General features: G+C 70.4%; 59 protein-coding genes and 1 tRNA gene. 41 read left to right on the top strand and 19 right to left on the bottom strand.

The genetic code is table 11. The annotated features are described in order from the left end of the window. Nucleotides 1–118: 118 nt before the first annotated feature. From AB0B72_RS36165 to AB0B72_RS36140, 6 genes are all read left to right on the top strand, one after another. Nucleotides 119–337 (top strand): hypothetical protein, encoded by a 219-nt coding sequence (locus tag AB0B72_RS36165; protein ID WP_367744004.1) that lies wholly within the window; start codon nt 119–121, stop codon nt 335–337. A 171-nt stretch (nt 338–508) separates the two neighbouring features. Beyond that, nucleotides 509–931 (top strand): ester cyclase, encoded by a 423-nt coding sequence (locus AB0B72_RS36160; protein ID WP_367744003.1) that lies wholly within the window; start codon nt 509–511, stop codon nt 929–931. 312 nt (nt 932–1,243) lie between these two features. Then, complete coding sequence (locus AB0B72_RS36155) at nt 1,244–2,203, top strand: ATP-binding cassette domain-containing protein (RefSeq protein ID WP_367744001.1); 960 nt, start codon at nt 1,244–1,246, stop codon at nt 2,201–2,203. 16 nt (nt 2,204–2,219) lie between these two features. Continuing rightward, complete coding sequence (locus AB0B72_RS36150; protein ID WP_367744000.1) at nt 2,220–2,972, top strand: ABC transporter permease; 753 nt, start codon at nt 2,220–2,222, stop codon at nt 2,970–2,972. Between the two features lie 379 nt (nt 2,973–3,351). Next, complete coding sequence (locus tag AB0B72_RS36145) at nt 3,352–4,725, top strand: hypothetical protein (protein WP_367743998.1); 1,374 nt, start codon at nt 3,352–3,354, stop codon at nt 4,723–4,725. A 7-nt stretch (nt 4,726–4,732) separates the two neighbouring features. Next, a complete protein-coding gene (locus AB0B72_RS36140) occupies nt 4,733–5,578 on the top strand; it encodes an FkbM family methyltransferase (RefSeq protein ID WP_367743997.1) in 846 nt (281 codons plus the stop codon). Here the strand turns inward: AB0B72_RS36140 and AB0B72_RS36135 are convergent. Next, nucleotides 5,555–5,824, bottom strand: coding sequence for a hypothetical protein (locus tag AB0B72_RS36135; RefSeq protein ID WP_367743995.1), 270 nt, complete (start codon nt 5,822–5,824; stop codon nt 5,555–5,557). The genes AB0B72_RS36140 and AB0B72_RS36135 overlap by 24 nt on opposite strands. Further along, complete coding sequence (locus tag AB0B72_RS36130; protein ID WP_367743994.1) at nt 5,821–6,093, bottom strand: hypothetical protein; 273 nt, start codon at nt 6,091–6,093, stop codon at nt 5,821–5,823. Before AB0B72_RS36130 ends, AB0B72_RS36135 begins: the two co-directional genes overlap by 4 nt. Before the next feature lie 260 nt (nt 6,094–6,353). Between AB0B72_RS36130 and AB0B72_RS36125 the strand changes: the two genes are divergently transcribed. After that, nucleotides 6,354–6,605, top strand: coding sequence for a hypothetical protein (locus tag AB0B72_RS36125; protein ID WP_367743992.1), 252 nt, complete (start codon nt 6,354–6,356; stop codon nt 6,603–6,605). Nucleotides 6,606–6,842: 237 nt separating this feature from the next. On the opposite strand, the gene AB0B72_RS36120 is transcribed toward AB0B72_RS36125, so the two are convergent. After that, nucleotides 6,843–7,454 (bottom strand): TetR/AcrR family transcriptional regulator, encoded by a 612-nt coding sequence (locus AB0B72_RS36120; RefSeq protein WP_367743991.1) that lies wholly within the window; start codon nt 7,452–7,454, stop codon nt 6,843–6,845. Between the two features lie 94 nt (nt 7,455–7,548). Here AB0B72_RS36120 and AB0B72_RS36115 point away from each other — a divergent pair, with 94 nt between their 5' ends. The 3 genes from AB0B72_RS36115 (at nt 7,549) to AB0B72_RS36105 (ending at nt 9,037) form a co-directional block, all read left to right on the top strand. Continuing rightward, a complete protein-coding gene (locus AB0B72_RS36115) occupies nt 7,549–8,265 on the top strand; it encodes an SDR family NAD(P)-dependent oxidoreductase (protein ID WP_367743990.1) in 717 nt (238 codons plus the stop codon). 40 nt (nt 8,266–8,305) lie between these two features. Next, complete coding sequence (locus tag AB0B72_RS36110; RefSeq protein ID WP_367743989.1) at nt 8,306–8,545, top strand: 4-oxalocrotonate tautomerase family protein; 240 nt, start codon at nt 8,306–8,308, stop codon at nt 8,543–8,545. Between the two features lie 285 nt (nt 8,546–8,830). Continuing rightward, complete coding sequence (locus tag AB0B72_RS36105) at nt 8,831–9,037, top strand: cold-shock protein (protein WP_367743987.1); 207 nt, start codon at nt 8,831–8,833, stop codon at nt 9,035–9,037. A 127-nt stretch (nt 9,038–9,164) separates the two neighbouring features. On the opposite strand, the gene AB0B72_RS36100 is transcribed toward AB0B72_RS36105, so the two are convergent. Further along, nucleotides 9,165–10,115, bottom strand: coding sequence for a sigma-70 family RNA polymerase sigma factor (locus AB0B72_RS36100; protein ID WP_367743985.1), 951 nt, complete (start codon nt 10,113–10,115; stop codon nt 9,165–9,167). Nucleotides 10,116–10,188: 73 nt separating this feature from the next. Here AB0B72_RS36100 and AB0B72_RS36095 point away from each other — a divergent pair, with 73 nt between their 5' ends. The 3 genes from AB0B72_RS36095 (at nt 10,189) to AB0B72_RS36085 (ending at nt 12,245) form a co-directional block, all read left to right on the top strand. Further along, nucleotides 10,189–10,530 (top strand): hypothetical protein, encoded by a 342-nt coding sequence (locus AB0B72_RS36095; protein WP_367743984.1) that lies wholly within the window; start codon nt 10,189–10,191, stop codon nt 10,528–10,530. Between the two features lie 65 nt (nt 10,531–10,595). Further along, complete coding sequence (locus AB0B72_RS36090) at nt 10,596–10,823, top strand: hypothetical protein (RefSeq protein ID WP_367743983.1); 228 nt, start codon at nt 10,596–10,598, stop codon at nt 10,821–10,823. A gap of 450 nt (nt 10,824–11,273) precedes the next feature. Beyond that, nucleotides 11,274–12,245 carry an endonuclease/exonuclease/phosphatase family protein gene (locus AB0B72_RS36085; protein WP_367743982.1) on the top strand — a complete coding sequence of 324 codons (972 nt, stop codon included), beginning with the start codon at nt 11,274–11,276 and terminating at the stop codon, nt 12,243–12,245. A gap of 11 nt (nt 12,246–12,256) precedes the next feature. On the opposite strand, the gene AB0B72_RS36080 is transcribed toward AB0B72_RS36085, so the two are convergent. Further along, a complete protein-coding gene (locus AB0B72_RS36080) occupies nt 12,257–13,027 on the bottom strand; it encodes a response regulator transcription factor (RefSeq protein WP_367743981.1) in 771 nt (256 codons plus the stop codon). Between the two features lie 209 nt (nt 13,028–13,236). Here AB0B72_RS36080 and AB0B72_RS36075 point away from each other — a divergent pair, with 209 nt between their 5' ends. After that, the gene (locus AB0B72_RS36075) at nt 13,237–14,076 is read left to right on the top strand and encodes a D-alanyl-D-alanine carboxypeptidase family protein (protein WP_367743980.1); all 840 of its coding nucleotides are present in this window, start codon (nt 13,237–13,239) and stop codon (nt 14,074–14,076) included. Nucleotides 14,077–14,101: 25 nt separating this feature from the next. On the opposite strand, the gene AB0B72_RS36070 is transcribed toward AB0B72_RS36075, so the two are convergent. The 4 genes from AB0B72_RS36070 to AB0B72_RS36055 form a co-directional block, all read right to left on the bottom strand. Continuing rightward, nucleotides 14,102–14,899: a PIG-L family deacetylase gene (locus AB0B72_RS36070; RefSeq protein ID WP_367744008.1), complete on the bottom strand. Its 798-nt coding sequence runs from the start codon at nt 14,897–14,899 to the stop codon at nt 14,102–14,104. Between the two features lie 120 nt (nt 14,900–15,019). Further along, a complete protein-coding gene (locus AB0B72_RS36065) occupies nt 15,020–15,265 on the bottom strand; it encodes a type B 50S ribosomal protein L31 (RefSeq protein WP_367743978.1) in 246 nt (81 codons plus the stop codon). A gap of 2 nt (nt 15,266–15,267) precedes the next feature. Beyond that, a complete protein-coding gene (rpmG, locus tag AB0B72_RS36060; RefSeq protein ID WP_367743976.1) occupies nt 15,268–15,432 on the bottom strand; it encodes a 50S ribosomal protein L33 in 165 nt (54 codons plus the stop codon). A 123-nt stretch (nt 15,433–15,555) separates the two neighbouring features. Then, entirely contained in the window at nt 15,556–17,046 is a 1,491-nt protein-coding gene (locus tag AB0B72_RS36055) for an FAD-dependent monooxygenase (protein WP_367743974.1), read from the bottom strand. Between the two features lie 390 nt (nt 17,047–17,436). Here AB0B72_RS36055 and AB0B72_RS36050 point away from each other — a divergent pair, with 390 nt between their 5' ends. From AB0B72_RS36050 to AB0B72_RS35975, 16 genes are all read left to right on the top strand, one after another. Next, nucleotides 17,437–18,900, top strand: a complete 1,464-nt coding sequence (locus AB0B72_RS36050; RefSeq protein ID WP_367743973.1) for a serine protease — start codon at nt 17,437–17,439, stop codon at nt 18,898–18,900. A 155-nt stretch (nt 18,901–19,055) separates the two neighbouring features. Continuing rightward, nucleotides 19,056–19,676, top strand: coding sequence for a pentapeptide repeat-containing protein (locus AB0B72_RS36045; protein WP_367743972.1), 621 nt, complete (start codon nt 19,056–19,058; stop codon nt 19,674–19,676). Nucleotides 19,677–19,797: 121 nt separating this feature from the next. Continuing rightward, on the top strand, nt 19,798–20,385 hold the full coding sequence (locus AB0B72_RS36040) for an anti-sigma factor antagonist (protein WP_367743971.1): 588 nt from the start codon (nt 19,798–19,800) through the stop codon (nt 20,383–20,385). 126 nt (nt 20,386–20,511) lie between these two features. Beyond that, nucleotides 20,512–22,422 (top strand): amino acid transporter, encoded by a 1,911-nt coding sequence (locus AB0B72_RS36035; protein WP_367743970.1) that lies wholly within the window; start codon nt 20,512–20,514, stop codon nt 22,420–22,422. Nucleotides 22,423–22,648: 226 nt separating this feature from the next. Then, on the top strand, nt 22,649–22,738 hold the full coding sequence (locus tag AB0B72_RS36030) for a K(+)-transporting ATPase subunit F (protein ID WP_367743969.1): 90 nt from the start codon (nt 22,649–22,651) through the stop codon (nt 22,736–22,738). Next, nucleotides 22,738–24,399, top strand: a complete 1,662-nt coding sequence (gene kdpA / locus AB0B72_RS36025; RefSeq protein WP_367743968.1) for a potassium-transporting ATPase subunit KdpA — start codon at nt 22,738–22,740, stop codon at nt 24,397–24,399. Before AB0B72_RS36030 ends, kdpA begins: the two co-directional genes overlap by 1 nt. Before the next feature lie 92 nt (nt 24,400–24,491). Beyond that, nucleotides 24,492–26,540, top strand: coding sequence for a potassium-transporting ATPase subunit KdpB (gene kdpB, locus AB0B72_RS36020; protein WP_367744007.1), 2,049 nt, complete (start codon nt 24,492–24,494; stop codon nt 26,538–26,540). Beyond that, the gene (locus tag AB0B72_RS36015; protein ID WP_367743967.1) at nt 26,540–27,421 is read left to right on the top strand and encodes a potassium-transporting ATPase subunit C; all 882 of its coding nucleotides are present in this window, start codon (nt 26,540–26,542) and stop codon (nt 27,419–27,421) included. Before kdpB ends, AB0B72_RS36015 begins: the two co-directional genes overlap by 1 nt. A gap of 5 nt (nt 27,422–27,426) precedes the next feature. Further along, nucleotides 27,427–29,979: a DUF4118 domain-containing protein gene (locus AB0B72_RS36010; protein ID WP_367744006.1), complete on the top strand. Its 2,553-nt coding sequence runs from the start codon at nt 27,427–27,429 to the stop codon at nt 29,977–29,979. Beyond that, nucleotides 29,976–30,644: a response regulator gene (locus AB0B72_RS36005; protein ID WP_367743966.1), complete on the top strand. Its 669-nt coding sequence runs from the start codon at nt 29,976–29,978 to the stop codon at nt 30,642–30,644. The genes AB0B72_RS36010 and AB0B72_RS36005 overlap by 4 nt, the downstream gene beginning before the upstream one ends. A 203-nt stretch (nt 30,645–30,847) precedes the next feature. Further along, nucleotides 30,848–31,180 (top strand): SAV_915 family protein, encoded by a 333-nt coding sequence (locus AB0B72_RS36000; protein ID WP_367743964.1) that lies wholly within the window; start codon nt 30,848–30,850, stop codon nt 31,178–31,180. A gap of 1 nt (nt 31,181) precedes the next feature. Next, nucleotides 31,182–32,516: a diaminopimelate decarboxylase gene (gene lysA / locus AB0B72_RS35995; RefSeq protein ID WP_367743963.1), complete on the top strand. Its 1,335-nt coding sequence runs from the start codon at nt 31,182–31,184 to the stop codon at nt 32,514–32,516. Nucleotides 32,517–32,635: 119 nt separating this feature from the next. Continuing rightward, the gene (locus AB0B72_RS35990; RefSeq protein ID WP_367743962.1) at nt 32,636–34,465 is read left to right on the top strand and encodes an APC family permease; all 1,830 of its coding nucleotides are present in this window, start codon (nt 32,636–32,638) and stop codon (nt 34,463–34,465) included. A 115-nt stretch (nt 34,466–34,580) separates the two neighbouring features. Next, nucleotides 34,581–35,573, top strand: a complete 993-nt coding sequence (locus AB0B72_RS35985; protein ID WP_367743961.1) for a hypothetical protein — start codon at nt 34,581–34,583, stop codon at nt 35,571–35,573. A 137-nt stretch (nt 35,574–35,710) separates the two neighbouring features. Continuing rightward, complete coding sequence (locus AB0B72_RS35980) at nt 35,711–36,070, top strand: hypothetical protein (protein WP_367743960.1); 360 nt, start codon at nt 35,711–35,713, stop codon at nt 36,068–36,070. 279 nt (nt 36,071–36,349) lie between these two features. Next, nucleotides 36,350–36,868 carry a hypothetical protein gene (locus AB0B72_RS35975; protein WP_367743959.1) on the top strand — a complete coding sequence of 173 codons (519 nt, stop codon included), beginning with the start codon at nt 36,350–36,352 and terminating at the stop codon, nt 36,866–36,868. Nucleotides 36,869–36,884: 16 nt separating this feature from the next. On the opposite strand, the gene AB0B72_RS35970 is transcribed toward AB0B72_RS35975, so the two are convergent. The 7 genes from AB0B72_RS35970 to AB0B72_RS35940 form a co-directional block, all read right to left on the bottom strand. Further along, nucleotides 36,885–38,060, bottom strand: coding sequence for a globin domain-containing protein (locus AB0B72_RS35970; RefSeq protein WP_367743958.1), 1,176 nt, complete (start codon nt 38,058–38,060; stop codon nt 36,885–36,887). 17 nt (nt 38,061–38,077) lie between these two features. Next, on the bottom strand, nt 38,078–38,521 hold the full coding sequence (locus tag AB0B72_RS35965; RefSeq protein ID WP_367743957.1) for an Rrf2 family transcriptional regulator: 444 nt from the start codon (nt 38,519–38,521) through the stop codon (nt 38,078–38,080). A gap of 206 nt (nt 38,522–38,727) precedes the next feature. Further along, nucleotides 38,728–39,759, bottom strand: a complete 1,032-nt coding sequence (locus AB0B72_RS35960; protein ID WP_367743956.1) for a hypothetical protein — start codon at nt 39,757–39,759, stop codon at nt 38,728–38,730. Between the two features lie 38 nt (nt 39,760–39,797). Further along, on the bottom strand, nt 39,798–42,044 hold the full coding sequence (locus AB0B72_RS35955; protein WP_367743955.1) for a heavy metal translocating P-type ATPase: 2,247 nt from the start codon (nt 42,042–42,044) through the stop codon (nt 39,798–39,800). A 240-nt stretch (nt 42,045–42,284) separates the two neighbouring features. Next, nucleotides 42,285–43,571, bottom strand: coding sequence for an ArsB/NhaD family transporter (locus tag AB0B72_RS35950; RefSeq protein ID WP_367743954.1), 1,287 nt, complete (start codon nt 43,569–43,571; stop codon nt 42,285–42,287). Then, nucleotides 43,568–44,011 carry a CBS domain-containing protein gene (locus AB0B72_RS35945; protein WP_367743952.1) on the bottom strand — a complete coding sequence of 148 codons (444 nt, stop codon included), beginning with the start codon at nt 44,009–44,011 and terminating at the stop codon, nt 43,568–43,570. The genes AB0B72_RS35950 and AB0B72_RS35945 overlap by 4 nt, the downstream gene beginning before the upstream one ends. 125 nt (nt 44,012–44,136) lie before the next feature. After that, nucleotides 44,137–45,426 (bottom strand): NUDIX domain-containing protein, encoded by a 1,290-nt coding sequence (locus tag AB0B72_RS35940; protein WP_367743951.1) that lies wholly within the window; start codon nt 45,424–45,426, stop codon nt 44,137–44,139. A 106-nt stretch (nt 45,427–45,532) separates the two neighbouring features. On the opposite strand from AB0B72_RS35940, the gene AB0B72_RS35935 reads away from it, so the two are divergent. The 5 genes from AB0B72_RS35935 (at nt 45,533) to AB0B72_RS35915 (ending at nt 50,678) form a co-directional block, all read left to right on the top strand. Then, a complete protein-coding gene (locus AB0B72_RS35935) occupies nt 45,533–46,405 on the top strand; it encodes an NAD(P)-dependent oxidoreductase (RefSeq protein ID WP_367743950.1) in 873 nt (290 codons plus the stop codon). Between the two features lie 104 nt (nt 46,406–46,509). Further along, nucleotides 46,510–47,454 carry an aldo/keto reductase gene (locus AB0B72_RS35930; RefSeq protein WP_367743949.1) on the top strand — a complete coding sequence of 315 codons (945 nt, stop codon included), beginning with the start codon at nt 46,510–46,512 and terminating at the stop codon, nt 47,452–47,454. Nucleotides 47,455–47,640: 186 nt separating this feature from the next. Further along, a complete protein-coding gene (locus tag AB0B72_RS35925) occupies nt 47,641–49,464 on the top strand; it encodes a glycoside hydrolase family 15 protein (protein ID WP_367743948.1) in 1,824 nt (607 codons plus the stop codon). Nucleotides 49,465–49,506: 42 nt separating this feature from the next. Next, on the top strand, nt 49,507–49,833 hold the full coding sequence (locus AB0B72_RS35920) for an ArsR/SmtB family transcription factor (RefSeq protein WP_367743947.1): 327 nt from the start codon (nt 49,507–49,509) through the stop codon (nt 49,831–49,833). After that, the gene (locus tag AB0B72_RS35915) at nt 49,830–50,678 is read left to right on the top strand and encodes an SRPBCC family protein (RefSeq protein WP_367743946.1); all 849 of its coding nucleotides are present in this window, start codon (nt 49,830–49,832) and stop codon (nt 50,676–50,678) included. Before AB0B72_RS35920 ends, AB0B72_RS35915 begins: the two co-directional genes overlap by 4 nt. Before the next feature lie 98 nt (nt 50,679–50,776). Here AB0B72_RS35915 and AB0B72_RS35910 read toward each other — a convergent pair whose 3' ends face one another. Both AB0B72_RS35910 and AB0B72_RS35905 read right to left on the bottom strand, forming a co-directional pair. Then, nucleotides 50,777–51,139: an STAS domain-containing protein gene (locus tag AB0B72_RS35910; RefSeq protein WP_367743945.1), complete on the bottom strand. Its 363-nt coding sequence runs from the start codon at nt 51,137–51,139 to the stop codon at nt 50,777–50,779. 289 nt (nt 51,140–51,428) lie between these two features. Next, nucleotides 51,429–51,842, bottom strand: coding sequence for an ATP-binding protein (locus AB0B72_RS35905; RefSeq protein WP_367743944.1), 414 nt, complete (start codon nt 51,840–51,842; stop codon nt 51,429–51,431). 294 nt (nt 51,843–52,136) lie between these two features. Between AB0B72_RS35905 and AB0B72_RS35900 the strand changes: the two genes are divergently transcribed. From AB0B72_RS35900 to AB0B72_RS35875, 6 genes are all read left to right on the top strand, one after another. Beyond that, on the top strand, nt 52,137–52,376 hold the full coding sequence (locus tag AB0B72_RS35900) for a DUF397 domain-containing protein (RefSeq protein WP_367743943.1): 240 nt from the start codon (nt 52,137–52,139) through the stop codon (nt 52,374–52,376). A gap of 80 nt (nt 52,377–52,456) precedes the next feature. Beyond that, the gene (locus AB0B72_RS35895; protein ID WP_367743941.1) at nt 52,457–53,362 is read left to right on the top strand and encodes a helix-turn-helix domain-containing protein; all 906 of its coding nucleotides are present in this window, start codon (nt 52,457–52,459) and stop codon (nt 53,360–53,362) included. Nucleotides 53,363–53,511: 149 nt separating this feature from the next. After that, nucleotides 53,512–53,907, top strand: a complete 396-nt coding sequence (locus tag AB0B72_RS35890; protein ID WP_367743940.1) for an ATP-binding protein — start codon at nt 53,512–53,514, stop codon at nt 53,905–53,907. A gap of 304 nt (nt 53,908–54,211) precedes the next feature. Next, on the top strand, nt 54,212–54,331 hold the full coding sequence (locus AB0B72_RS35885; protein ID WP_367743939.1) for a DLW-39 family protein: 120 nt from the start codon (nt 54,212–54,214) through the stop codon (nt 54,329–54,331). A 39-nt stretch (nt 54,332–54,370) separates the two neighbouring features. After that, entirely contained in the window at nt 54,371–55,081 is a 711-nt protein-coding gene (locus AB0B72_RS35880) for an HAD family hydrolase (protein ID WP_367743938.1), read from the top strand. 142 nt (nt 55,082–55,223) lie between these two features. Further along, nucleotides 55,224–55,296: transfer RNA gene (locus AB0B72_RS35875), tRNA-Ala, on the top strand. A 76-nt stretch (nt 55,297–55,372) separates the two neighbouring features. Here AB0B72_RS35875 and AB0B72_RS35870 read toward each other — a convergent pair. Beyond that, nucleotides 55,373–55,621, bottom strand: coding sequence for a tyrosine-type recombinase/integrase (locus AB0B72_RS35870; RefSeq protein ID WP_367744005.1), 249 nt, complete (start codon nt 55,619–55,621; stop codon nt 55,373–55,375). Between the last annotated feature and the right edge of the window lie 97 nt (nt 55,622–55,718).

The following is a 55,718-nucleotide window of genomic DNA, read 5'->3' as shown; positions in this document are numbered from 1 at the left end:
CTGTCCCCCCCCGTCCTTCCCACGCCGCCTCCCCCACCGGGGCGCCCCCCCCCCCCCCGCCCCTAACAACGAACACCTTGTACGGGACGTGGGTGGCCTGGCCGACGCACTGGGAGTCTTGGCTCTCATCGCCGCGATCGTGATGACCACGCCTCTGCTGGTGGCAACGGCCGCCGCGTGGCTGGTGTACGCGCTGCCGCACTTCGTCTACCACGTCAGCCACCCGCTGGAGGAGGTGCCGATGCAGGTGACGAACGTCGCGGTGCTTACGGTGGAGGTCGTGCTGCCTCTGGTCGGGCTCGCCGGCGTGTCTGTCACCCGCCGGCGCCGAACATGAGGCCGCGCCAAGCCACCACTGGCCACCACCATGCGAACGGCGAGAGCCGCTCGTCCCAGTCACTTGCCGTTCTCGTTGAAGACCGGAGCCGGTGCTGACACCGCAGGTGGACATACCGCGGGCCCGAACACGCCAGGTATGGGGATTCCTATGGAGAGGGGGACAGGAGAGATGCTCGATGTCGTCGATCGTGTGCTGGAGTCGGTCAACTCACACGACCTGGAGGCCTGCATTCGCTGCTACAGCCGCACTGCCGCCATGGTGGGGCCGGAGATGCAGGCCGAGGGCCATGATCAGATCGCGTCGTACCACGCTCACGTGTGGGAGGCCATTCCCGATATTCACATGGTCGTGCGGGAGCGGATCACCGAAGGTGATCGGGTGATGGTCGAGGGAATTCTCAACGGCACACATACCCGGCCGTTCCTGATCGCGGGGGGCGAGTTCGTCGAGCCGTCCAACAGGCGGGTGAGCATCCGCGTGTGCTGGGTGTTCACCACGGAGGACGGCGTCATCGCCAGCCACCGCCTCTACTTCGACCAGCTGGAGCTGTACACCCAGCTCGGCGTCCCCCTGCCCCGCACCGCCTCCTAGCAGCCGTCGACGAGGGCTGGATCACCGTCCGGGGGCCGGCCGACGGTGAGCGCCGGAGTTCACCGGCCACGCCGTGGACGGGGTTACCCTTATGGGCCCCGGACGGCGAGAGCGTCGAGCCTGCGTGGATTGTCGGAGGTCACTGGGATACTCCCGTCGTGTCACTTCGTGCACCTCAAGACGCCGGCCGCCTCGGCGATCCTGAGGGCTGATTCGAGCAAGAAGGCCATAAGCGGCGAGCTTGCGAAAAGCGCTTGACCCTCACCCCATGTGAACCTTCACGCTGGTGTCCCCCCGATACGCGGAGAAATCATGATCATCGAAGCGCATGACTTGCGCAAAACCTTCGTCGCCAAACAAGGGCGAGGCAAGAAAGAGAAAGTCGAGGCCGTCCGGGGCATCGACCTGGAGGTCGAGGCGGGGGAGGTCTTCGCCGTACTCGGGCCGAACGGCGCGGGAAAGACCACCACGGTCCGGATGCTCGCCACCTTCACCGCCCCCACGTCGGGGACCGCCTACGTGGCCGGATACAACGTGGCCAAGGAGCCGGCCAAGGTCCGGGAGAAGATCGGATACGTCAGCCAGGCCGGCGGCATCGACGAGATCGCCCCGGGGATCGAGAGCCTGCTCCTGGCCGCCCGGCTCAGTGGGATGTCGCGCAAGCAGGCGCAGGCCAGGGCGGACGAACTGCTCGCCGCGTTCAGCCTGACCGAGATCGCGAACCGTCCGGCGAAGACGCTTTCCGGCGGGCAGAAGCGTCGCTTCGCGATCGCCGTCGGGCTGGTGACCGCACCGCCGCTGATCTTCCTGGACGAGCCGACCACCGGCCTCGACCCGCAGAACCGGGCCAATCTCTGGGACGAGGTCCGCAAGCTGCGCGAGCAGGGCACCAGCGTGCTGCTCACCACCCACTACCTGGACGAGGCCGACGCGCTCTGCGACCGGCTGGTCATCGTCGACCAGGGCAAGATCGTCGCCGCGGGCACGCCCGAGGGCCTCAAGAAAGAGATCGCGGGTGACGTCGTCACACTTCGCGTCGAGGGCACCGAGGCCGCCCGCGACCTCCTGGCCGCGCAGCCGTACATCAGTGAGGTCCACGCCGAGGACGACGTCCTGCGGGCCTATCTCGACGACGGTGAGCACGGCCTGCCGCGCATGCTGCGGACGCTCGAAGAACACAGCCTGAGCATCCAGTCGATCTCGCTGGACCGGGCCACCCTCGACGACGTGTTTCTCAAGCACACCGGCCGCTCCCTCCGCGACGCGGCCTGACCCCCTGAGGACGACCATGATGGTTCGACACACGATGCTCTTCCTGGGCTACGAGCTCAGGACCCTCCTCCGCAACCCGGTCTGGCCACTGTTCGGGATCATGCAACCGGTGCTCTACCTGTTGTTCTTCGCACCCCTGCTGAGAAGCACGGTCCCCGGCGGCAAGATGACGGACGTGCTGGCGATGTTCACGCCGGGCTCGATGATGATGATCGCTTTGTTCGGATCGATGTTCGCCGGCTTCGGGCTGATCAACGAGACCCGCAACGGGGTGCTGGAGCGGCTGGCGGTCAGCCAGGCGTGGCGCCCGGCGATCATCATCGGCCGGCTCCTCAAGGATGTGATCGTACTCATCCTCCAGGCCATTTTGGTGATCGGCATCGCCGCGCTGATGGGCCTGCGGATCGGTCTGCCGGAGATGATCCTCGTACTGCTGCTCATGGCCGCCACCGGCCTGTTCGCCGCGAGCCTGTCCTACGGCCTGGCGCTGACCCTCCGCGACGAGAACGGGATGTCGCAGGTCGTGCAGTTCTTCGCGATGCCGCTGACTTTGATCGCCGGGCTGTTCCTGCCCGTCTCGCTCGGCCCCGAGTGGCTGCAGACGATCGCGAAGTTCAACCCGCTCTACTACGCGGTCGAGGCGGGCAGGTCGCTGTTCCGGGGTGATCTGAGCGCCGGCACGATCCCCGTCGCCTTCGCCCTGTTCGTCGTGCTGACGGCGCTCACCCTGACCTGGTCGGTGCGTTCGCTGCGCACGCTGGCGGGATGACCGTGTGGGTGCCGGAACTCGGCACACGGCCTGGGCCCGACCGCGCACGCCATTCGCGAGCGGACTCCGGCCCGGTTCCGGCACCCATACGCCGTACGCGATCGCGCCAGGAATGCCGCGGCGGCGTCCCATGTGCCGATGTATGAAAGAGCGGCGGCCGAGGTTATGAAGGCCTCGCGGATCTCCCAGCGGATGCTCAGGCGGCGAAACTCGCTGCTCGAACAGGCAGAACGCCGACCGGTCGCTTGACGATCGCGATCGGGCTTTCCAGACGGTTCCCCATGTGCTTGTCTTGGATGCGGAGATCGGTGGTGTCCGCCTGGACGTGGACGCTGAGCTGGCGACGAGTGCGAGTTCCTGAGGGCGGTACCTCGAATCGATGAAGCACGACGACCCCCGATCCGTCAAAGCCCTGCGCGCCACGTCGCAGTTCGCTGCCCTGGAACCGATCTGGGCCGGGATCAGCTCGACCATCCAGTTGCGGGTTCTGCTCGTGTTCGGCGCGCTCTTCAACGAGCGCGTCTACGTGCACGATACGCAACTCGTCGACAACCCGCGGGTCGTGGGTGACTTCGGCAGGTCCGACCTGCGGGAGGGCAGCTTCTATCGACTGCTGAAGGAGCTCATCGCGACGGGCGTGGTCACGGTCGGGCTCAGAAATCACAGCTATCTCTATCAGGAGGACAGGCAGGATCCCTGCGACTCCCTGACCGACGTCCTGAACAGCTGGAAGAAGAACAGCCCCGACGGCAAGGGCTGGGTCATCTCACCCGCGTCGGATACCCGCTCCAGGATGCTCACAGAGCTCGACGGGATTCTCGCCGCCGACGGATCTCTTATCGTCAGGTACGACTACGAGTCGACGAAGGACGACTTCATGCGGCAGGTTCGCGACGCGGCGAGCTCTCCGGACTCGGTGCTGGCAGGACTGCTGTCGCAGCAGCCGTACGAGTTGAGAAGGCGTTACGACGATATCCTCGCGAGGCCCCGGTTCTCCCACACGCCTATCTTCGCGCTGCTGCACGAGTCCGGGCTTCCCGTCGTCAGCGAGCTGATCCAGATCCATGGGCTCTTTGGCGAGACCGCGCACGCGCGGGCCTTCAACGCGCGGATCCTGGGCTCCGACTGGGACTCGGGACAGGGCACAGGGCTGGCTGAGGCCGTACTGTCCGACGGCGAGGTCGAACACCTGCATGACCATACCCGGCTGGACGCGGCCGAGCTCGTCGAGGCGGCCTACCGCATGGTCGAAGGGCCTCCGCCCGACCTTCTCGCCATGCTGCGCCTCGACGAGATCATGGAGCTGCGCGAGTCGGCCAGGGAGCTGTTCGAGATTCAGTCCTATCTCGAGGTCGCCGGAGGCCGTGACCCCGACGACGCGCTGGCCGTGGCTCTGGCCGACTGCGCCGCCGACTACTGGCAGCACATCTGCGACCACCTCAAGGCCACCCGCCCGCATCTGACCGTCAGATCGACGAGGCTCGGCATCTTTCTGCGCAGAAAAATGCCCAGGCTCGCCAGGGTCGCCGAGCGGTTCGCGACGACGGGCTTGTCCACGCTGACCGAGGTGGCTATCGATTCCGTCCCGTTCGTGGGGAGTAATCTTGGTGAGGAGACGAAGCGGAGCCTGGTCAGGCGGGCGAACCTGGAGTTCGTATTCTTCACGGATTCGGCGCGCATGCGAGAACTGAGAGACTTCTATCCGCACAGAGGGTGGATCTCCTCCGACACGCGGTCGATCACAAGTCGGTGAGGCTCGGATGTCCACGGCACTGTCCTTTCAAGACTGCGACGGGTACACGTGGGCACTAAGGCCCGGCAGCGCCGACCGCATCGGCCCGGGCCCGCACGAGCACGACCTCTGGCGGCTGACCCGGTCGTTCGCCGAGCCCGGCGCGGCGTTCCTCGACGTCGGCGCACATGTCGGCCACTACACCCTGCGGATGGCCGACGCCTTCACGAAGGTGATCGCCATCGAGCCGAACCAGAACGCCGTGCAGGCATTAAGGCTGAATCTTCGGCTCAACGACATCGACAATGTCGAAGTCCATCCTGTCGCTGCCCATGACTGCAGGGCAGAAGTCCGGCTTTGGGATCCCTTCAACGTCACTGCCGGGGCCTGTACGCGCACGCTGGCCGCGGCTGAGCGGCCGAGGCCGCCGGCCGACTGCGAGATCGCCACGCTCTATTCCGGCGAGGACGGGTACGGCGCGTTCCTCGGTCACGCCGACGCTCTGCCGATCGATCTCATCGCCGGACGCTCCGAGGCGAGGGTCGCGTTCATCAAGGTCGATGTCGAGGGCCACGAGGGGAGGGTTCTGGCGGGCGCGGTGGAGACGATCAACCGCCATCAGCCGGCGATCCTGATTGAGATGCACGATCCGATGTACGGAAAACACATCAGGGACGAGGTCGTCGAGCAGCTCGCACGGCACGACTACGCCTGGTGCGACTTTTCGCTCTACCAGCGATCGAAGATGACGCAGTCGGACATGTGTCCGTATATCTATGCAGAACCGGTCGCCATGGGGCGAGTGCAGGAGTTCCTCAACTTCGCCGAGCAGGCGAACGACGGCGCTGCCTCACGCTGGCTGACCGTGCCGTGAGACGCCCAACACCACTAGGCGCATATCCTCGCGGCGTATCCAGAACAGCACATTGAAGTCGCCCACGGCCGCCTTCAGCAAGCCTGCCTTGTCGTCGATCGTCCGAAGGCCGCCGGAGTCAAGGTCGGTGGAGAGGAATTCCAGGGAGCCGAGAAGGAATTTGGCAGCCACCGGATCGTCGGCGTGAATGGTCCTGATCGCCTGCGCGGCCGGCGCAGCGAACAGGATCTCGAAGTAGCCCTTCACAGCGCCATCTCGCGGCGCAGGTCGTCGAGCCGGATGGTCTCCATGCCGAGCTGGAGATCGGCGATCAGCCTCCTGCCGAGCAGGCGATCGGCGAGGTCCTCGGCCGCGTAGAGCGCATTCAGACCGGCGGCGGCCACCGCGTAGGGGACCACGGCCGCGACCACCTGGCCGTCCTGCTCCAGGAGGACCACCCCGCCGACCACCGCCTCCTCGACGGCGTCCTCAACTGCGGCAGCGGTGGCGGGGATGCGCAAGGTCCGGTTTCTCATGTCCAACTGGCTCTCCGTCCGCGGATTCCGCCGACCTCTCTCCACCATGCCATGCCCGGCGGGGCACTGCTAGAGACCCATGCGGGATGCGGTGGGGGCGACTAGGCCGGCCAGCATGGCACAGCGTGATCGTAGAGCCTGGACACCGAATGCGATCGGAGCATTGATGAGGCCTGCGGGGTGCGTCCTTGTACGCGGAGCCGCGCGTCGCCGCGTCGTATCGTCCAACCGCCAGGCATACGGATGAGAGGCGCGAATAGATGTCCGAGAAACGACAGGCGCACGCGATGACCCTGATCCCCATCACCGAAGCAGATGACACCAACAGCATGTACTGGGGCATCGCCGGGCGGCTGTGCCGTGGCACGGCGTCGGGTGGGAAGCCGAGGTACGTGCTGAGATTCGTGAAGGAGCGGGGATGGTCTTCGCAACGTGCGGGAGCTTCGCGATTCCCCGGGGAGGGCGACGACGTGGTGGAATCGAGGGACGGACCCGTCCTGTGGACCAGATGACAGTTCTGAACGGGCACCGGTGGGATTCCTTCTCCGGACAACGCCCCTGTTCCGCCTCGAAGTCACACCGCGCTTGACGGAGGGAAGGCCGGATCCGGCCGACCAGTGGGCGGATGCCGGGCTGGCGCGAGGCCGCCGGACTCAAGCCCATGGAGAGCGACTGGGAGCCTTGCCCCGGCTACGCGGCGGGCATGTGCCTGACCGGCCGGGCGACGCGGTCGCCGTGGCGTGGCTCTGTCATGTCCCGTCGTGATCGGTGGCGCCCAGAAGGGCCAGGCAGTTGCGCCACAACGCCTCGATCTGGCCGGGGTCGTTGAGCAGCTTCGCGAACAGCACCTGCCCTTCGAGCTGTGCCACGATCGATCGCGCGGCGTCGCGGGTGTCCACCGTGGGGGCGGTGTCGCCGTGTTCGAGTGCCTCGGCGACCACCTTCTCGATCATGTCGATCTGCGCGTCGAAGATCTCCTGCAGCCGGTGCCGCACGTCCTCGGCCTGGGTGCTGAGCTCCAGGGCCAGGTTGGCGAACAGGCAGCCGACGACACTGCCGTTGTCGGCCTGCCCGCTCCGTTGCACCGCCTCGGTCGCCTCGAACAGGTCGCGCAGCCGGCGCAGCGGGGGGCGTTCGCTGGTCAGCACCTCGGTCCACTGCCGGCGTTGACCGGCCCAGTGCTCCTCGACGACGGTGAGCGCGAGGGCCTGCTTGGACTCGAAGAAGTGGTAGAAACTGCCCTTCGGCACGCCTGCCGTCGTGCAGATCTCGGCGATCCCCAAAGCGGTGTAGCCGCGCTGCGCGATCAGTCTCCGCGCGGCGGAGAGGATCTTGTCTCGTGCGTCACTCGGGCGTCCCATGCTTGACAGTATACGACCAGTCGTCTACTACTGAATAGTAGACCGGTCGTCTCGCGATCGGCGAAATCCATAGCGGAAAAGGAAAGTGGTAACCATGGGCACCGATCGGGGTCAGAAGGTCGCTGTGATCACTGGAGCGTCTCAGGGCATCGGCGCGGGGCTGGTCGAGGCGTTCCGCAAGCTCGGTTACGGAGTCGTGGCGACGTCACGATCGATCGCGCCCTCCATGGACGCCGACGTCGTGACCGTACAGGGCGACATCGCGGACGCGGACACCGCCGAACGCGTGGTCGCGGAGGCGCTGGGCCGCTTCGGCCGCATCGACACCCTCGTCAACAACGCGGGGATCTTCATCGCCAAGCCGTTCACCGACTACACCGACGAGGACTTCGCCGCGGTGATCGGCGTGAACGTCGAGGGGTTCTTCCACATCACCCGGCGCGTGCTGACCCCCATGGTGGAGCAGGGAAGCGGTCACATCGTCAGCATCACGACCAGCTTCGTCGACCATCCCAACTCCAACGTGCCGTCCGTCCTCGCCTCGCTGACCAAGGGCGGGCTGGCCGCCGCCACCCGGTCGCTGGCCATCGAGTACGCGTCGCGGGGCGTGCGGGCGAACGCCCTCTCGCCGGGGGTCATCAAGACGCCGATGCACTCCGCCGAGACCCACGAGACGCTGGCCGGCCTGCATCCCCTCGGCCGGATGGGCGAGATCGGCGACGTCGTCGACGGCGTCATGTACCTGGAGTCGGCGGCCTTCGTGACCGGCGAGATCCTGCACGTCGACGGCGGCCAGAGCGCCGGACACTGAGCACGTCACACCCGCTCACCGACGCCTGAGAGGCCGCACCATGCCCATCGTCCAGATCCACATCACCCGCGAGGAAACCGAACCCGGCGCCGGCTCCGCCACCGCCGAGCAGAAGGCCGCGCTGATCCACGGCGTGAGCAAGCTGCTGCTCGACGTGCTCGGCAAGCCGATGGAGTCCACCTTCGTCGTCATCGACGAGGTCGAGACGGAGAACTGGGGCTGGGGTGGGCTGCCCGTCGAGCAGTTCCGCGCCAGACAGCGCTCACGCCACTCCGGATAGCGCCGGATCACGGCCTTCCGGTGTGACGCGCGGCCCTGTACGCAGGCCGTACGCGCGTCACGCCGGAAGCGGTCCCGGGGCGGCCGGCGACGGGACCCGCGTGGGCTGTGCTACAGTTGTCTCAGTTGCAGTTGTGGTACCCATAAGAAACTTTGTGTGCACCTGACGGGATGTGACCTTCAGGTGCATTTTTGTTTGCCGGTCATCTCCGGATGGGCTTATCGCGGCGACGCGGTATCCGTGCAGTGCGGATGCCGGCTCTCCACCTATCAAGAGGAGATTGACATGGCTTCTGGAACCGTGAAGTGGTTCAACGCTGAAAAGGGCTTCGGCTTCATCGAGCAGGACGGCGGCGGCGCCGACGTCTTCGCCCACTACTCCAACATCGTCTCCCAGGGCGGCTACCGCGAGCTGCGCGAGGGCCAGAAGGTGGCCTTCGACGTGACGCAGGGCCAGAAGGGCCCGCAGGCCGAGAACATCGTTCCCGCCTGACATATCGCACGCCACGAGTCAGGGCCCGCACCTCATCGGTGCGGGCCCTGACTCGTTTCCACACTCAGGTCCACGGTCGTCCATGTGCTGTGAGCCGCGCGGTCGCGGCAGTGGACGGCCAGGCGGATCAGACGACGGCGAGCTCCAGCCCGCGGAGGCGGCCGGGGTCGGCGACGACGTCGATCGCGGTGATGAGGCCGCCGTCCACCGTGATCTCCAGCACCAGAATCAGCCGTCCGCGGGGCGCGACGACGACCCCGACGGCGCCGTTCACGAGCACTGGCCGGGCGAACCGCGCCCGGCTGGAGTTGGCCGCCGTCTCCTCCGCGACCGCACGGGCCCCGCGCACCTCGGCCTCCGCGTCGCCGCGCAGGGCGGCACGGTCCGCTCGCCGTACGACGTCGGGGGCGAGCACCGCGAGGAGAGCGCCGAGGTCGCCTGCCCGGGACGCGGCGAGGAAGGCGTCCACGACCTCCCGCTGCCTGGCGAGATCGGCGGCGGGCACACCGGTGAGGCCGGTGACAGGCACAGTGGCGGGCACAGGGGCAGGCACGGTGGCGGGCACGGTGGCGGGCATGGCGGCCGTGCCGCGCACTCGATGGCGGGCGCGGCTGGCCAGCTTCTTCGCCGCGGCCGGTGACCGCTCGACGATCTCGGCGATCTCGTCGAACGGCACCGCGAACAGGTCGTGGAGGACGAAGGCGACGCGCTCGGCGGGCCCGAGCCTGCCGAGGACCACGAGCATGGCGAGCCCGACGGATTCGGCCAGCACCACTTCGTCCTCCGGGCCGGCGGCGTGGTCGAGGGCCGCCGCCGGTTCGAGCCCGGCCATGTCGGTGAGCTCCTCGCACCGGCGTCCGCGCGAGCGCAGCATGTCCAGGCAGACACGGCCGACGATCGTGGTCAGCCATCCCGTCACGTTGACGACACCGCCCGCGCCGGCGCGTCCTGCGCGCAGCCACGCCTCCTGGACCGCGTCGTCCGCCTCGTCGGCGGAGCCGAGCATGCGGAACGCGACCGCCCGCAGATGGTCGCGGGACCGGTCGAAGTGCTCGGCCAGCTCAGCCTGATCGTCCATCGGTCACCTTTCGTCGTCCCGGGTCGTCATATCGGTGACGAGACAGACGGCGCGAGATCGAAAGGAGTTGCGTGTGCCTCTACTGATGGTTCGCTACAACGTGGCAGAAGACGGTGCGGAGAAGGTGATCGGCGCGGTCGAGAGGGCCTTCGCCGCTCTGGAGGAGCAACGGCCGGAGGGCATCCGGTACGCATACTATCGCCGGGCCGGCGGCACCGAGTTCGTCGCCCTGCTGGAGCTGGACGAAGGAATCGAGAACCCGCTGCCCGGAATCGGGGCGGCGCGGGAGCTCCAGGCGACGGTGGCCGAGTGGGTCGTGGGGCAGCCTCCGGCGCCGCAACCGCTCGACGTGCTGGGCTCGTACGGGTGGCCCGCGGACGCTCCGACACGCCGAGATGAGGAATCAGTACGGTAACGGGGACGGCCCGGCTCGGTCCCCGAGGTCGTGGAGATGTTGCTTCTAGCGCATACTGGGAGGTGATGAAGCCAGCCAGCGCCGCGACCCGACGCCACCTGTCCACCAGTCCCTTCAAACCCCCGCCTCCCGCGCCGCCGGTCGAGATCTTCGACCTGGGCGACCAGGTGACCCACGACCGGTACGGCCTCGGCAAGGTCATCGGTGTCGAAGAGGACGTCGCCGTCCTCGTTGACTTCGGCACGCGGCAGGAGCGGATCACAGCACCGTACGCCAAGCTGATCAAGCTCTGAGACCACGCAGGGCCGACAACAGAATCCGAGAGCGCACGACCATCCGGGAGACGACCCGTCTCGATGACGTGCGTACCTCGCTCGGCGCGAGCCGGGGAGGCGGACCGGCCGCAGGGCTTGGATCGCAGCCCCGGCCCGTCCCAACGCGCGGTCGACGCGTTTCACGACCCATGAGCTGGACGATGAGCGCCGCCTCCTCGGCGCCGGCCGGCCGTCCGGCATGCGATGAAGAGGGCCGGGTGCGCCCCGGCGGCCTCGGCGTGCCCGCGATCCCCGCCAAGTAGCCGCGCGGCCGCCGCTTCGCCACGTCCCGTGCCGAAGCGGCCACGGCTTTCCCGATGGTGAAGATCCTGGCCGGGCCGTCCCGGATCTGCGACAGTGAAATCACCGCATAGCCGCTCAGCCATGTGCATTTCACTTCGCGTGCGGGGAGCTTGAGGAGGGCCGAAGGTGACTTCTGCCGGCACGTGGAACGTGGAGAACCTTTTCCGGCCGGGAGGCGATTTCGGCCCCGCCGACCAGCCCTCGTACGACGAAAAGATCCGGGGCATCGCCGAGACGATCACCCGGGCCGGGGTGGACGTCCTGGCCGTCCAGGAGGTCGGCGACCCGGACGCGCTGGCGGACGTGGCCGGGCTCCTGGGCGGGGACTGGCGCACGGTGACCTCGGCGCACTTCGAGCCCGACCACCCGATCCGGGTGGGGTTCCTGTCCCGGCTGCCGTTCGAGGTCGTCGACGACGTCACGGAGTTCCCCGAGCTGCTCGCCGTGGTGCAGACCGCCGACGCGCGGCCCCCCGTCCATCAGATGGGCAGGGGCGCCCTGGCCGTACGCGTCGAGGAGGCCTCCGGCAGGAGCCTGGTGATGGTCGCCTGCCATCTGAAGTCGAAACTGCTGTCCTTCCCGCCCGGGCCCGGCGGCAGGCCCCGGTTCAACCCGCGTGACGAGGGAGAGCGCGCCCGGGTGGCCGCCTACGCGCTCAACCGGCGGACCGCCGAAGCCGTCACCGTCCGGGCCCTGGCCGACCGGCTGCTGGACGGCGCCGGAACCGAGCGTCAGGTGATGGTGGTCGGCGACCTCAACGACGAGCCGCGGGCGGCCACCACCCAGATCCTGCTCGGCCCTCCCGGCAGCGAGCTGGACACCCGCGGGGCCGACGTGCCCGACAAGGGCGACGCCATGCGGCTGTGGAACCTGGCCCCCCGCATCCCCGACGCCGAGCGCTTCTCACGCGTCTACCACGGCAAGCCGGAGCTCATCGACCACCTGCTCGTCAGCCACGCCCTGCTGCGCCGGGCACCTCTGGCCCACACGATCCACCCCGCGGGGACACTGCCCTCTGTCACCGACGACCCCACCGTGCGGCGGGGCAAGCCGGCCTCCGATCACGCCCTGCTGTACACCAGCCTCCTGGAGGACTGAGGGCCACGGCGTCAGCCTCGCCGGGTCATCCGGCTCGGGCCCGGCGGCGTGTGATCAGCCCGGCCGGGGCGGCGCAGGCAGTAGCCGGCGCCGCGCGAGGTGTGGATGAGCGGCGGCCCCTCCGCGTCGACCTTGCGGCGCAGGTAGCTGATGTACGACTCCACGATCCTGCCGTCCCCCTCGAAGCCGTAGTGCCAGACGCGGTCGAGGATCTGCGCCTTGCTCACGACCCGGCCCGCGTTGACCATCAGGTAGCGCAGCAGGCAGAACTGCGTCGGGGACAGGTGGATGGGCCGCCCGGCTCGCCGTACGGCGTGGGCCTCCTCGTCCAGTTCGAGATCGGCGTAGCGGAGCAGGGCGTCATCCGGCGGGGCCTTGCGAGGGCTGGTGCGGCGCAGGACGGCCCGGATCCGCAGGACCACCTCCTCCAGGCTGAACGGCTTGGGGACGTGGTCGTCCCCTCCCGCAGTCAGCCCCGCGAGCCGATCGGCGCCCGTGTCGGGACCGGTGAGGAACAGCACGGGCGGCCGGTCGCCCGCGTGTCCCAGCCGCCGGGCCACCGCGAACCCGTCGAGGTCGGGCAGGTCCGCGTCCAGCACGACGATGTCCGGCCGTTCGCCGTCCGCGCACTCCAGCGCGCCCCTTCCCGTGGAGGCCGTCCTGACCGTGAACCCGCTGACACCGAGGGCGTCGCGCACCAGCTCACGGACGTGACCGTCGTCCTCGACCAGGAGCACCACCGGGTCGCCGGCCGGCCCTAACTCCGGCGCGAAATCGTTCATGACAAACGTTGTATCCCGCATGGCTGAGAAACCCGTGGGGACGCGGACTCGGTGATGGGATCAAACCCCATACACCGGTTGATTACCGACATTTTGCCATTGGCAGGGCACAACCCCGCATTCGTCATGGCAGCCTAATGCGCATGTATGCGAAGAAACGCTATATAAGTGTTCTTGTAGCTGCCTTTGCCGTTTTTGCCGGTGTAGCCGTGTCTGTACCGGCCCAAGCCGCGCCCGCCCGCCCGTCCGCGGTGCGTGCGCTGCCCGCGCATTCCAGCGCTGCCGCGCCGCAGGTGCACGGGCGTGCCGTCTACCTGCTGGACGCCTCGTCGGGCAAGGACGAGCTGAGCAAGAACGCCGGCGAACGCATGCCGATCGCCAGCCTCACCAAGATGATGACCGCGTATGTCATCGTGAAGGAGGCGAAGCTGACCGACAAGGTCCAGGTCACCGCCGCGGACGAGAAGTACGCCGAGGACGGCGGGGCCACGACCGCCGACCTGAGGCCGGGTGACCGCGTTCCCGTCGGGGATCTGCTCTACGGCCTGATGCTGCCCTCGGGCGCCGACGCGGCGCACGCGCTGGCCCGCACCTACGGCCCGGGTGTGGACAAGTTCGTCGGCAAGATGAACGCCGCCGCCCGGCAGCTCGGGCTGAAGGACACCCTCTACGTCAGCGTCGACGGGCTTCCCCAGCCCGGGGGCGACGGCTACTCCACCGCGCGGGACCAGGCCCGGCTCGCGGCCGCGGCCCTCCAGGACAAGACATTCCGTACGGTGACCTCGACGCGGCGGTACACCGCCCCGGAGACGGCCGACCACGGCGAATACACCTGGCGCAACTCCAACGAGCTGCTCGGAGAGCCCGGTGTCATCGGCGTGAAGACCGGCTTCACCAACGCGGCGGGCTTCTGCCTCGCATTCGCCGCGGATCGCCATGGACGCCGGCTGATCGGCGTGATCCTCGGCGAGGAGGTCGCCAGCCGGCGTTACGAAACCGCGGAGTCGCTGCTGGACTGGGCGGGCGACGACCGCGCCGCCGCCGCTTGACCCGCCCGCCTGATTCGCCGGCCCGTCAGTCGCGCAGGCCGGCGAACAGGTCGTCCTCGTGGCCGGGGGCGTCCACCTTGGACAGGTGGCGGGTGAAGGACTCGGTCGCGAAGACCTCGTGCTGCGCGTCCTGCGGCATCCGCAGCAGGAAGATGTTCTCGCCCTGGCTCTCGTGGGCCCGCAGGGCCTTGATCTTGACGTCCACGTAAGGCGAGACGTCGACCACGGTGGTGATCAGCTCGTCCGGCGTGCCGAAGTCCTCGGGCAGGTCGACGCCGTCCATGTCCATGCCGCTCGACCGCATGAAGTCGAACAACTTCCTGATCCGGTCACGCGAGACGGCCGTGTAGTAGACCTTGTCCGGGATCCCGGTGGCCTCGGCCGCCGCCATGGCGATCCGGTGCGCCTGGATGTGATCCGGATGGCCGTAGCCGCCGGTCTCGTCGTAGGTGACGACCACCTGGGGCCGGTATCGCTCCATGAGCTCGCCGAGCCGGGCGGCGGCCTTTTCGAGGGGGACGTTGCCGAAGGCCTCGGGGTGGGCGTTGGTCTCCCAGCCGTCCATGCCGGTGTCGCGGTAGCCGAGCAGTTCGAGATGCGCGATGCCGAGGTGGCCCACGGAGTCGCGCAGCTCGGCGAGCCGGCGCTGCGCGACCGCTTCGGCGTCATGACCGGGATCTCCCGGCTTCACCCCGCCGGGGCCGTCCCCCTGCTCGCCGTTGGTGCAGGTGACCAGGACCGTACGGATGCCCTCGGCGGCGTACTTGGCGAGGATTCCGCCCGTGCCGATCACCTCGTCGTCAGGGTGAGCGTGCACAGCCATCACGGTGAGCTCTCGGTCCATCTGGTCCCCCGGGGATTCGGCCCTGTTTGCGAATACTTTTACGACGATATACCGGGGCCTGAATACCCGGCCTTGTGCCCCGCGACGAAACGGAGTGGTTCAGCGCTTCGCGTAACGCTGCCGGAAGCGCTCCACCCGGCCGGCGGTGTCGAGCACGCGCCCGCGCCCGGTGTAGAAGGGGTGGCTCGCCGAGGAGACGTCGACGTCCACGACGGGGTAGACGGCGCCGTCCTCCCACTCGATCGTCTTGCCGCTCGTCGCGGTGGAACGGGTCAGGAACGCGAAGTCCGCACTCGGGTCGCGGAAGACGACGGGCCGGTAGCGGGGGTGGATGTCCTTCTTCATGGTCATCGCTCCTCTCGGAACGCCACATGGCGCCGGATGGTGGGGTCGTACTTGAGCAGGGTGAGCCGATCGGGGTCGTTGCGCCGGTTCTTGCGGGTCACGTAGGTGTAGCCGGTGCCCGCACCCGAGCGCAGCTTGATCACGGGGCGAAGCTCGCTTCTGGCCACTACGGGTCCTTCCTGACGGTGCGATGGCATCGATAACCATTTCCATCCGTCAGATGTTCCCGTAGTCGGCGGCCGCCTGTCGTGGCAGGTCACACAGGTCGTTCGTACCCCGGCGACGTCTCGTCAGGGGGCCACCGGGGTCAGCGGGGGGCCGCACCATTCGGCCAGGGCCGCGCGGATCCCGGGGACGGACGCCGCCGGGCCGGAGCACTCGGCGGCCCAGGCGATGTAGCCGTCGGGGCGGACCAGCACGAGCCTGCCGGTCCTGCCGTCGGCGGCGACGACGTCGACGCGGCCTTCCCATCCGGTGACGGCCCCGGCGGCCAGCGGCGTGTCCGGAGGCGTGACCAGCAGCGGGCGCCTGCCGCGCAGTGCCTCGTACAGACGTCGCGGGCCCGGGCCGGTCAGCGGGATGTCGGGCGCCCTCCTCCCCATGAGGGGGTGCGCGCCCCGGGGCGCGGGATAGGCGAGGCCGATGCCGGAGAGGGCTCTGGCCATGCGACGAGCCAGCGGCGGGACGTGTGTCGCCGCGACCAGGACGGCCCGGAGGGCCGCGCCCGGCGTCCCCGGCCGGGCCGTCGCGGCGCGCAGCAGCCTGCCGCTGGTGCGCAGGGCGAGCCGCCCGGCCGGGCGGCGCTCGGAGTCATAGGTGTCCAGCAGCCCGGCCGGGGCCCGGTCCTTGAGGACGCCGGCGAGTTTCCACCCCAGATTGGCCGCGTCCTGCATGCCGGTGTTCATCCCCAGCCCGCCGGCGGGGGAGTGCACGTGCGCGGCGTCACCGGCGAGGAAGATCCGGCCCACGCGGTAGGCGGGCACCTGCCGCTCGTCGCTGTGGAACCGCGACATCCAGCGGGGATCGCGCATGCCGAAGTCGGTGCCGAGCACCTCGCGCGTCATCTCCTTCACCTCGGCGAGATCCAGCGGCGCCGTTTCTGGCGGTGTCCGCCGCCGGTTCCAAACGATCACACGGAACCACCCGTCACCGAAGGGCAGGACGAAGGCGAACCCGTCGTCCGTGACGCCGGCCGTCAGCTCGTCCGGCGGCGGCTCGGCCGGCCGGACGTCGGCCAGCACGATCGAGCGTGCGACGGAACGGCCGGGGAAGGGCAGCCCGAGAGCCTGCCGCACCGTGCTTCGCATCCCGTCGGCGCCGACGACGTAGCGTGCCCGCCAGGTGCGCACGCCGCCGTCCCGGTCGCGGACCCGCAGATCCACCCCGTCGGCGTCCTGGCGCACATCGATCACCTCCGCGCCGTGCACGACCCGTACGCCCAGCCGCCGCGCCCGCTCGCCGAGCACCTGTTCCGTCGTGAACTGCGGTGTCGACAGCACGTACGGGAACCGGCTCGGCAGCCATGACAGGTCCAGCGTTCCCCGGCCGAACACCCTCAATATGGGCACCGGAAGGCCCAGTCTCACCAGGTCGTCGGCCACACCCCGCACGTCCAACTCCTCCAGGGTGCGGGCGTGCACGGCGGCGGCCCGGCTGAGGTTCGACTCGTCGAGGCGACGCTCAAGGACCGCGCAGGACACATCGGCCTCGGCGAGGTCGCCGGCGAGCAGCAGCCCGGTAGGGCCCGCGCCCACGACCAGCACATCGGTAACCGTGCGCATGGCGTCCACTTCTTCCCGGCGGCCTGTCCGCCACCCAAGGGTCGAATACCCCAAACATGGACAAATGCCACATGGGGTCACCATGGGACGGTTGATCGGCAACGAGGTGAGACGTGATCATCCAGCCTTACGGTTCCGTCCACTTCCTGTGATTTACGCCACATCGCGTTTGCGGCCGGTCGCGCGCATGTCGCCGCCTTCTCCATATCGTGACCTGCGGCGATGCTCGGCGCGGCCACGAGAACGGGTCGCCGCCGCGACGGACGCCCGGCCCCGCCTCCGAGTCGATCCGCATCGTTTGTCGCCGTTTCTCCTATAGCGTGCCGAATGGTCCTTTACTGACGGATGGGGCGCAAGTGACGCCCCACGACAGACCTGGGAGACCTCCCCTTGAAGCGCATCCTCGCCCTCGGTGGCGTCGCGGCCGGCCTGCTGGCCTCCGCGGCCGTCGCCGCCCCGGCCCACGCCGACTCCGTCCCGACCGACGTGCTGGCCGGCACCAACTACGCCGCCAAGCAGGTCGCCGCGTTCTGGTACGGCCAGTCCGCCGCCAACCTGGTCGGCGCCACGCCGTACAACGTCGAGACCAAGGTCGTGGCCAAGCACGTCTCCGGCGGCGGCCCCGCGGCCAGCACCAAGCCGGGCACCGTCCCGGCCATCGGTGACGAGAAGAAGTCCAGCAGCACGTCGAAGAACGTCAACCTGCCCAAGACCACGGGCAAGGTCTTCTTCATCGGCGCGGACCACAAGCCGCACTGGTGCTCGGCCACCTCGCTGCAGTCCACGTACCACAACCTGGTCGCCACGGCCGGTCACTGCGTGTACGACACCGCGTCGAACAAGGCCACCCTCGACAAGTGGGTCTTCGTCCCCGGCTACTACCAGGGCAAGACCCCGTGGGGCATCTACGTCGGCAAGCAGGCCTTCACGCACTACGACTACGACGTCTACGAGGACGGCGACCGCGACTACGCGTTCGTGACCGTCTACAACGGCGTCCTGCCGACCGGCGGCTCGGCCGGCACGTACTCGAAGACCTGGGAGACCTGGACCGAGGCCGCCAAGGACAGGGCGAGGATCAAGGCCGACAAGACCACCGGCTACTCCCGCGTCAGCGTCCGCCCGGTCGTCACGACCACGGTCGTCAAGGAGGGCACGCCCGGGTCGAAGAAGACCGGCGTCACCCGGACCGACTGGAAGAAGCTCAACCCCGAGGGCACGCCCTCCTTCGGTCCCTTCAAGGAGGGCACCGGCGTCACCGACACGACCAGCACCACCAAGCCCGCCGACTGGCCGGGCAGCGACAAGGTGTCGGCCGACGGCAAGACGTACTACTTCGAGTCGGGCGGCAAGTACATCACCCGCACGTACTGGATCAACTACGACGTGGACTACACGGTCACCGCGCGGGTCCTGTCGATCGGCCTGAAGGACGTCGGCCGCCTCGGCGACAACGTCGGCGGCCAGGGCCTGGCCTACAACCAGAAGCTCGGCAAGAGCGTCTTCGTCTTCGGCTACCCCAGCGGCTCCCACCCGGACGGCAACTACGCCTTCACCGGCAAGACCCTGAAGTGGACGTACGGCAAGACCTTCGCGGCCAGCGCTTCGGCGATCAAGGCCGAGGAGCTCGTCGGCGTCAAGTCCTCCTTCACCGGCGAGGGCGCCATCGGCTCCTCCTGGCTGCTGAGCTACAGCAACAGCCGCCGTCTCGGCTACCTGAACGGCGTGACCATCGGCGTCTCCGACACCGACAAGAACAACCGCTACGACACCAGCGTCTCCCCGTACTTCGACGGTGAGACCTACGGCGTCTACAGCGCGGCCAAGAACATGTGGTCCGGCAAGATCGTCTGATCTGCCGTCTGATCGAACGCGAAGGGCCCGGCACTCCAGCCGGGCCCTTCGTGCGTTGGCGTGCTCGGCCGTGCCGGCAGGCCGCATTCTCCGCGCCTGATGGCGTTCGCCGCGCCCGGGTACTGTGTGCGGCATGGACCAGAGCGGACTCCCTCATGGCTGACCGCAGGCACGGCCGGCCGGCGCCCCAGACCGACAGCACCGTCTACTCCGCGGACTGGGACGGCCGCGACCTGTCCGGCGAGAGCCACCGGAACGTCGCCCTCGTCGACGTCGACATGACGGAGGCGTCCAGCCGCGGGGCCGACTTCTTCGAGTGTCACTTCCGGGGCGTCCGGTTCAACGCGTCGGTCCACGAGGACAGCGCGTTCGTCAACTGCACGTTCACGCGGTGCACGTTCTTCGACGTCACGTTCACCGGATGCAAGCTCGTCGGCAGCATGTTCGACGACTCGACGTACAACCTGCTCAAGGTGCACGGCGGCGACTGGTCGTTCACCGGCCTGGCCGGCGCCGACCTGCGCGGCGCGTCGTTCACCGACGTGCGGATGCGGGAGGCCGACCTGTCCGGCGCGCACTGCGCCGGCGCCACGCTGCGCGGGGTGGACCTGTCCGGCGCGTGGTTCCACAAGGCCGACCTGTCCCGCTGTGACCTGCGTGGCAGCGACCTGTCGTCCCTGGATCCGCATACGACGGAGCTGACCAAGGCGGTCATCGACCCGTACCAGGCGATCACGATCGCCACCAGCCTGGGACTCGACGTGCGGGATACGTGACGCGATGTGTGTAGACCGTGCCCCGGCTGGTAGAGATAGGGGGCCACGCTCGCCCTGATTCCCGCGAGCCGAAGACAGGAAACCGATGTCTGAGCAGACCAATCAAGATGAGCAATTCACGATGTCCATCGGACTGCACGAGGACTGCATAGTCGTCCGTGCCTCCGGTGAATTGGATCACAACTACGCCGGGCTCTTCCAGAAGCAGATCAAGGAGGCCTGGCACGCGCTGCGGTCCACGGCCCTCGTGGTCGACCTCAGTGAGATCACCTTCTGCGACTCCATGGGAGTCGGCGTGCTGGTGCTCCTGCTGCACCAGAGCCGCGCGGAGTCGAGTCCGCTCGTCCTCACCGGAATCCCCCCGCAGTTGGAGCGCATCCTCACGCTCACCGGGCTGCGCAGCGCCTTCGTCGTCGAGCCGTCGGTGGAGGAGGCGATCCAGAAGGTCAAGGGTGGAGCGCCCCCGGCCGTCGTCGATGCCGGGACCGATGCGCCGGCCGCGACCGTTCCCGCGGCCGAGGCGCCGGCTGAGATCCCCCAGGCCGAGGCGCCGGCCGTGATGGTTCCCGCAGTCGAGACCCCGGCCGTGATGGCTCCCGCGGCCGAGACCCCGGCTGAGATCCCCGTGGCCGAGGCGGCGGTGATCGTTCCCGAGGCCGAGGCGCCGGTGGCGCAGAACGGGCAGCCCCAGGGCCAGGCGGAGGCCTGAGCCCGCGAAACCACCCTCAAGTTCGCGGTCTTGACGCGTTCTTGACGCCGCCGACCTGCGGTTTCCGTACCCACGCTGAGTAGGGTTCCTTTCGTCTTTACACCGTTTTGCGAAAAGGTGGGGCGAATGGTCCGGGTTGATCAGCGTGGCCTCACGGAGGGGCCGGTGCGGCGATGGCTCCTCGACGGCCTGCAGGCCGACCGCAGGCAGATCGAGCACGGGCCGCACCGCAAGCACTCGTGGTGGCAGGTCATGTGCCTCACCGGTGTCGACTACTTCTCGACGCTCGGCTACCAGCCGGGCATCGCGGTCCTCGCCGCCGGTGCGCTGTCCCCGCTCGCGACGCTCTTCCTGGTGCTGCTGACCCTGTTCGGCGCGCTGCCGATCTACCGGCGGGTCGCCGAGGAGAGCCCGAACGGCCAGGGCTCGATCGCCATGCTGGAGAAGCTGGCGCCGCAGTGGTGGGGCAAGCTCTTCGTGCTGGCGCTGCTCGGCTTCGCGGCCACCGACTTCGTCATCACGATGACCCTGTCGGCGGCCGACGCCACCGCCCACATCCTGCAGAACCCGTTCGTCCCCGGCTTCCTCGGCGGGCAGCGGGTCCTGGTCACGCTGGTGCTGCTCGCTCTGCTCGGCGGGGTGTTCCTGACGGGCTTCAGCGAGGCGATCGGCATCGCCGTCGTGCTCGTCGGCACCTACCTGCTGCTGAACGCGGTCGTGGTGGTGGCCGCGCTCGCGCACGTGCTGGAAAACCCCCATCTGGTCCTCAACTGGAAGGCGGTGCTGACCACCACGTACAGCAGCCCGCTGGCGATGGTGGGTCTCTCCCTGGTGGTCATGCCGAAGCTGGCCCTCGGCCTTTCCGGCTTCGAGACCGGCGTGGCGGTGATGCCGGTGGTCGAGGGCGACCGTCCCCGCCGCATCTCGGGCACCAAGCGGCTGCTGACCACGGCCGCCCTCATCATGAGCGTCTTCTTGATGCTCACGAGCTTCGCCACCACCGTCCTCATCCCGGAGAAGGAGTTCGAGGAGGGCGGCAAGGCGAGCGGGCGCGCGCTGGCCTATCTGGCCCACGGCTTCCTGGGCGACGGGTTCGGCACCGTCTACGACATCAGCACGATCGCGATCCTGTGGTTCGCGGGCGCCTCGGCGATGGCCGGGCTGATCAACCTCGTCCCGCGCTACCTCCCCCGGTACGGCATGGCCCCCGACTGGACCCGCGCCGTACGCCCGCTGGTGCTCGTGTTCAGCCTGATCGCCTTCGCCATCACGGTGATCTTCGACGCCGACGTGGAGGCGCAGGGCGGCGCGTACGCCACCGGGGTGCTGGTGCTGATCCTTTCGGCGGCCGTGGCGGTGACGCTGTCGGCCCGCCGGCGCGGCCGGCGCCGGGCCACGGCGGCGTTCGGCCTGATCGCGGTGGTGTTCGCCTACACGCTGGTGGACAACGTGATCGAGCGGCCGGACGGCGTGAAGATCGCGTCATTCTTCATCGTGGCGATCATCGTGACGTCGCTGATATCCCGGGCGACGCGCTCCACCGAGCTGCGGGTCACCGAAATCAGCCTCGACCCGCTGGCGGAGCGGTTCGTCAACGACGCGACCGGCGAGATCCACCTGATCGCCAACGAGCCGCACACGCGCGATCAGCACGAGTACAACGCCAAGCGGCGTGAGCAGTGGCTGAACCACCGGCTGCGCAGCGAGGAGCCGGTCATGTTCGTGGAGGTGACGGTCGTCGACGCCTCCGACTTCGAGACCGAGATGCGGGTCCACGGCGAGGAGCGGTACGGCCACCGTATCCTCAGGTACGAAAGCCCCACCGTGCCGAACTCCCTGGCCGCGCTCCTGCTCCACCTGCGCGACCGGACCGGGCACGTGCCGCACATCTACTTCCACTGGACCGAGGGCAACCCGGTGACGGCGATGCTCCGCTACCTGCTTTTCGGCGGCGGCGACGTGCCGCCCCTCACGCGGGAGGTCCTGCGGCAGGCCGAGCCGGACGTCGTACGCCGGCCGCACGTCCACGTGGGGTGAGCACGTACCGATGGTGTCAATACGCGGGCCGGCCGCGTAGGGAACCCGTCAAGACGTGCCAGAAGGCCTGAATCTAGGACTTTGCTATTCATGTGGCCCCCCAATCCGGGGTGGCCGTATGCATATGTCCGAATTTAGGAGTGAGGATGGCGGACGTCATCTTCGTCGCCCTGACGATCGCGATCTTCGTGGTCCTCGGGCTCGCGGTCAGGGCGGTGGAGCGGCTGTGAGCGCCGTCAACGCGGTCGGCCTCGGCGCGGCCGTCATCGTGGTGATCTTCGTGGTCGCCGCCCTGCTGTTCCCGGAGCGCTTCTGATGAGCGCCACCGCGGCCGGCATCGTCTTCATCGTCTCCCTGGTCGTCGCCCTCGCCGTGGCGTACAAGCCGCTCGGGGACTACATGCACCGGGTCTACACAACGCCCCGGCATCTGGCGGTCGAGCGGGGCGTCTACCGCCTGATCGGCGTGCGGCCCGACAGCGACCAGCGCTGGAGCGCCTACGCGCGCGCCGTGCTCGCCTTCTCGGTGGTCTCGATCCTGGTCGTCTACGCCATGCAGCGCCTGCAGGACAAGCTGTTCCTCAGCCTGGGCCTGCCCGCCGTCACCGACCACATCGCCTGGAACACGGCGATCAGCTTCGTGACTAACACGAACTGGCAGGCCTACTCGGGCGAGTCGACCATGGGTCACCTCGTCCAGATGGCGGCCCTGGCGGTGCAGAACTTCACGTCCGCCGCCGTCGGCATGGCCGTGGCCATCGCGCTGGTGCGGGGATTCGCCCGCAGGCGGGCCGACACCATCGGCAACTTCTGGGTGGACCTGGTCCGCGGGACGGTGCGCATCCTGCTGCCCATCGCGTTCGTCGGCGCCCTGATCCTCGTGGCGGGCGGCCTGGTGCAGAACTTCGCCGCGCCGCACGACGTGGTGACGCTGGCCGGGGGCCATCAGGCGATCACCGGGGGACCGGTGGCCAGCCAGGAGGTCATCAAGGAGCTCGGCACCAACGGCGGCGGCTTCTACAACACCAACTCGGCGCACCCGTTCGAGAACGCCACCAGCTGGACGAACTGGCTGGAGATCTTCCTGATGCTGCTGATCCCGTTCGCGCTGCCGCGCACCTTCGGCCGGATGGTCGGGCAGAACCGCCAGGGCTACGCGATCCTCGCGGTCATGGGCACGATCGCCCTGGCCAGTGTCGCGCTGACCAACGTCTTCGAGCTGAGTGGCGGCGGCACCGTCCCCCACGCGATCGGCGCGGCGATGGAGGGCAAGGACGTCCGCTTCGGCGTGGCGAACTCCGCCACGTTCGGCGCCGCGACGACGCTGACCTCCACGGGAGCCGTGGACTCCTTCCACGACTCCTACACGCCGTTCGGCGGCATGATGACAATGTTCAACATGATGCTGGGCGAGGTCGCGCCCGGCGGCACCGGCTCCGGCCTGTACGGCATGCTCGTGCTCGCCGTGATCACGGTCTTCGTCGCGGGCCTCATGGTCGGCCGTACGCCGGAATACCTCGGCAAGAAGATCGGCGCACGCGAGATGAAGCTCGCCTCGCTCTACTTCCTGGTCACCCCCGTCCTCGTGCTCATCGGCACGGCGGTGGCGATGGGCAACTCGGCAGGCCTCGCGGCGATGCTCAACCACGGACCACACGGCTTCTCCGAGATCCTCTACGCCTTCACCAGCGCGTCCAACAACAACGGGTCCGCGTTCGGCGGCGTCACCGTGAACACTCCCTGGTACGACGTGGCGCTCGGCCTGTGCATGGTCTTCGGCCGGTTCCTGCCCATCGTCTTCGTGCTCGGCCTGGCCGGCTCGCTGGCCCGGCAGGCGCCCGTCCCCGCATCGGCCGGAACCCTGCCCACCCACCGCCCGCAGTTCGTCGGGATGGTGGTCGGCGTGACGATCGTGCTGGTCGCGCTGACCTTCCTCCCCGCTCTGGCGCTCGGACCGCTCGCGGAAGGACTCTCGTAGAAATGCCTGCTCCAGTGCTCGATTCCCCGGTCCGCGCCGCCGAGCCGCCACGGAACGCCAAGATCGGCGGGGGGCTGCTCGACCCCGCACAGATGATCAAGTCGCTTCCGGACGCGCTCAGGAAACTGAACCCCGCGACCCTGTGGCGCAACCCCGTCATGCTCATCGTCGAGATCGGGGCGGTCTTCACGACCGTCCTGGCCGTCGGCGACCCGTCCTTCTTCGCCTGGGCGATCACCGTCTGGCTCTGGCTGACCGTGGTGTTCGCCAACCTGGCCGAGGCCGTGGCCGAGGGCCGCGGCAAGGCGCAGGCCGCCACGCTGCGGGCCGCCAAGCGCGACACCACCGCCCGCCGGCTCGTCGACGGCCTCGACCTGTCCCACTGGGAGGTCGTCGCCGCCCCCGAGCTCAGGCAGGGCGATCATGTGATCGTCGAGGCCGGGGAGATCATCCCCGGTGACGGCGACGTCGTCGAGGGCATCGCCTCCGTCGACGAGTCCGCCATCACCGGCGAGTCCGCGCCCGTGATCCGCGAGTCGGGCGGCGACCGGTCGGCCGTGACCGGCGGCACCAAGGTGCTGTCCGACCAGATCATCGTGAAGATCACCCAGAAGCCGGGGGAGAGCTTCATCGATCGGATGATCGCCCTGGTCGAGGGGGCCAACCGGCAGAAGACCCCGAACGAGATCGCCCTCAACATCCTGCTCGCCGCGCTCACGATCATCTTCCTGGTCGCGACCGTGACCATGCAGCCGCTGGCGATCTACTCCAGGTCCGTCAACCCGGGGGTGGCCGACTCGCTCGCCCTGACGGGCGACGGCGTCACCGGCGTCGTGCTGGTCTCCCTGCTCGTCTGCCTCATCCCGACGACGATCGGCGCGCTGCTGTCGGCCATCGGCATCGCCGGGATGGACCGCCTGGTGCAGCGCAACGTGCTCGCCATGAGCGGCCGGGCCGTCGAGGCGGCGGGCGACGTGAGCACCCTGCTGCTCGACAAGACCGGCACCATCACCCTGGGCAACCGCCAGGCGTCGGACTTCGTCCCGGTGGACGGTGTGACCCAGCGGGAGCTCGCCGAGGCGGCGCAGCTGTCCAGCCTGGCCGACGAGACCCCCGAGGGCCGCTCGATCGTCGTCTACGCCAAGCAGGAGTACGGCCTGCGCGAACGGCGGCCCGGCGAGCTGGCGCACGCCGACTGGGTGCCCTTCACGGCGCAGACCCGCATGTCGGGCGTGGACGTGGACGGCCGCCAGGTCCGCAAGGGCGCCGCGACATCGGTGATGAAGTGGGTGCGCGACCACGGCGGCCATCCGACGCACAGCGTCGGCGAGCTGGTGGACGGCATCTCCGGGTCGGGCGGGACGCCTCTTGTGGTCGGCGAGGTGTCCGGCGGCACGGCCCGCGTCCTCGGGGTCATCCACCTCAAGGACGTGGTCAAGCAGGGCATGCGCGAGCGGTTCGACGAGATGCGCCGGATGGGCATCAGGACCGTCATGATCACCGGGGACAACCCGCTGACCGCTGGGGCGATCGCCGAGGAGGCGGGGGTCGACGACTTCCTCGCCGAGGCCACCCCCGAGGACAAGCTGGCCCTGATCAGGCGCGAGCAGGAGGGCGGCCGACTGGTCGCCATGACCGGCGACGGCACCAACGACGCGCCCGCGCTCGCGCAGGCCGACGTCGGCGTCGCCATGAACACCGGCACGTCCGCCGCCAAGGAGGCGGGCAACATGGTGGACCTCGACTCCAACCCCACGAAGCTCATCGAGATCGTGGAGATCGGCAAGCAGCTCCTCATCACCCGGGGCGCGCTGACCACGTTCTCCATCGCCAACGACATCGCGAAGTACTTCGCGATCATCCCGGCGATGTTCGCGGCGGTCTATCCGGGGCTGGACGCGCTGAACATCATGCGCCTGCACAGCCCGCAGTCGGCGATCCTGTCCGCCGTCGTCTTCAACGCGGTCGTCATCGTCGCGCTGATCCCGCTCGCCCTGCGCGGCGTGCGGTACCGGCCCTCCAGCGCCTCGAAGCTGCTGTCCCGCAACCTCTACGTGTACGGCCTGGGCGGCATCGTCACGCCGTTCATCGGCATCAAGCTCATTGACCTGGTCATCCAGTTCCTCCCGGGGATGTCGTAATGGAACGTCTGCCACGCTGGATCCTCCAGCACCTCGCCGCCATCCGGGCGGTCGTCGTACTGACGCTGCTGCTCGGCGCCGTCTACCCGCTGGCCGTCACGGGTGTCGCCCAGGTCCTCTTCCACGGCAAGGCCAACGGCTCGATCGTCACCAAGGGCGGCAAGGACGTCGGAAGCGCGCTGATCGGCCAGCTCTTCACGGACAAGGACGGCAAGCCGATCCCGGCGTACTTCCAGAGCCGGCCGTCCGCCGCCGGCGACGGCTACGACATGCTGTCCACCGCGGCGAGCAACCTCGGCCCCGAGGACGTGATCGACACGCTGCCCGACCCGAAGGGCGCCGACGACGCGGCCAAGGAGGGCAGGCGGTCGCTGCTCACCCAGGTCTGCGCACGCTCCAAGGCGATCGGCGAGCTGGACGGCGTGAGCGGCGCCCGGCAGTACTGCACGGCGGACGGCGTCGGCGCGGTGCTGAAGGTCTTCCCGGCCGTCGGCACCCCCAAGAGGGTCGTCAGCGTCAACCAGGCGTGCCCCGCCGCGCCGTTCATCCCGGTCTACCAGGGCGTCAAGGTCGAGTGCGGCACGCCAGGGGACGACTACGCGGCCGGCCGCACCGTGCCCGTCGCGGGTGACGCGCGGGCGGTCGTCCCGCCGGACGCAGTCACCGCGAGCGGCAGCGGCCTCGACCCGCACATCTCCCCCGCGTACGCCGAAGTGCAGGCGCCGCGCGTCGCCAAGCAGCGCGGCCTGGCCCTGAGCCGGGTCCAGGCGCTGATCAGGGAGCACACGACCGGCCGGGCACTCGGGTTCATGGGTGAGCCCGGGGTGAACGTGCTGGAGCTCAATCTGGCCCTCGACCACGCTTCCACAGGGGGGCGGTGAGCCGGGTGCCCCGAGGGCGGCTGCGCGTCTACCTGGGGGCCGCGCCGGGTGTCGGCAAGACGTACGCGATGCTCTGCGAGGGCCGCCGGGCCATGCGGCGGGGCCGGGACGTGGTCGTGGGTCTCGTCGAGACCCACGGCCGCCCCCACACCGCCGATCTGCTCGACGGCCTGGAGGTCGTCCCCCGCAGGACGACCACCCACCGGGGGACGACCTTCACCGAGCTCGACGTCGACGCCGTCCTGGCGCGCGCCCCGAAGCTCGCGCTGATCGACGAGCTGGCGCACACGAACGTGCCGGGCTCGCGCAACGCCAAGCGGTGGCAGGACATCGAGGAGCTCCTCGACGCCGGGATCGACGTCGTCTCCACGGTGAACATCCAGCATCTGGAGTCGGTCAACGACGTCGTCCGGCAGATCACCGGCATCCCGCAGCGGGAGACCGTGCCCGACGAGGTCGTACGGCGGGCCCACCAGGTCGAGCTGGTCGACATGTCCCCCGACGCGCTGCGCCGCCGCATGGCCCACGGCAACGTCTACGCCCCGGAGAAGGTGGACGCGGCGCTGTCGAACTACTTCCGGGTCGGCAACCTGACGGCGCTGCGCGAGCTGGCGCTGCTGTGGGTCGCGGGGAAGGTGGACGAGCAGCTCGACCGCTACCGCGCCGAGCACGGCATCGCCGCCACCTGGGAGGCCCGCGAGCGGGTCGTGGTGGCCCTCACGGGCGGGCCCGAGGGGGACACGCTCGTCCGGCGGGCCGCGCGCATCGCGGCCCGGACCAAGGGCGCCGACCTGCTGGCCGTCCACATCACCCGGGCGGACGGGCTGCCCGGAGGCGATCCGGCGCTGCTGGCAAGGCAGCGGGCCCTGGTGGAGAGCATGGGCGGCACCTACCACCAGGTCGTCGGCGACGACGTGGCCCGGGCGCTGCTCGACTTCGCCCAGGGGGTGAACGCCACCCAGCTCGTGCTCGGCGCCTCGCGGCGCGGCAGGCTCGCCCAGCTCCTCACGCGCGGTGTGGGGGTCGAGACGACCGCGCTGTCCGGGTCCATCGACGTCCACATGATCACTCATGACGAGGCGAGGAAGGGACGCCTGCGGCCGTCACGGTCGAGAGCGGCCCTCACCCGGCGCCGCCGGCTGACCGGCTGGGGCGTCGCCGTCGCCGGAGTGCCGGCCCTGACCGCCGCGCTCGTGCCGATCCGCGGCGGGCTGACGCTGCCCAGCGTCATCCTGCTCTTCCTGAGCATGGTGGTCGGCGTCGCGCTGATCGGCGGCATGTGGCCGGCGATCACCGTGGCCGTCGGCGGGTCGCTCCTGCTCAACTACTACTTCACCCCGCCCATCAACACGTTCACGATCTCCGATCCGGAGAACCTCTTCGCCCTGGTCGTGTTCGTCCTGGTCGCCGCGGCGGTCAGCACCATCGTCGACCTCGCGGCCCGCCGTACGAGGGAGGCGGCCCAGGCCGGCGCGGACGCGGAGATCCTCTCGACCCTGGCCGGGCACGTCCTGCGCGGCGAGGCCGCCGTCCCCTCGTTGCTGGCGCGGCTGCGCGAGACATTCGGCCTCACCTCCGTCACCCTGCTCGAACGGCGGCCGGAGCCGGAGCAGGGGCCGGACGACCGGTCCGACCCGGAAGCCTGGCGGATCGTCGCCACCTCCGGCGGCGCGCCCTGCACCTCCCCCGGCGCCGCCGACACCGACGTCGACGTGGACGAGGACCTGGTGCTCGCCGCCCGCGGCCGGCTGCTCGACGCCTCCGACCGCCGCGTGCTGGAGGCGTTCGCCGCCCACGCCGCCGTGGCGCTGCGGCAGGAACGGCTGGAGGAGGAGGCGGAGCAGGCCAGGCCGCTGGCCGAGGCCGACAAGATGCGCACCGCGCTGCTCGCCGCCGTCAGCCACGACCTGCGCACCCCGCTGGCCTCGGCCAAGGCCGCCGTCGAGAGCCTGAGCGCCACCGACGTCGCCTGGTCGCAGGACGACACGAGGGAGCTGCTCGCCACCGCCGACGAGTCGCTGGCCAAGCTGGACCGCCTGGTCGCCAACCTGCTGGACATGAGCCGCCTCCAGGCGGGCGTGCTGGGCGTGTCCGCGCAGCCGGTCGCGATCGAGGAGATCGTGCCCTGGGCCATCGACGACCTCGGGCCGCTCAGCGACCGCGTCAAGGCCGACGTCGCCGCCGGCCTGCCCGAGGTCGTCGCCGACCCGGATCTGCTGGAGAGGGTGCTGGTCAACCTGATGTCGAACGCCGTCCGCTACACCCCGCCGGGCGACCGGGTGCTCGTCACCGCGAGCGCGCACGGCGACGTCGTGGAGGTCCGGATCATCGACCGGGGCCCCGGCATCCCGCAGGACGCCTACGACCGGGTCTTCATGCCCTTCCAGCGCCTCGGCGACAGGGACAACCACTCCGGCGTCGGGCTGGGGCTCGCGCTGTCGCGCGGCCTGTCGGAGGCGATGGGCGGCGCGCTCGTCCCCGAGGAGACGCCCGGAGGAGGGCTCACCATGATCGTTACTCTGCCGATCCACGCCCGCGCCGGGCGGGTGCTCCCATGACGCGCATCCTCGTCGTGGACGACGAGCCCCAGATCCTGCGTGCTCTCCGGATCAACCTGGCCGCCCGGCGGTACGAGGTGGCCGTCGCCCCCGACGGCGGGTCGGCGCTGCGGGTGGCCGCCGACTGGCGTCCCGACCTCGTCCTGCTCGACCTGGGGCTGCCCGACATGGACGGCGTCGACGTCATCCACGGGCTGCGCGGCTGGACCAAGATCCCCATCATCGTGCTGTCCGGGCGTGCCGGGAACCAGGACAAGGTGGGCGCCCTCGACGCGGGGGCCGACGACTACGTCACCAAGCCGTTCGGAATCGACGAGCTGCTCGCCCGCGTACGGGCGGTGAGCCGGCGCACCGCGATCCAGGAGGCCGAGCTCGCGCGCGTGCAGATCGGCGACCACGTGATCGACCTGATCGACAAGACCGTCTCCGGCGACGTACGGCTGACGCCGACGGAGTGGCACATCCTGGAGCTCCTCCTGCGCCACCCCGGCAAGCTGGTGAGCCAGCGGCAGCTCCTCAGCGAGGTGTGGGGCCCGCAGTTCGTCAAGGAGACCAACTACCTGCGCCAGTACATGGCGCAGCTGCGGCGCAAGCTGGAGCGGGATCCAGCCCATCCGGCGCACCTCATGACCGAGCCGGGAATGGGCTACCGCTTCACCCCGTGACCACACCCCCGGCCGCTCGGCTTCTGGGCGGTCGTTCTCCGGGGGTCGTCAACGGCGCGTCAGGGTTGACGAGGCGGCCGTCCGGAACACGTCACGACGGCAGCTACCTGGGTGAATGCAGGCATAGCGTTCCTTTTGTCGGGTTTTACATGAACCGCCCTTCTCCGGAGCATTGCCCTCCGGAACGCGGGCGAGGAGGAATCATGGCAGAAGCATCTCCGCACCTGCTTTTCGTGCCGGTCCACGCTGGCACGGTCACCCAGTCGCTGCGACTGTTCCGTACCGCCGCCGGTAAGAGGACGGCGGTCGCCTTCTCGTCGCCCGCCCGGCTGATGAAGGTCCTGGGCGCGGACCAGCCGTGGACCTGCCTCACCGAGCCCGTGCTCCGGGGGCTCATCGCGGACCTGGACGTCATCGGCGTCGTCTTCGACCCCGCGGGAACGATGCCCGCCCAGCCCGCCGGCCACGCCCAGTCCGCCCAGCCCGCCGGCTACGCCGCCGAGGCTCTCGCCGGCGCCTCCGTACGGGCGGCCTGAGATGAGGTCGCTCACGCGTGAGGTGGAGACGCCCGTCGTCACGACGGCGGGGGCGCCCTGGCCGGTCACCATGCGATTCGGCCCCGGAGGCCAGGCCACCGTCGCCGGCGCCGGGCTCATGGACATCGCGCGGCGCTTCGGCACACCGGCGTACGTCATGGACGAGGCCGACGTCCGCCTGCGCTGCCGGGCCTACCGCGCGGCGCTGCCCCGGGCCGAGGTGGCGTACGCGGCCAAGGCGTTCCTGTGCCGCGCGATCGCCGCCTGGGTGCGGTCGGAGGGGATGAGCCTCGACGTGTGCTCGGCAGGCGAGCTGGCCGTGGCGCGTGCGGCCGGGTTCCCCGTCGAGAAGATCATCTTCCATGGCAACGCGAAGACCCCCGGCGAGCTGCGGTACGCCCTCGACGAGGGCGTGGGCCGCCTCGTCGTCGACGACATCGCCGAGATCAACCGGCTCGCCGCGCTGATGCCGGCGGGCCGCCGGCAGAAGGTGCTGATCCGGGTGATCCCCGACGTGGAGGCCGGCGCGCACGCCGCGATCCGCACCGGGGGCGAGGACCAGAAGTTCGGGCTGTCCATCGCGTCTGGAGCGGCCGCCGAGGCGGTGCGCCGGGTGCTCGGGCAGCCTCGCCTGGAGCTGGTCGGGCTGCACTGCCACCTCGGCTCGCAGATCGTGTCCACCGACCCGTACGAGCGGGCCGCGCGCGTCATGGTCCGGCTGCTCGCCGCCATCCGCGAGGAGCACGGCGTCGTCCTCCCGCAGCTCGACCTGGGTGGCGGGCACGGCATCGCGTACGTGTCCGGGGAGCCCGCGCTGAGCCCGTCGCGGCTCGCCTTGGCGGCGGCCACGGTGGTGGAGCGCTGCACGGCGGCGGGCCTGCCGGTCCCCCGGCTGACGGTGGAGCCCGGACGGGCGATCACCGGCCCCGCCGGGGTGACGCTCTATCGGGTGATCGCCGTGAAGAAGGCGCTGCGCCACACGTACGTCGCCGTCGACGGCGGGATGAGCGACAACCCCAGGCCCGCCCTCTACGGCTCCCGCTACGAGATCCGCATGATCGGCCGGGCGACACGGGCCGGCGAGCGCGACTACACGATCGTCGGCCACCACTGCGAGGCGGGGGACACGCTCGCCGAGGGCGTACGCCTCCCCGCGGACATCCGGCCGGGAGACGTGCTCGTCGTCGCGGCCACGGGCGCCTACAACCATTCGATGGCCTCCACCTACAACATGACGGGCCGCCCTCCCGTGGTCGCCGTGTCCCATGGGCGGGCCCGGCTGGTCGTCCGCCGGGAGGGCCAGGAGGACCTCATGCGCCGCGACGTCGGCCTGTGAGCGCCGTGGTCAGCGCCGCGTAGGAATCGGCGCGTGGCCGTCATGGGCGTGTAGGGATCACGATGACGGAGCGGTCATCGGGGCCACGCTGAACACCCATTCCCTACCAGGAGAAATCGATGACCACCGTGCGGACCCCGCTCCCCGTCCCGGGGGCGAAGGAGCTTCCCGATCTCCCCGAGCGGCACCGGCTGAGCGTCGTCGGCGGCCTGGCCGCGCTCTCGCTCGACGCGATGGCGTCCGTGGCCTACGGCCCGGAGGCGATCGTCTTGGTGCTCGCACTCGCGGGCGGCCGGGGGCTCGGCTTCACGGTCCCGGTCACGCTGGCCATCGCCCTGCTGCTCGCGGTGCTGACGTTCTCCTACCGCCAGGTGATCGCCGTGTTCCCCGGAGGCGGCGGCGCGTACGGCGTGGCCAAGACCTACTTCGGCCGCCGGGCCAGCCTGGTGGCAGCCGCCTCGCTGCTCGTGGACTACGTGCTCAACGTGGCGGTATCGGTGGCCGCCGGGGTGGCGGCGCTCACGTCGGCGCTCCCGGCGCTCCTGCCGTACACGCTCTGGCTCTGCCTGGGCGTGCTGGCGCTGGTCACCGCCGTCAACCTCAGGGGCATCGCGAGCAGCGCCCGCGCCTTCATCGTCCCCACGGCCGTCTACGTCGGCGCCATCCTGCTGGTGGTCGTGGCCGGGCTGCTCCGCTCCGCGCCTGCCACCGCCGTCGAGCACGCCGCCCAGGCGCGGAACATCGAAGGCGTCGGCCTCCTTCTGCTGCTGCGGGCCTTCGCCAACGGCTGCGCCGCGCTGACCGGTGTCGAGGCCATCGCCAACGCGGTCCCCTCGTTCCGGCTTCCGCGTGTGCGGCGCGCCCAGCGCGCGGAGGTGGCCCTCGGCGGCCTGCTCGGAGTGATGCTGGTCGGGATCGCGGCGCTGATCGAGAAGTTCTCCATCGCCCCCGTCGGCGGGGTGACCGTCCTCGCGCAGGTCACCCGGGCCTCTCTCGGGGACGGCCCGCTGTTCTACGTGGTGCAGATGTCGACCGTGCTGCTGCTGGCGCTGGCGGCCAACACCTCCTTCGGCGGCCTGCCCGTGCTGGCCCATCTGCTGGCCAGGGACAACAACCTGCCGCACCTGTTCGCCCTGCAGGCCGACCGGCAGGTGCACCGGTACGGCATCGCGTTCCTGTCGGTGACGGCGGCCGCGCTGCTGATCGTCTCGGCGGGCGACATGAACATGCTCGTGCCGCTGTTCGCGATCGGGGTGTTCGTGGGGTTCAGCCTCTCCCAGGCCGGGATGGTCAGGCACTGGCTGGCCGTGCGTCCCGCCGGCTGGCGGTGGAGGGCGGCGCTGAACGGCTTCGGAGCGCTGCTGACGACCGTCGCCGCCGTCGTGGTGATGATGTCGAAGTTCACCGAGGGCGGCTGGCTCATCGCCGTCGCGCTGCCGCTGATCGTGATCGCCATGGAGTGGGTCAACCGGTCGTACGCCCGCATCGGGGATCGGCTGGAGCTGGGCCGCACGCCCCTGCCGCCCCTGCCGCGCCGGTCGCTCGTCGTGGTGCCCGTCCGCGCGGTGAACCGGCTGGCCTGCGAGGCCCTGGGCGCCGCGCTCTCGCTCGGCGACAGGGTCGTGGCGGTCAACATCGCCCAGGCGGGGGAGGAGCCGGAGGCGCGGCGTTTCGTCGACGAGTGGGAGTGCTGGCACCCCGACGTCGAGCTGGTGCAGCTCTTCGACGGGCGCCGGCGCCTGGACGAGCCGCTCGTCGCCTACCTGAGAGGCGTCAGCGAGGCGCACGTGTTCGTGCTCATCGCGGAGATCGAGCCCGACCACTCCTGGCAGCGGATGCTGCAGAACCAGCGCGGCGCCGTCCTCGCCCGCGCCCTGCGCCGCCGTACGGACGCGGTCGTGTGCCGCATGCGCTTCCGCATGGGCGGGGCGACGGCCCCCGCCCGGTGACCCGCGCGGGCGCGGCTTGGCGTCCGCGCCTTCCATGAAGGATCTCCCCCGAACGGAGAACCGCCTCCCCCTGGCCGGAGTCACAAGGAGGAGACGACAAGGGGGAGAGAATCAGATGAACAGGTTCATGTGTTCGGTCATCGCGGGGGGAGTGGTGGCCGTATCGGCCGCGGTGCCGGCGGGCGCCGCTGCGGCGCCGCTTCCCGAGTCGGCGCGGGCGGCTGTCGCGGCGCAGGCGGCGGCCGTCCCGGCCGCCGCACGCACCCCGGCCGCCGCACCCCGGCCGCTCACGGGCGCGGCCACCTACCTGCGCTCCGGCGATGCCGCCTTCGAGGTCCTGCGCCACCGGCCCGGACGGCCGTGGCAGACGACCTCCATCGCCGGCGCGTACGCCAACCATCAGTTGACGGTGTCGCCGGACGGCGCCAAGGCCGCCTGGGTCGGCGCGGGGAAGCTGCACGTCCTGACCGGCCTGGGAAGCGCCAGGCCCAAGGACAGGGTCGTCGCCTCCGACGCGGCGGAGGCGCCCTGCCTGACCCCCGTCTTCTCGCCTGACTCCACGACCGTGGCGTACCCGCGCCGGGCGAAGCAGGAGGCGTCGGTCGTCGTGGCGGTGGCGGCGGACGGGACGGGATCGCGCGTGCTCGGGAAGACCCGGGGCGTCTGCCATCTGGCCTGGTCCGGCGCCGGGCGCTACCTGGCCGGCTACGCGGGCACCACCGAGGGCGTCTACCTTCTCGACACCCGGACGGGCACGTCGCGCAGGGCCAAGGGCATCGCGCTCGCCAACCACGTGCAGAGCCTCTCGCCGGACGGCCGCCGGGTGGTCGTCCACCGGATCGGCCCCAAGGACCCGGGGGGCGACGGCGTGTGGCCGAGCTGGTTCACGCCGGCGATCGTGGACACGCGTACGGGAGACAGGGTCGCCATCCCGGTGCGCGGCTCGCTGCTCGGAGCCCTCTATCTCAGGGACGGCCGGCTGGTCGTCCGGGTCCGGGGCGCGAAGCACAACACGCTGGTCATCGTGGGCGCGAACGGCCGGATCCTCCAGCGGATGAGCGAGCCGGCGCGAGTGCGCGAGGACGCCCTCATGGCCGTGACCGGCTGACCGAGACCCGCCGGGCCAAGAGCCGGTCATCATCTGCGCCATGGATCACCGGGAGGCGGGAGCGATGTCACATCTCGGGGTATCCCGCCTTCGTATCCATCCGGAGCTGAGTTCCCGAAGGGGAGGTGTGCACAGACATGAGTCGGCACTCGACGGACGCAAGGCGTCAGGACGTCGCCCGGACCATGTGGCGGGTGGCCGTCGTCACGCTGGCCGCGGCGGCGTGGGGGACGATCGCCTCCCCGGCGGGAGCGGCCGGAGCGATCCCCGCGCGGCACGCCTCCCCGCATTCCTCCGGAGGTGACGGCCACTCGACCAACCTCAACACCGGGCACGCCTCCCGTAACAGGAACTACGCGGCGGTGAACAGCCCCACCGTGTTCCACGGCAACCAGAACGTGTCGATCAGCATCAGTCACAAGACGATCACTCAGGGCGCGTCGTGCCGGAAGCACGCGAGGATCTGCAGGATCAACCAGAACGGCCGGATCGACTGATCTGGGCATGTCGAGCTTTTTAAGCATTTCACCTCCGCTGCGGGTAATGATGCGGCAACGACCCGCACGCACCGGTCCGGCGACGGGATCACCGAGGTCGCGGCCAGTACGCTGACCAGCGAAAGCGTCCGGGGCGAGGGGGTCTCCCGTCCGGACTCATCCGATTCGGCGGGGGTGAAGAGAATGGTCCGTCGGCATGTTCGCGAAGCGTTCCGGGGAAGGGACGTCGCCGTCGCCCTGATCGCCTGCGCATGCGCGTCGAGCCTTTTCCTCGCGATCGTGCCCATCCGAGCGGAGTCGAGCACTCCGGGCGGGCAGGAGACGAGCACTCCGAGCCGGCAGGTGTCGAGCACTCCGAGCCGGCAGGTGTCGAGCACTCCGAGCGGGTGGGAGTCGAGCGCGCCGCGTCCGCGGGAGACGAGCACGCCGCACCCCCGGGCGCAGCGGAAGGCGACGGCGCTGGACGACGATCCCGATGGGAACCACGTCCGCGACGGCCGCATCACCTTCGACCGCAGCCCTCGGACGGACCGCGGCTACCAGCACAGCTCCATCAACACGGTCGCGGGCGGCACCACCGTGCAGAACGGCCTGTGCAGGCGCTCGAGGGTATGCAAGATCGTCCAGAAGATCACCGTGGTGACCCCGGAGCGGACCGTTACGGCCACTCCACGGCCCACCTCGACGTCGCAGGCCTCTCCGAAGGCCAGGCCGTCCCAGAGGGGCGGGCTCGTACGGCTCGACGCCGAGCTGGGCGTGGGGCCGGGCCTGCTCGGCCTCCTCTCACTCGGCCTCTGACGGCCGGCGGCGGGAGTCAGCCTCGAGGGAGCCAGGTGTCGGGGGCGAACACCTCGTAGTGGATGTCGGCCTCGGGCACCCCGCGGGCGAGCAGCTGGGAGCGGACGGCGCTCATGAACGGCAGCGGCCCGCACAGGTAGGCGACCGGATCGGCCGGCAGGTCGATCCCGGCCAGGTCCACCCGGCCGGTGCGGGCGGCGGTCACACCGTCGCCCGGCTCCTTGTACCAGCGGTGCAGGGTCGCGGACGGCAGGCCCGCCACCAGGCTCTCCAGCTCCTCGCGGTGAGCGTGGTCGGCCGGGGAGCGGTCACCGTGGACGACGACGACCCGGCGGGTGGAGCCGACGGCCGCGAGGTGGTCCACCATCGACAGGACCGGTGTGATCCCGATCCCGGCGGAGGCCAGCACCAACGGCCTGTCGCCGGGGGGCAGGGTCACATCCCCGTACGGCGCGGAGACCGTCAGCACGTCGCCTGGGCGCACGTTCGCGTGCAGCCAGGTGGACACCTCACCCTCGGGGGCGCCGTTCCCGGCGGCACGCTTCACCGTGATCCGCCAGTCCCCCCGTTCGGGGGCGTGAGACAGGCTGTACTGCCGGATCTGCTGCGCGCCGTCGGGCAGGACGGCCACGACGCTGACGTACTGGCCGGGCCGGAACGACAGGGGGCGCGACGGGCGGAGGGTGAAGGAGACGGCGTCCGCGGTCTGACGACGCCGCCCGGCCACCGTCGCCTGGAGCCATGGCCCGGTCGCGTCGTGCTGGAGCTCCACCTCCCGGCCGATCAGGGCTCCGGCCATCAGCCAGTAGACCTCGTCCCAGGCCGCGGCGACTTCGGGGGTGACGGCGTCGCCCAGCACGTCGGCGATGGCGGCGAAGAGGTACTTGTGGACGACGGCGTACTGGTCGGCCGTGACCCCGAGTGAGGCGTGCCGGTGGGCGATCCTGCCCAGCATCGCGTCCTCCCGTTCGCCGGGGCCCGCGACCAGCCCACTGGCGTACGCGACGATGGACCCGGCGAGCGCGGCGCGCTGGCGGCCGTTGGCCTGGTTGCCCCGGTTGAACAGGTCGCGCAGCAGGTCGGGGTTGTCGGCGAACATCGACGCGTAGAAGCGCGTGGCGATCTCCTCGATGGCCCCGCCGATCACGGGCAGGGTGGCGCGAACGATCGTGGCCGACTCGGTCGAGAGCACGGCATCCTCCAAAATCCTCAGGAAGCATCCCTGTTGACGAGGCCGGCCAGTACCGGCCCGGTGGGGGAGGCGATCAGGTCCTCCACGGTGATCGGGTCGAGGGAGGTGTAGAAGGCGTGCTGCGCCGCGCGGAGCGCACCCCGTAGGCGGCAGGCGCCCCGTAGAGGGCAGGGGGTCTCCCCCTCGCAGGCGACGACCTCCTCCTCGCCCTCCAGCTCGCGGACCAGCCGGCCAAGCGACGCCGTACGGCCGGAACCGGTGAGGCCGAGCCCTCCGCCACGGCCCCGGCGCGCCTCCACCACCCCGAGGTGCTGGAGCCGGGCGATCACCTTCGCGGTGTGCGTGTACGGGATCGCCATCACCTCGGACACCTGCCGGGTGGTCAGGCTCTCTCCCGGCTCCATGACCGCGAGGCGCATGGTGACGCGCAGGGCCAGGTCGGTGAACTTCGTCAGGCGCACACAGTGACGCTAACAAAATATGCATGTGAAATACCAATTAAGTGGATGAGATCCGCCTCACATCGGCCCGCCGCACGCCCGGCTCGGGGAGCCCGCCGCACGCCCGGCTCGGGAAGTACGTCGCACGCCCGGCTCGGGGAGTACGTCGCGCGGCCGGCTCGGGGACTACGTCGCGCGGCCGGCTGCCGGGCGAGATCCCGGGCGGCTCAATCCGGCCCCGTCGCCGGGGACGCGGCCAGGACCGCCTCCGTCACCTGGTCCAGGCGCGGCAGGAAGCGGGCGACGTCCCCGGCCCGTCGCGGCAGGTCGCCCGGCCCGCCCACCCCCAGGTCGCCGGCGAGCTCCGCGAACCCCTCCCGCTGCCCGGTGGTGGCGTGCGGCCCGAGGATCAGCAGGCACCGCGCGTAGGTCGCGGTGATCCAGAAGACGGCCTCCCGGTGACGGCCGCGCGCGATCAGCTCGTGCCCCCCGTCCACCGCGATCGGCCGCGCCTCGGGGGTGATGTCGGCGGCGAAGGGGAAGCGCGTCCCAGGGGCCATCGGGGCGGCGGCGTCGAAGACGCGCGTCATCGCGTCCAGATGCCGGCCGGCGCGAGCGGGTGTCATCGCCGCGCAGCCGAGCAGGCCGAGCAGCTCCTCGTGGAAGTCGCCGAGGCCGTGCTCGTGGAGGAGCGCCCGGGCCGCGAGGTAGCGCAGCCGTACGGTCGGGTTGCGCAGGCCCGCCGTGAGCAGCACGTGCGCGGTGACCCCGGCAGGGAACAGCCAGGCCATCACCTGGCGGGGAAAGGGGCTCGCGGGGTCGAGCGTGGCCAGCCCGTCCACGATCCGCCGCCGGGCGTGCTCGCACCTGCGTCGCACCCACGACCGTTTCGCGTAGTCCCGCGCGACGGCGTCACTCAGCCGGGTCAGCCGGCCGGTCGGGTCCGCCACGACCGTGTTCGTACGGAACCCGCCCGCGAGGTGGTAGTGCGACAGCACCGTCTCGGCCGAGGGGATGTCGCTCCACCCCAGGTAGGTCACGTCGAGCAGGACCCCTTCGTGGCGGAGCTTGCCCGGTTTGGGCGGCACCTGCTCGTGCGTGGTCACGACCATGACGTCCACGTCCGAGGTGGCGGGCAGGTCGGCGTCCGCGGGCAGCCAGGCGGCCGAGCCGCTGAGGTAGGCGCCCGCGAAGTCGGGCGCCGCCGCCCGCCCGGCCACCCATCGGGACGCCGCCGCCCGCGCCTGTCGCACCTTCACCGGGCCTCCCCGCCTCGCTCGTCGCCACGTTGCGATGTTCAGCTGAAGCGGCGCAGGCGGAGGCTGTTGGTGACCACGAAGACGCTGGAGAACGCCATGGCCGCCCCGGCGATCATCGGGTTGAGCAGCCCGAGCGCGGCGAGCGGCAGCGCGGCCACGTTGTAGGCGAAGGCCCAGAACAGGTTGCCCTTGATCGTGGCCAGCGTCCGGCGTGACAGCCGGATGGCGTCGGCGGCGACCCGCAGGTCCCCGCGCACCAGGGTCAGGTCGGCGGCCTGGATCGCCGCGTCGGTGCCGGTGCCCATGGCGAGCCCCAGGTCGGCCTGGGCCAGCGCCGCGGCGTCGTTGACCCCGTCGCCGACCATGGCGACCGTCCTGCCGTCGGCCTGGAGCCGCTTGACCACGTCGACCTTGCCGGCGGGCAGGACCTCGGCGATCACCTCGTCGACGCCCACCTCGGCGGCCACCGTCCGCGCGACGGTCTCGTTGTCGCCGGTGAGCAGCACCGGGGTCAGGCCGAGCGCCCGCAGCCGCCGGACGGCCTCGGCGCTGGTCGGCTTCACCGTGTCGGCGACCACCAGCACGGCGCGCGCCGCGCCGTCCCAGCCGACGGCGACGGCCGTACGGCCGGCCGCGTGGGCCTGGTGGACCGCCCGTTCCAGGGCGGGGGGCAGGTGCTGCGACCACTCGGCGAGCAGCGCGGGCCGCCCGACCAGGACAGCGTGCCCGTCCACCACTCCCTGGACGCCGAGGCCCTCGACGTTGGCGAAGCCCTCGGCCGCGGGCAGGTCGCCCACCCGCTCGGCCGCTCCCCTGGCGACGGCCTGGGCGATGGGGTGCTCCGAGGCGTGCTCCAGCGCGCCCGCCAGCCGGAGGACCTCCTCCTCCCCGGCGCCCTCGGCGACGTGCACCTCCACCAGGCTCATCCGGCCCTCGGTGACGGTGCCGGTCTTGTCGAGCACGACGGTGTCGACGGCCCGGGTGGACTCCAGCACCTCCGGCCCTCTGATCAGGATGCCGAGCTGGGCGCCGCGGCCGGTGCCGACCAGCAGCGCGGTGGGAGTGGCAAGGCCGAGCGCGCAGGGGCAGGCGATGATGAGCACGGCGACGGCGGCGGTGAAGGCCGAGCCCGCCCCTTGTCCCGTGCCGAGCCAGAATCCCAGCGTGGCGACGGCGAGAACGATCACGACGGGGACGAAGACGGCGGAGACCCGGTCGGCCAGGCGCTGCACCTGCGCCTTGCCGTTCTGGGCCTCCTCGACCAGCGCCGCCATCTGCGCGAGCCGGGTGGCGGCGCCCACCCGGGTGGCCCGGACGACCAGCCGGCCGCCGGCGTTGACCGTGGCGCCGGTCACGCCGTCACCGGGGGCCACCTCGACCGGGACCGACTCGCCGGTCAGCATCGACGCGTCCACGGCGGAGGTGCCCTCCTCGACCACTCCGTCTGTGGCGATCTTCTCGCCCGGACGGACGACGAACCGGTCCCCCACGGCCAGCCGGTCGGCGGGGACGCGGGTCTCGACCCCGTCGCGGAGCAGGCCCACGTCCTTGGCGCCCAGCTCCAGCAGGGCGCGCAGGGCCGCGCCGGCGCGGCGCTTGGACCTGGCCTCGAAGTAGCGTCCGGCCAGGATGAACGCGGTGACGCCGGCGGCGGCCTCCAGATAGATGTTGCCGGAGCCGTCGGTCCGCTCGATCGTGAAGGCAAAGGGATGGGTCATGCCCGGCATGCCGGCCGTGCCGAAGAACAGGGCCCAGACCGACCAGCCCAGCGCCGCGAGCGTGCCCAGGGAGACCAGCGTGTCCATCGTCGCGGCGCCGTGGCGCAGGTTCGTCCACGCGGCGCGGTGGAACGGCAGGCCGCCGTAGACCACGGCCGGGGCCGCCAGCGTGAGCGACAGCCACTGCCAGTAGCGGAACTGCAGCGCCGGGATCATCGCCATCGCCACCACCGGCACGGCCAGCACGATGGTGACGACCAGCCGGTCGCGCAGCCGCCTCAGCTCGCCGTCCCGCTCGTCCCGCTCTTCCGCCGGGCCGCCCTTCGGCGGCTCGGGCAGCGCGGCGCCGTATCCGGCCTGCTCGACCACGGCGACGAGCTCGTGCGGGTCGAGGCTCCCGGGGAAGGTGACCTTCGCCTTCTCCGTCGCGAAGTTGACGGTGGCGTTCACGCCGTCCAGCTTGTTCAGCTTGCGCTCGATCCGGCCGGCGCACGAGGCGCAGGTCATGCCGCTGATCGACAGCTCGACCGCCCCGGTAGGGCTCGTCTCGCCGGTCACGGTCGCCATGACCCCTCCCTCCTCGGAGGCCGGGGCCGGCCGTACGCCTTCCGCGTGCGGCCGCAAGTGCGTGACGGGCGCGCCGCCCCTGCTCCGCTGCTCCGCGTGACCGAGCTTACCCTCGGCCCCCGGTGTCACATCGGCCATGTCCCCGCACTCCCCGTTCGCTGCGTGCCACCCGACTCCTACACGGTACCCCCCTAGGGTACCCCGGTGGTCAAGGAGGGCCGGAGGTGCGCCGGAAGGGGGTCACAGCAGGTAGCGCAGCCACAGGTACGGCACGGCCAGTGCGACGGTGACCACCGTCACGACCAGGCCGTACTTGGTGAACTCCCAGAAGCTGATCCGGGCGCCGTTGCGCTCGGCGATGCCGAGGATGACCACGTTGGCCGAGGCGCCGACCGCGGTGGCGTTCCCCCCGAGGTCGGCGCCGAGGGCGAGCGCCCACCACAGGACGTGGCCGTCGCCGGGGACGTTGTGCACCAGGTCGGACACGATGGGGCTCATCGTCGCGACGTAGGGGATGTTGTCCACGATGGCCGACAGCCCCGCCGAGGCCCACAGCAGCACCATGGTCGTGACGCCGAGCCTGCCCGCCGTCGCGTCGGCCGCGGCGCGGGAGATCTGCCCGATCACCCCGGTCTCGACCAGGGCTCCGACCATGATGAAGAGCCCGGCGAAGAAGACCAGGGTCGGCCACTCCACCTCGCGGATCGCGTCCTCGGTCGTGACCTTGGTGATCAGCACGAGCAGCCCGGCTCCGAGCAGGGCCACGACGGACGGCTCGTAGTGCAGCACCGGGTGGAGCACGAACGCGGCGATGACCACGCCGAGCACGGACAGGCTCTGCACGAGCAGCACCCGGTCCCCGATGGCGGCCTTCTCGTCGAGCTGCATGATCTCAGCGGCCCGCTCGGGGTCGTACCGGAACGCCTTGCGGAACAGCAGGCGGCACAGCCCGATGAAGACCACCATCAGCACGACCACCAGCGGCGCGAGGTGGACGAGGAAGTCGTTGAAGGTCAGCCCGCCCCGGCTGGCGATGATGATGTTCGGCGGGTCGCCGACGAGAGTGGCGGTGCCGCCGATGTTCGACGCCATCGCCTCGGCGATGAGGAACGGCGCCACCGGCAGCGCCAGCCGCTCGCAGACGAGGAACGTGACCGGCGCGACCAGCAGCACGGTGGTGACGTTGTCGAGCAGCGCCGACGCGCCCCCCGTGATCACCAGGAGCAGCACCATCAGCCGGAACGGACGCCCCCTGGCGCGCTTGGCCGCCCAGATCGCCAGATACTCGAACACGCCGGTCTGCCGCAGCACCCCGACGATGACCATCATGCCGAGCAGCAGGAAGACGACGTTCCAGTCGATGCCGGTGTGCTGGGAGAAGAACGCCGGGCCGGCGCTCGTGGCGTGGATCAGCAGCAGGACGGCGGCCCCGCCCAGCGCGGCCTTGACCCGGTGGACCCTTTCCGTGGCGATCAGAACGTAGGTGGCGACGAAGACGGCCGTCGCCACCCAGGCGGTGAAGGTCATGTCCCTGCCAGACGGTCCATCAGCGCGTTGAGCGTGACCGCGCCCAGCAGCCGGCCGCGCTCCACGACGGCGACCAGCGGGCTGCGGGTGCGTGCCATCAGCGCCGCCACCTCCAGGAGGGTGGCGTCCGGATCGGTCACCGGGAGTTCCTTCGGCCGCTCCGGCATCGCCTGGCGGACCGTGCGGTCGCCGAGGGCGCGCATGAAGGCGTCGGCGTGGGCCTCGTCGATCACCCGGGCGAGTGCGGGGTCGTCCTGGCAGTACTTGGGGACGGCCAGGCGCAGCACCTGGGTGCCGGGCAGGATCGAGCACGGCGTGCCTCGCTCGTCCAAGACGATCAGCCCGGGAAGATCGCGTTCGGCCATCAGACGGGCGGCGTCGGCGACGGGGGAGTCGAGCTCCACCGTCGGGAACGGCTCCAGGAGATCACGGGCGCGCATCGCTCACCTGCCCAGGGCGTACGGCTGCGGGGTTCAATTCGGGCCTCTCCGACGGCACCTCCGGGCGGGATCTCCGCGCGGAGCACTCATCGCCGACCAGACTTCCCGGCACACCTGTGATCAGGCTATCGGGTGGCCTCCGGATCCAGAAGGGCGGATCCAGAAGGGCGGGCGCCGAGGGCCCGGCCGATCAGGACGCGCTCGGCGTACGTCATGCGGGCCGCGTCGAGCGACGCGGCGGACACGAACCGGCCCTCCGCCGTCCTGGCGGGGGCGTGGAACGCCAGGCGCCGCCCGGCCAGGCCCGAAGGGGAGACGTAGTCGTCTGAGCCCACATAGCGCGCCTCCCCGGCGGTGGCGCCGATACGGGCGAGTGCCGCGTCGAGCCCCTCGCCCGGCCGGACGACCGTGGCGGGCAGGCGGTCGGTCTCCTCGTCGGAGAGCACGAGCACGGCGCCGTCGCGGTGGGCGACGAGGCAGACCGACACCTCGGTGAAGGCGGCGCGGGCAGCCTCGGCCTCCAGCTCGGCGGCTTCCGGCCGCTCCCAGCCGTGCAGGGAGAACCGCAGGCCGTCCCGGACCGCCTCGATGCCCGCCCGCGCGTACGGGACGGTCCGTTCGGGCAGCCGGTCGAGGGGAAACCATCCGAGCTCGGCGCATTTGTGCGGCTCGGCGTTGACGGGCGTCCCGGTGACGGCGCCCGCGGTGAGGAACAGCCCGATCCTCGCGGTGCCCCCGGCGTTGCGGTGGTGCATCACGTGCGCCACCTCGCAGCCTTCGACCTCGATCCCCAGCTCCTCGTACGCCTCCCGGATCGCCGTGCCGACCACCGGCTCCCCCGCCTCCAGGTGGCCGGACGGCATGATCTGCCACTCGCCGTCGGCGTAGCCGGTGCCCTCCCGGCGGCCGAGCAGCACCCGGTCGCCGTCCATCAGCAGGAGGTGGACGTCGACGACCGGCCGGTAGCGTCCCGGTGCGTAGGTCGCGGCGTCGAGCAGCGCGGGCAGCGTCGCCGCGCTCGCCGTGATGAACTCCCCCAGCTCCGGGGGGACCAGGGGCAGGGAGGCCACCTTCTCCGGCGGCATCCGCCTGACCTCGTGGAGGCCGATGTCCGGCTCAAGGAACTCCGGGCCGCTGCGGCGCGACAGGTCCATCCCGACCAGCCGGCAGGCGTAGACGGTGGACAGCCGCCCGGGCTCCACGAGCGTGAACACGTGCAGCGCGGGCCCGGCGGTGGCGCCCAGCTCCTCGTCGAGCTCGCGGCGCAGCGCGGCCTCCAGCGAGGCGTCCGTCGGCTCCACCCCGCCTCCCGGTGTCACCCAGTACGGCTCCCGCCCCGGTCGTACGCGCCGGAACAGGACGACGTCGTCGCCGTCGAGCAGGATGGCGCGGACGCTGTGCCGTACGGGATGCATGGGCCCATCCTCCTGGACGGGGCGGGGGCGGCGCAGGCATCCCTCGCGAAGCGGTGGGCAGGGCTGGTTACCGTGAAGAGGAACGACGAGCCGAGGGGGGCGTGCCATGCGGACAGCGGTGCTCGGGATGGGCGGGATGGGCCGCGCCCTGGCCAGGCGGATGCTCAAGAACGAGTATTCGGTCACCGTGTGGAACCGGACCCCGGGTAAGGCCGGCGACGTGGTGGACGACGGCGGCGTGGAGGCCGGCTCCCCCGAGGAGGCCGTCCGGGGCGCGGACGCGGTGCTGCTGTCGCTGTCCGACGACGACGCCGTGCGCGAGGTCGTGGCCCGGCTCGACGGCATCGAGGACGGGGTGATCGTGGTCGACACCAGCACGGTCTCCCCCGGCACCTCACGAGCGCTCCGCGCGACGGTGCCCGGCGGGCGGTTCCTCGCCGCGCCGATCGCGGGCGGGCCCGTGGCCGTCGTGGAGGGCACGGCCACGACCCTGGTCGGCGGGGAGCGGCGGCTGGTCGACCGCCTCGACCCGATCTGGAAGGACGTGTTCGCCTCCTGGTCGTACTGCGGGGAGGATCCGGGCAGCGCGACGGCGTTCAAGCTGCTCAGCAACTACCTCATGATGGCGGGCCTCGCCGTCCTCGCCGAGGTGGCCGCCACGGCGCAGGCGGCGGGCCTCGACGACCAGCTCACGCGGGACTTCCTGGCGTCGTGGCCCACCGTCGCGCCCGGGCTGCACAACCGGCTCGACGACGTCCTGTCCGGTGAGCACGGCGGCTGGTTCACCACCCGCCTCGGGGCGAAGGACCTGCGGCTCGCGCGCGAGCTGGCCGCCGGAAGCGGTCTCGACCTGCCGATCGCCGGGCTGGTGGAGCGGCGCTACGAGGAGGCGGCCGAGCGCGGCTGGGCCGGCCATGACATCGCCGCGATCGTCGAGCTGCTCAGGGACGGCCCGCGAAAGCCCGGCGGCACGTCGTGATGAACGGCGCGCGGCGAAAATACGGCGCGTTGTTACGGCGCGTTGTGATGAGCGGCGCGTCGTGATCGGCGGCGCGGCGCGATGACTCGAAAGAAGGTACGGAAATGACGGATATGTCGTATCGCCGGTTGGGGGACTCGGGGCTTGTCGTCTCAGCCCTCGGTCTGGGCGGCAACAACTTCGGCCGGCGTATCGACATCGACGCGACCCGTGCCGTCGTCGACGCCGCGTTCGACGCCGGGGTGACGCTGATCGACACCGCCGACATCTACGGCGAGTCGGAGGCGTTCCTCGGAGAGGTGCTCAAGGGCCGCCGCGACGATGTGGTGCTCGCCACCAAGTTCGGCGGCGACCTGAACGGGGCGAACGGCCCCGACTGGGGCGCCCGCGGCTCCCGGCGGTACGTCCGCAGGGCCGTCGAGCGCTCCCTTCGCCGGCTGCGCACCGACTGGATCGACCTCTACCAGCTCCACTTCCCCGACGCCTCGACACCGGTCGAGGAGACCCTGTCGGTCCTTTCCGACCTGGTGCGCGAGGGCAAGGTCCGCTACGTCGGCTCGTCGAACTTCGCGGGCTGGCAGGTGAGCGACGCCGACTGGATCGCCCGCACCGAGGGCCACGAACGGTTCGTCAGCGCGCAGAACGAGTACAGCCTGCTGGACCGGCGGGCCGAGCGGGAGCTGGTCCCCGCGCTGCTCCACCACGGCATCGGCCTGCTGCCGTACTTCCCGCTCGCCAACGGGCTGCTGACCGGCAAGTACCGCCGGGACGCGCGGGCGCCGGAGGGCACCCGCCTGTCGGCCCGCCCCGAGTACCTCACCGATGACCGCTTCGACGTCGTCGAACGGCTGGAGGACTTCGCCGCCCGTCAGGGTGTCTCCCTGCTCGACGTGGCGATCGGCGGCCTGCTCGCGCAGCCGGCGGTCTCGTCGGTGATCGCCGGCGCCACCAGGCCGGAGCAGGTCAAGGCCAATGCCGCGGCGGCCACGTGGCTACCGGACGAGGCGGCGCTGGCCGAGCTCGACGAGATCGCCCCGCGCCCCAGCTGACCGCTGTACGAGAGCCGGACCAGATCGCCCCCGCCCCAGTTGACCGCCGTACGAGCCAGACTGGGATCGCCCGCGCCCCAGTTGACCGCCGTACGGCACCGCCCGACGGGCCTCGGGGCCCGCGTCGTACCGTGGAAGGCGTACGGGCCCGAAGCCCGGCGCGGGGGCGCCGGACGGGGAGGCGACATGGGGGACAGCGGCCGTGCGGCCCGCTCCGCATACCTGCCGATCGCCGAGCACGGCCTGATCGGCGACCTGCGGACCGTCGCGCTCATCGGCACGGACGGCACGATCGACTGGTACTGCTGCCCGCGCTTCGACGCGCCCAGCGTCTTCGGCTCCCTGCTGGACGCGGACCGGGGCGGCTGCTTCGAGCTGACCACGTCCGTGCCGGCCGGCACCAAGCAGTTCTACTTCCCCGACACCAACGTGCTGATCACCCGGTTCTCCGCGCCGGACGGAGTCGGGGAGGTGCAGGACTTCATGCCGATCGCCGAACGGTCGAGCGAGATCAACCGGCACCGGCTGATCCGGCGCGTGCTCTGCGTGCGCGGCTCGCTGCCGTTCCGCGCCCGGGTCGCTCCCCGGTTCGGGTACGGCGCGGAGCCGCACATCCTGCGCCTGGACGGTCGCCACGCCGTCTTCGAGTCCGCGTCGCTCGCCCTGGCCCTGACCGCGTCCGTGCCGCTGGAGGCCGACGGCGTGGACGTCCGGGCGGAGTTCAAGCTCGACGAGGGCGAGGCGGCGGTCTTCGCCCTCGACCGGGTCGGCGGCGAGGTCGGCACGCGCCCGTGCCCGCTGGAGGAGGCGGAGGAGGAGTTCCGCGCGACCGTGGCGTTCTGGCGCGGGTGGCTGGCCGCCTCCCGCTACCGGGGCCGCTGGCGCGAGATGGTCCACCGCTCCGCGCTGACCCTGAAACTGCTCACGTACGCGCCGACGGGCGGGATCGTGGCCGCCCCGACGACCAGCCTGCCCGAGCGTCTCGGCGGCGAGCGCAACTGGGACTACCGCTACGTGTGGATCAGGGACGCCGCCTTCTGCGTGTACGCGCTGCTCCGGCTCGGCTTCACCGGCGAGGCCGAGGCGTTCATGGGCTTCCTGTCCAAGCACGCCACGATGTGCACCGACGGCCCGTCGGGCCCCCTGCAGATCATGTACGGCATCGACGGCCGGAGCGATCTCCCCGAACGGCAGCTGTCCCACCTGGAGGGATACGAGGGCTCGGCGCCCGTGCGGGTGGGGAACGCGGCGGTGGACCAGCTCCAGCTCGACATCTACGGCGCGCTGATCGACTCGATCTACCTCTACGACAAGTGGGGCCGTTCGATCTCCAGCGACCTGTGGGACCGGGTCTGCACGCTGGTCGAGTGGGTGAGGGAGAACTGGGACCGGCCGGACGAGGGCGTGTGGGAGACCCGCGCCGGCCGCAGCGACTTCGTCTACTCACGGCTGATGTGCTGGGTGGCGATCGAGCGGGCCATGCGGATGGCGAACCGCCGCGGCCTGCCCGCCGACCTGGTGGGCTGGCGCGAGTCCCGCGACGCGATCTACCGGCAGATCATGCGGCGCGGCTGGTCGGCCCGGCTGGAGGCCTTCGTCCAGCGCCTGGACGGCGACGTCCTCGACGCGTCCGTCCTGATGATGCCGCTCGCCAAGTTCGTCTCCCCGACCGACCCGAAATGGCTGTCGACGCTCGACGCGCTCGGCCGGGTCCTGGTGTCCGACTCGCTGGTCTACCGCTACGACCACGGAGTCTCCCCGGACGGCATCGCCGGCGAGGAGGGCACGTTCTCCATCTGCTCGTTCTGGTACGTCGAGGCGATGGCCCGCGCCGGCCGGATCGACGAGGCCAGACTGGCCTTCGAGAAGATGCTCACCTACGGCAACCACCTCGGCCTGTACGCCGAGGAGATCGGCCGCACCGGCGAGCAGCTCGGCAACTTCCCCCAGGCGTTCACCCATCTGTCGCTGATCAGCGCCGCCTTCTTCCTGGATCACGCGCTCGGGTAGATTCCCTTGCGTTCATATAACCGACTGGGTATGTTCGAGCGTGTGTCACTGACTTTCGACGTGCTCGCCGAGCCGACCAGGCGCCGCATTCTGGACATGCTCCTGGAGCGCCCCCGGCTTGTGGGCGAGCTCACCGAGGGGCTCGGCCTGACCCAGCCGGGCACCTCCAAGCACCTGAAGGTGCTGCGGGAGGCCGGCCTCGTCCACGTGCGCCGGGACGCCCAGCGCAGGTGGTACGAGCTGCGCCCCGAGCCGCTCGCCGAGGTCGACGCCTGGCTCGCGCCGTACCGGCGCCTGTGGGCCGGCAGCCTCGACGCGCTGGAGCGGCACCTCGACGCGACCCCCGACGACAACCAGGAGGAGACATGAGCACGACACTCGGCGACGCGGGCGGCCTGCCCGTCCTCCGCATCGAACGCAAGCTCGCCCACCCACGGGAGAAGGTCTGGCGCGCCGTGACCGAGCCCGCTCAGCTGTCCCAGTGGTTCCCGTTCCACGTCGCGGAGATGGATCTCCAGGTGGGTGGCAAGATCAGGTTCGAGACGGGCGACGGCACGGCCACGGACGCCGTGGTCACCGAGCTCGACCCGCCCCGCGTCTTCGCGTTCACCCAGCAGCCCCTGGCGCAGATGCCGCGCGAGGGCGAGAACACGATCCACATCGAGCTGCTCCCACGGGAGGGCGGCTGCCTGCTGGTCTTCACGCAGACCTTCCACGACCGGCCGGCCGCCGCCAGCTACGCCTCGGGATGGCACACCTGCCTGGACGTGATGGAGACGATCCTCGACGGCGGCCCCGCCCGGTTGCCGGAGGGGAACTTCCCCGAGCTCCACCAGTCGTACATCGAGGACCTCGGGCTGCGGGAGGGCGCGGCGGAGCGCGGGCCGGACGGCTGGCGGGTGCGGTTCGAGCGCCAGCTCACCCGGCCGGCCGAGGACGTCTGGAGAGCGGCCGGCGGCGCCTCCGCCCGCGTGGGCGAGCCGGCCCCGGAGGGCTTCTGCGACGGGCGCGCCCACGGGCCCGTCGTGAAGGCCGAGGAGCCCGCGCTGCTGGAGTTCGCGTACGGCGGCGGCCGGGTGCGCTGGGAGCTGTCACCGGGCACCGGTCATGGCGCACGCCTCGTCGTGACCGAGACCGGGCTCGCCGACCCCGATCCCGCCCTGGTCTCGTGGCGGGAGCGGATCGAGGCGCTCGCCAAGGGGCTGCTGCCCTGAGCAACCCGGGGCGCTTCCGGGGACGCTTCCGGGGGCGCTGAGGATTCGGCGGCGGCGGGCCTCAGGAGACGGCCTCCGGGCCGCGCGGCCGCCGGGTCTCAGGAGGCGTGCCGGGCCTCGCCGAGGTGGCCGAGCATGTCCAGGAGTCGCCGCAGGTAGGGCGGCACGTTGCGCAGGTGCACGGCGCCACCGGGAGCCGGCCCCGGCATCAGCAGCGCCCGCAGACCGGCCAGGTCGATGAAGCGCAGATCACCGGTGTCGACGACGACCTCGCCCAGGACGTCCTTGACGGCCCCGAGAGCGGCCGTCAGGGCGGCGCAGTTGGAGACGTCGACCTCCCCGCTGACGATCAGCGAGGAGTCGGCGGCCGACCAGGTGATGCGCAGGTGGGTGTCGGCGTGGAGGACGTCGTCCTCACCCCTGTCGCCGGCGGCCGCCGGAGGCCCCCCGGGCCGCGTCACTGAGATCCCACCCGCGGCGCGTGCGTAGCGGAAAGGCCACTGGCCTGCGGCGGGAAGGTGGTCCCGATACAGGACACGGTGATCGTCGTCACGAGCCCTACCTCCTGCTGGTCCGGCCCATGGGACCAAGGGAACGCAACCGAGCGTGGTCGCCTCACCCGACACCTGTCAATGGTTGGCCGACATGATATTCACCGGGGATCACATCTCGCCGCCGGGCAGCGAAGGGGTACCGGTTCGTGGGTCCCTTGGACGAACTCCGGAGGCCGGCTGTGGAAAGCGGAGTGGTTCAACGGCAGGCTTCGAAGCGGGTCTTTCCCGCGGTGAAGCCCGCCCATACGGCCTTGCCCATGGGGCGCAGCGGCGTCCAGCCCCACATGGCGCTGACTCCCGCGACGACCTGAAGGCCGCGGCCGGTCTCCGAGACGTAGTCCGGCTCCCGCAGGATCGGCGGGTCGTTGCTCGGGTCGGTCACCATGCACAGCAACGCGTGGGTGGAGCGGAACATGAGCAGCCGCACCGGCGAGTAGTGGATGGCCGGATGACGCAGTCCGTGACGCAGGGCGTTGGTCACCAACTCGCAGACGGCGAGCGCGGCGTCATCGACGACCTCGGGAAGCCCCCAGGTCCGTAAAACGCCCGTGGCGTAGCGCCGTGCCGTACGGGCGGCGAGGCTCTCCCGGTTGAACTCGTGAACGGCCACCTGCAGAACGAGCCGGTGATCGTGGTCCGGTGCCCACGGCCAGCGCATTCCGTCGGGAAAGACCTGCTCCAGAGTGCCGAGCCAAGGTTCCCAGCCCTCGCTATCGGCTTCTGCGAGGGAAGCACGGTCTGTCCGATAACCAGTCATTGAGAGCCTTATGAGGTTGCTGTCGGCCATGTGGCGGGATGACTCAGTTAGTCATACTGCTCCCCTTGGTGCTCATGTGCAAGTACGGATGCACGTGCAAACGCACGAAGTCGTATTCTGGCCGGGCAGGCCATCGAAGGGGGGACCATGCCCGCCATATACAACGGAATGCCGTCGTCCCAGATGGGAGACCTCGCCTGGCGGAAGAGCCGGCACAGCAATCCCAACGGCAACTGCGTGGAGCTCGCCGCGCTTCCGGGCGGCGACGTGGCCGTCAGGAACTCCCGCCATCCCACGGGCCCGATGCTCGTGTACTCCCGCGGAGACCTGGCCGCCTTCCTCCGGTCGGCGAAGGAGGGGGATTTCGACGACCTGATACTCGATTGAACGCAGCCCTTGTCCCAGACGATTGGGCGAGTATCGTGAACCAGGCGTAAACCACTGGTAAACCGTAAAAGGACTGCCATATGACTGCGGCCCCGCAGGAGGGGGTGCCCCACCTCCGCGACATTCCCGCGCAGCCGCGCCGCAGCCCCACGGTCCTGCGGATCCTCCTCGGCACCCAGCTCCGCCGCCTGCGTGAGAGCAGGTACATCAGGCTGGATGAGGCGGGGCGCGCGATCCGGGCCTCCCATTCCAAGGTCAGCCGTATGGAGCTGGGCCGGGTCAGCTTCCGCGTCCGGGACATCGCCGACCTGCTCGACCTCTACGGCGTGACCGACGAAGGCGAGCGGGAGGCCATGCTCGGCCTCGTCACCCAGGCCAACGCGCCCGGCTGGTGGCACAACTACGACGACGTCCTCCCGTCCTGGTTCGAGGCGTACGTCGGACTGGAGCAGGCCGCGAGCTCCATCCGCAACTACGAGGTGCAGTTCTTCCCCGGGCTGCTGCAGACCGAGGCCTACGCGCGCGCCGTCATCCGGCTGGGACATCCCCAAGCCGCCGCCGACGAGATCGAGCGCCGTGTACGGCTCCGCCTGGACCGGCAGGAGCTGCTGACCCGGCCCGATCCTCCCCGTCTGTGGGCGGTCGTCGACGAGGCGGCCGTACGCCGCCCGCTCGGGGGCCGCGAGGCGATGCGCGCCCAGCTCGCCCGCCTCCTGGAGCTGCTCGACCTGCCGAACGTCACGGTCCAGATCGTGCCGTTCAGCGTCGGCGGCCACGCCGCCGCGGGCGGGCCGTTCAGCATCCTGCGGTTCGCCGACACGGACCTGCCCGACGTGGTGTACCTCGAACAGCTCACCAGCGCCATCTACCTGGACAAGCTGGAGGACACGGATCGCTACCTGGCCGTGATGGAGCGCCTCTGCATCGAGGCCGAGACCGTACCTGACACGAAGAAGATGCTCCGCCAGGTCATGACGGAGCTTTGAGCAGTGCGCTAGCGTCCAGGAGGACCTCGCTTCGCGTGTTCGCCGTGCCACCGGCCTTCCGGTGAGCGCAAGCCGTACCCCAAAATACGTGTCAGGCGCTCATGTGCGGTAAAGGGAGTATTACCACTGTGGCGGAAGCACGGAGGGCGGTGAAGACCTTGACGGGCAGCCTGCTCAGCCTGGAGTTCGACCGAAGTTCGGTCACCCGGGTGCGGCATCTCGTCACGGTGTCCGCGCAGGAGGCCGGGTTGAGCGGAATCGCGCTGGAGGACTTCGTCCTCGCGGTTCACGAGGCGGTCACCAACGCGGTCCGATACGGCACCCCACCCCGCGGTATCGCGATGTGGCGCGAACCCGCGGCGCTGGTCTGCGAGGTCACCGACAAGGGGCCGGGCATCCCCGACGAGGTCCTGGAGCGCGAGGAGCCCGCGACGAGGTTCGACTTCGGGGGACGGGGGCTGTGGCTGATGAACCGCCTGGCCGAACTGGTCGTCCGTACGGGGCCGGAGGGCACCACGATCAGGCTCTGCGCCACCCTCGCCTGATGCTTTGGTGATCCTTCGCTGAGAGCGGAGGCGGGCCGCACGGGCCGGAATCCTGCCCCTGCCCGGCGCCACGCGAGGATGGCCGCGAGGGTTAGCACCGGGATGAGCTGGGCACTTTTGATCTCATCACCCGTCATGGAGGCGCTCGCCAGACCGGGCGGGGTGAGCCGTAATCTCAGATGGGGTTCACCAGAATTCCGAGCAATCCGGGTCGGACGCCTGAGCCTTGCTAGGCTGCAGGGAACCGTAGAACCGGGCGTTGTCTCACCCGGCAGGTGAGACCGTTGAGAAGTGGGGTCACACCGTGAAGAAGCTGCTTGTTCTCGGCCTGGTCGCTCTTGGTGGGCTGCTGGTCTGGCGGAAGGTGCAGGCCGACCGCGCTGAGCTCGATCTGTGGACCGAGGCCACCGGTAGCGAGAACTGACCATCGAGGATGGTGGCTGATCGTGGGAAAGGTGCGGGAATGACCCCCGTGAAACTGGCCTGCCTTGATTTGGCCGGGACCACGATCGGCGACATCGACATGGTCGAGCGGGCGTTCGCCGAGGCGATCGCGACGCAGGGCATCGTCCCCGGGACCAGTGCGTACGCCCGTGCGATGGTGCATGTGCACAGGTCCCGGGGGTGTCCCCCGGCCGAGGTGTTCCGCGGGATCTTTCCTGGCAACGAAGCCCAGGCGCAGGCGGCCCACCTGACCTTCGAGCGCTCCTACGAGGGCGCCCTGGAGCGTACGGGCCTCGCGCCGCTGCCCGGTACGGTCGAGGCGATCGAGAAGCTGCGTGACGCGGGGGTGCGGATCGCCCTGATCACCGGGTTCAGCCGCGCCACCCTCGGGAGGCTGCTGAGCGCTCTCCCCTGGGCCGACAAGCTGGACTTCGCGCTCTGCCCGCAGGACGCCGGGCGCGGGCGCCCCTATCCCGACCTGGTGCTGACCGCCGTCCTGCGTTCCGGCGTCGAGGACGTCCGCCAGGTGGCCGTCGCCGGCGACTCGGAGAGCGACATGCTCTGCGGACGCAGGGCCGGCGCCTCCATCGTGGCCGGCGTGCTCACCGGCGTCCACAGCCGCGAGCGGCTGTTAAGCGGCGGCGCGACCCACATCGTCGACTCCCTCGCCGACTTCCCGGCACTCGTCCTCGGCAGCGAGGTCGGCGCGGTCGGTGCGGTCGCCCGGTGACGTCACCGCTTTCGAGTGGCGCGCGGACGCTTTCGAGTGGCGCGGGGGCGCTTTCGAGTGGCGCGCGGGCGCGGCCAGTTGCTACGGTGTACGCACCCGATCAGCGTGTGATCTGCGTCTTCTCACAGCTCGCGCCGGTCGCGGGGCCTTAGCTCAGCTGGCAGAGCGCCTGCTTTGCAAGCAGGAAGTCAGGGGTTCGAATCCCCTAGGCTCCACCCCACGTCAAAGGCCACCTCCCATGATCAGGAAGTGGCCTTTTTGACCTCGTACAGCAGCGAAGTACAGCAACCGCTACGAATCCAGTTGCTCACCGAGCCGCTTGAGCGCCTTGCGCGTCTCCTCTGACGAGACCTCGCTGTAGATGTTCATCGTGACCGAGATCTGGCTGTGCCGAAGGATCTGCATCGCCACGCGTGGGTGGACGTCGAGGGCGACCAGGAGCGACGCGCGGGTCTTCCGGGTCGCGTGGACGTGAACCTTTCGCACCTTGGCCTTGGCGCAGGCGTTGGCGAAGCTGCGTCGGAAGTTCGACGGCTCGATCGGCCGGCCCGCTGCCGCTACGCGGTGGGGTCGATGGCAGACGAGAGATCAGGACAGGGTAGGAGCGTGCGGGTCTGCGCAATTGGGTCTTGCTATG

The organism is Microbispora sp. NPDC049125, assembly GCF_040802045.1.
GTDB lineage: Bacteria > Actinomycetota > Actinomycetes > Streptosporangiales > Streptosporangiaceae > Microbispora.
Note: the sequence above shows the minus strand (reverse complement) of the source record. Positions and strands in the feature narration are given on the sequence as shown.

Coding starts and splice junctions, on each gene's coding strand:
- AB0B72_RS36160 (WP_367744003.1), top strand. CDS start 509: ATGCTCGATGTCGTCGATCGTGTGCTGGAGTCGGTCAACTCACACGAC.
- AB0B72_RS36155 (WP_367744001.1), top strand. CDS start 1,244: ATGATCATCGAAGCGCATGACTTGCGCAAAACCTTCGTCGCCAAACAA.
- AB0B72_RS36150 (WP_367744000.1), top strand. CDS start 2,220: ATGATGGTTCGACACACGATGCTCTTCCTGGGCTACGAGCTCAGGACC.
- AB0B72_RS36145 (WP_367743998.1), top strand. CDS start 3,352: ATGAAGCACGACGACCCCCGATCCGTCAAAGCCCTGCGCGCCACGTCG.
- AB0B72_RS36140 (WP_367743997.1), top strand. CDS start 4,733: ATGTCCACGGCACTGTCCTTTCAAGACTGCGACGGGTACACGTGGGCA.
- AB0B72_RS36130 (WP_367743994.1), bottom strand. CDS start 6,093: ATGAGAAACCGGACCTTGCGCATCCCCGCCACCGCTGCCGCAGTTGAG.
- AB0B72_RS36125 (WP_367743992.1), top strand. CDS start 6,354: ATGTCCGAGAAACGACAGGCGCACGCGATGACCCTGATCCCCATCACC.
- AB0B72_RS36120 (WP_367743991.1), bottom strand. CDS start 7,454: ATGGGACGCCCGAGTGACGCACGAGACAAGATCCTCTCCGCCGCGCGG.
- AB0B72_RS36115 (WP_367743990.1), top strand. CDS start 7,549: ATGGGCACCGATCGGGGTCAGAAGGTCGCTGTGATCACTGGAGCGTCT.
- AB0B72_RS36110 (WP_367743989.1), top strand. CDS start 8,306: ATGCCCATCGTCCAGATCCACATCACCCGCGAGGAAACCGAACCCGGC.
- AB0B72_RS36105 (WP_367743987.1), top strand. CDS start 8,831: ATGGCTTCTGGAACCGTGAAGTGGTTCAACGCTGAAAAGGGCTTCGGC.
- AB0B72_RS36100 (WP_367743985.1), bottom strand. CDS start 10,115: ATGGACGATCAGGCTGAGCTGGCCGAGCACTTCGACCGGTCCCGCGAC.
- AB0B72_RS36090 (WP_367743983.1), top strand. CDS start 10,596: ATGAAGCCAGCCAGCGCCGCGACCCGACGCCACCTGTCCACCAGTCCC.
- AB0B72_RS36080 (WP_367743981.1), bottom strand. CDS start 13,027: ATGAACGATTTCGCGCCGGAGTTAGGGCCGGCCGGCGACCCGGTGGTG.
- AB0B72_RS36070 (WP_367744008.1), bottom strand. CDS start 14,899: ATGGCTGTGCACGCTCACCCTGACGACGAGGTGATCGGCACGGGCGGA.
- AB0B72_RS36065 (WP_367743978.1), bottom strand. CDS start 15,265: ATGAAGAAGGACATCCACCCCCGCTACCGGCCCGTCGTCTTCCGCGAC.
- AB0B72_RS36055 (WP_367743974.1), bottom strand. CDS start 17,046: ATGCGCACGGTTACCGATGTGCTGGTCGTGGGCGCGGGCCCTACCGGG.
- AB0B72_RS36045 (WP_367743972.1), top strand. CDS start 19,056: ATGGCTGACCGCAGGCACGGCCGGCCGGCGCCCCAGACCGACAGCACC.
- AB0B72_RS36040 (WP_367743971.1), top strand. CDS start 19,798: ATGTCCATCGGACTGCACGAGGACTGCATAGTCGTCCGTGCCTCCGGT.
- AB0B72_RS36035 (WP_367743970.1), top strand. CDS start 20,512: ATGGTCCGGGTTGATCAGCGTGGCCTCACGGAGGGGCCGGTGCGGCGA.
- kdpA (WP_367743968.1), top strand. CDS start 22,738: ATGAGCGCCACCGCGGCCGGCATCGTCTTCATCGTCTCCCTGGTCGTC.
- kdpB (WP_367744007.1), top strand. CDS start 24,492: ATGATCAAGTCGCTTCCGGACGCGCTCAGGAAACTGAACCCCGCGACC.
- AB0B72_RS36015 (WP_367743967.1), top strand. CDS start 26,540: ATGGAACGTCTGCCACGCTGGATCCTCCAGCACCTCGCCGCCATCCGG.
- AB0B72_RS36005 (WP_367743966.1), top strand. CDS start 29,976: ATGACGCGCATCCTCGTCGTGGACGACGAGCCCCAGATCCTGCGTGCT.
- AB0B72_RS36000 (WP_367743964.1), top strand. CDS start 30,848: ATGGCAGAAGCATCTCCGCACCTGCTTTTCGTGCCGGTCCACGCTGGC.
- lysA (WP_367743963.1), top strand. CDS start 31,182: ATGAGGTCGCTCACGCGTGAGGTGGAGACGCCCGTCGTCACGACGGCG.
- AB0B72_RS35990 (WP_367743962.1), top strand. CDS start 32,636: ATGACCACCGTGCGGACCCCGCTCCCCGTCCCGGGGGCGAAGGAGCTT.
- AB0B72_RS35985 (WP_367743961.1), top strand. CDS start 34,581: ATGAACAGGTTCATGTGTTCGGTCATCGCGGGGGGAGTGGTGGCCGTA.
- AB0B72_RS35980 (WP_367743960.1), top strand. CDS start 35,711: ATGAGTCGGCACTCGACGGACGCAAGGCGTCAGGACGTCGCCCGGACC.
- AB0B72_RS35955 (WP_367743955.1), bottom strand. CDS start 42,044: ATGGCGACCGTGACCGGCGAGACGAGCCCTACCGGGGCGGTCGAGCTG.
- AB0B72_RS35950 (WP_367743954.1), bottom strand. CDS start 43,571: ATGACCTTCACCGCCTGGGTGGCGACGGCCGTCTTCGTCGCCACCTAC.
- AB0B72_RS35945 (WP_367743952.1), bottom strand. CDS start 44,011: ATGCGCGCCCGTGATCTCCTGGAGCCGTTCCCGACGGTGGAGCTCGAC.
- AB0B72_RS35940 (WP_367743951.1), bottom strand. CDS start 45,426: ATGCATCCCGTACGGCACAGCGTCCGCGCCATCCTGCTCGACGGCGAC.
- AB0B72_RS35935 (WP_367743950.1), top strand. CDS start 45,533: ATGCGGACAGCGGTGCTCGGGATGGGCGGGATGGGCCGCGCCCTGGCC.
- AB0B72_RS35930 (WP_367743949.1), top strand. CDS start 46,510: ATGACGGATATGTCGTATCGCCGGTTGGGGGACTCGGGGCTTGTCGTC.
- AB0B72_RS35925 (WP_367743948.1), top strand. CDS start 47,641: ATGGGGGACAGCGGCCGTGCGGCCCGCTCCGCATACCTGCCGATCGCC.
- AB0B72_RS35915 (WP_367743946.1), top strand. CDS start 49,830: ATGAGCACGACACTCGGCGACGCGGGCGGCCTGCCCGTCCTCCGCATC.
- AB0B72_RS35900 (WP_367743943.1), top strand. CDS start 52,137: ATGCCCGCCATATACAACGGAATGCCGTCGTCCCAGATGGGAGACCTC.
- AB0B72_RS35895 (WP_367743941.1), top strand. CDS start 52,457: ATGACTGCGGCCCCGCAGGAGGGGGTGCCCCACCTCCGCGACATTCCC.
- AB0B72_RS35880 (WP_367743938.1), top strand. CDS start 54,371: ATGACCCCCGTGAAACTGGCCTGCCTTGATTTGGCCGGGACCACGATC.